This window comes from Castellaniella daejeonensis, from assembly GCF_039523555.1.
Taxonomy (GTDB): Bacteria; Pseudomonadota; Gammaproteobacteria; order Burkholderiales; family Burkholderiaceae_B; genus Castellaniella; species Castellaniella daejeonensis.
Genome location: NZ_BAAAFN010000014.1, coordinates 56,630 through 112,380, shown reverse-complemented (window position 1 = coordinate 112,380; position 55,751 = coordinate 56,630). Strand labels below are relative to the sequence as shown.

At 67.8% G+C, this 55,751-nt stretch carries 54 protein-coding genes, 1 tRNA gene and 1 riboswitch (2 of these 56 running past the window's edge); of the genes, 18 read left to right on the top strand and 37 right to left on the bottom strand.

What is annotated here, in order from left to right:
- The 8 genes from pssA to ABD022_RS09695 all read right to left on the bottom strand — a co-directional run.
- On the bottom strand, window positions 1-399 hold the 5' portion of the coding sequence (pssA, locus tag ABD022_RS09730; RefSeq protein WP_325126536.1) for a CDP-diacylglycerol--serine O-phosphatidyltransferase. It extends 384 nt beyond the left edge of the window; the window shows 399 of its 783 coding nt (coding positions 1-399); its start codon is at window positions 397-399; the stop codon falls past the left edge of the window.
- Window positions 400-403: 4 nt separating this feature from the next.
- On the bottom strand, window positions 404-1,084 hold the full coding sequence (locus ABD022_RS09725; RefSeq protein WP_325126538.1) for a phosphatidylserine decarboxylase: 681 nt from the start codon (window positions 1,082-1,084) through the stop codon (window positions 404-406).
- A gap of 93 nt (window positions 1,085-1,177) precedes the next feature.
- On the bottom strand, window positions 1,178-2,194 hold the full coding sequence (gene ilvC / locus ABD022_RS09720) for a ketol-acid reductoisomerase (protein WP_325126541.1): 1,017 nt from the start codon (window positions 2,192-2,194) through the stop codon (window positions 1,178-1,180).
- Window positions 2,195-2,274: 80 nt separating this feature from the next.
- Window positions 2,275-2,766 carry an acetolactate synthase small subunit gene (gene ilvN, locus ABD022_RS09715; protein WP_043683853.1) on the bottom strand — a complete coding sequence of 164 codons (492 nt, stop codon included), beginning with the start codon at window positions 2,764-2,766 and terminating at the stop codon, window positions 2,275-2,277.
- Window positions 2,767-2,777: 11 nt separating this feature from the next.
- Window positions 2,778-4,505 (bottom strand): acetolactate synthase 3 catalytic subunit, encoded by a 1,728-nt coding sequence (locus ABD022_RS09710; protein ID WP_325126593.1) that lies wholly within the window; start codon window positions 4,503-4,505, stop codon window positions 2,778-2,780.
- A 337-nt stretch (window positions 4,506-4,842) separates the two neighbouring features.
- On the bottom strand, window positions 4,843-5,493 hold the full coding sequence (locus tag ABD022_RS09705) for a response regulator transcription factor (protein ID WP_325126547.1): 651 nt from the start codon (window positions 5,491-5,493) through the stop codon (window positions 4,843-4,845).
- 41 nt (window positions 5,494-5,534) lie between these two features.
- Complete coding sequence (locus ABD022_RS09700) at window positions 5,535-7,373, bottom strand: type IV pili methyl-accepting chemotaxis transducer N-terminal domain-containing protein (RefSeq protein ID WP_343821135.1); 1,839 nt, start codon at window positions 7,371-7,373, stop codon at window positions 5,535-5,537.
- Between the two features lie 4 nt (window positions 7,374-7,377).
- Window positions 7,378-8,655: an MFS transporter gene (locus ABD022_RS09695; RefSeq protein ID WP_325126551.1), complete on the bottom strand. Its 1,278-nt coding sequence runs from the start codon at window positions 8,653-8,655 to the stop codon at window positions 7,378-7,380.
- Window positions 8,656-8,824: 169 nt separating this feature from the next.
- Between ABD022_RS09695 and ABD022_RS09690 the strand changes: the two genes are divergently transcribed.
- A complete protein-coding gene (locus ABD022_RS09690) occupies window positions 8,825-11,041 on the top strand; it encodes an FUSC family protein (protein ID WP_343821133.1) in 2,217 nt (738 codons plus the stop codon).
- A 33-nt stretch (window positions 11,042-11,074) separates the two neighbouring features.
- Here ABD022_RS09690 and ABD022_RS09685 read toward each other — a convergent pair whose 3' ends face one another.
- The 9 genes from ABD022_RS09685 to ABD022_RS09645 all read right to left on the bottom strand — a co-directional run bounded on the left by ABD022_RS09685 (window position 11,075) and on the right by ABD022_RS09645 (window position 20,110).
- A complete protein-coding gene (locus tag ABD022_RS09685) occupies window positions 11,075-12,394 on the bottom strand; it encodes a TRAP transporter large permease (RefSeq protein ID WP_325126555.1) in 1,320 nt (439 codons plus the stop codon).
- Complete coding sequence (locus tag ABD022_RS09680; protein WP_325126558.1) at window positions 12,391-12,879, bottom strand: TRAP transporter small permease subunit; 489 nt, start codon at window positions 12,877-12,879, stop codon at window positions 12,391-12,393. Before ABD022_RS09680 ends, ABD022_RS09685 begins: the two co-directional genes overlap by 4 nt.
- Window positions 12,880-12,985: 106 nt before the next feature.
- A complete protein-coding gene (locus ABD022_RS09675; RefSeq protein WP_325126560.1) occupies window positions 12,986-13,981 on the bottom strand; it encodes a TRAP transporter substrate-binding protein in 996 nt (331 codons plus the stop codon).
- 90 nt (window positions 13,982-14,071) lie between these two features.
- Window positions 14,072-15,718: a malonate--CoA ligase gene (locus ABD022_RS09670; protein ID WP_425545218.1), complete on the bottom strand. Its 1,647-nt coding sequence runs from the start codon at window positions 15,716-15,718 to the stop codon at window positions 14,072-14,074.
- Window positions 15,615-16,418, bottom strand: a complete 804-nt coding sequence (locus ABD022_RS09665; RefSeq protein ID WP_325126564.1) for an enoyl-CoA hydratase-related protein — start codon at window positions 16,416-16,418, stop codon at window positions 15,615-15,617. The genes ABD022_RS09670 and ABD022_RS09665 overlap by 104 nt, the downstream gene beginning before the upstream one ends.
- Window positions 16,409-17,722, bottom strand: coding sequence for a malonyl-CoA decarboxylase domain-containing protein (locus tag ABD022_RS09660; protein ID WP_325126566.1), 1,314 nt, complete (start codon window positions 17,720-17,722; stop codon window positions 16,409-16,411). The genes ABD022_RS09665 and ABD022_RS09660 overlap by 10 nt, the downstream gene beginning before the upstream one ends.
- On the bottom strand, window positions 17,709-18,434 hold the full coding sequence (locus ABD022_RS09655; RefSeq protein WP_325126568.1) for a GntR family transcriptional regulator: 726 nt from the start codon (window positions 18,432-18,434) through the stop codon (window positions 17,709-17,711). The genes ABD022_RS09660 and ABD022_RS09655 overlap by 14 nt, the downstream gene beginning before the upstream one ends.
- A gap of 88 nt (window positions 18,435-18,522) precedes the next feature.
- A complete protein-coding gene (yaaA, locus tag ABD022_RS09650; protein WP_325126570.1) occupies window positions 18,523-19,311 on the bottom strand; it encodes a peroxide stress protein YaaA in 789 nt (262 codons plus the stop codon).
- Window positions 19,312-19,327: 16 nt separating this feature from the next.
- A complete protein-coding gene (locus ABD022_RS09645) occupies window positions 19,328-20,110 on the bottom strand; it encodes a 3-hydroxybutyrate dehydrogenase (protein WP_325126572.1) in 783 nt (260 codons plus the stop codon).
- A 170-nt stretch (window positions 20,111-20,280) separates the two neighbouring features.
- Window positions 20,281-20,378, top strand: a riboswitch (Fluoride riboswitch).
- A gap of 58 nt (window positions 20,379-20,436) precedes the next feature.
- Between ABD022_RS09645 and crcB the strand changes: the two genes are divergently transcribed.
- Window positions 20,437-20,823, top strand: coding sequence for a fluoride efflux transporter CrcB (gene crcB / locus ABD022_RS09640; protein WP_325126574.1), 387 nt, complete (start codon window positions 20,437-20,439; stop codon window positions 20,821-20,823).
- Between the two features lie 78 nt (window positions 20,824-20,901).
- Here crcB and ABD022_RS09635 read toward each other — a convergent pair whose 3' ends face one another.
- Complete coding sequence (locus ABD022_RS09635) at window positions 20,902-21,615, bottom strand: TerC family protein (RefSeq protein ID WP_325126576.1); 714 nt, start codon at window positions 21,613-21,615, stop codon at window positions 20,902-20,904.
- Window positions 21,616-21,976: 361 nt separating this feature from the next.
- Here ABD022_RS09635 and ABD022_RS09630 point away from each other — a divergent pair, with 361 nt between their 5' ends.
- Both ABD022_RS09630 and ABD022_RS09625 read left to right on the top strand, forming a co-directional pair.
- Window positions 21,977-22,813, top strand: a complete 837-nt coding sequence (locus ABD022_RS09630; protein WP_325126578.1) for a universal stress protein — start codon at window positions 21,977-21,979, stop codon at window positions 22,811-22,813.
- Between the two features lie 79 nt (window positions 22,814-22,892).
- Entirely contained in the window at window positions 22,893-24,746 is a 1,854-nt protein-coding gene (locus ABD022_RS09625; RefSeq protein ID WP_343821127.1) for an ABC transporter ATP-binding protein, read from the top strand.
- A 42-nt stretch (window positions 24,747-24,788) separates the two neighbouring features.
- Here ABD022_RS09625 and ABD022_RS09620 read toward each other — a convergent pair whose 3' ends face one another.
- From ABD022_RS09620 to ABD022_RS09605, 4 genes are all read right to left on the bottom strand, one after another.
- The gene (locus tag ABD022_RS09620; protein ID WP_343821126.1) at window positions 24,789-25,538 is read right to left on the bottom strand and encodes a sulfite exporter TauE/SafE family protein; all 750 of its coding nucleotides are present in this window, start codon (window positions 25,536-25,538) and stop codon (window positions 24,789-24,791) included.
- Window positions 25,539-25,702: 164 nt separating this feature from the next.
- On the bottom strand, window positions 25,703-26,842 hold the full coding sequence (locus ABD022_RS09615; protein WP_325126584.1) for a metallophosphoesterase: 1,140 nt from the start codon (window positions 26,840-26,842) through the stop codon (window positions 25,703-25,705).
- A 97-nt stretch (window positions 26,843-26,939) separates the two neighbouring features.
- On the bottom strand, window positions 26,940-27,179 hold the full coding sequence (locus ABD022_RS09610) for a hypothetical protein (RefSeq protein WP_325126587.1): 240 nt from the start codon (window positions 27,177-27,179) through the stop codon (window positions 26,940-26,942).
- A gap of 1 nt (window position 27,180) precedes the next feature.
- Complete coding sequence (locus tag ABD022_RS09605; RefSeq protein ID WP_343821123.1) at window positions 27,181-28,374, bottom strand: S8 family serine peptidase; 1,194 nt, start codon at window positions 28,372-28,374, stop codon at window positions 27,181-27,183.
- A 232-nt stretch (window positions 28,375-28,606) separates the two neighbouring features.
- Here ABD022_RS09605 and ABD022_RS09600 point away from each other — a divergent pair, with 232 nt between their 5' ends.
- From ABD022_RS09600 to ABD022_RS09590, 3 genes are all read left to right on the top strand, one after another.
- Window positions 28,607-29,935 (top strand): ferredoxin reductase family protein, encoded by a 1,329-nt coding sequence (locus ABD022_RS09600; RefSeq protein WP_343821122.1) that lies wholly within the window; start codon window positions 28,607-28,609, stop codon window positions 29,933-29,935.
- Window positions 29,936-29,991: 56 nt separating this feature from the next.
- Window positions 29,992-30,065 (top strand) — tRNA-Cys (locus ABD022_RS09595).
- A 302-nt stretch (window positions 30,066-30,367) separates the two neighbouring features.
- Window positions 30,368-30,880: a ferritin-like domain-containing protein gene (locus tag ABD022_RS09590; RefSeq protein WP_325125866.1), complete on the top strand. Its 513-nt coding sequence runs from the start codon at window positions 30,368-30,370 to the stop codon at window positions 30,878-30,880.
- 87 nt (window positions 30,881-30,967) lie between these two features.
- Here ABD022_RS09590 and ABD022_RS09585 read toward each other — a convergent pair whose 3' ends face one another.
- The 4 genes from ABD022_RS09585 to ABD022_RS09570 all read right to left on the bottom strand — a co-directional run bounded on the left by ABD022_RS09585 (window position 30,968) and on the right by ABD022_RS09570 (window position 34,247).
- Window positions 30,968-31,183 (bottom strand): cold-shock protein, encoded by a 216-nt coding sequence (locus ABD022_RS09585; protein ID WP_325125884.1) that lies wholly within the window; start codon window positions 31,181-31,183, stop codon window positions 30,968-30,970.
- A 73-nt stretch (window positions 31,184-31,256) separates the two neighbouring features.
- Window positions 31,257-31,550 (bottom strand): hypothetical protein, encoded by a 294-nt coding sequence (locus ABD022_RS09580; RefSeq protein ID WP_325125868.1) that lies wholly within the window; start codon window positions 31,548-31,550, stop codon window positions 31,257-31,259.
- A gap of 290 nt (window positions 31,551-31,840) precedes the next feature.
- The gene (locus tag ABD022_RS09575; protein WP_343821120.1) at window positions 31,841-32,770 is read right to left on the bottom strand and encodes a ZIP family metal transporter; all 930 of its coding nucleotides are present in this window, start codon (window positions 32,768-32,770) and stop codon (window positions 31,841-31,843) included.
- A complete protein-coding gene (locus ABD022_RS09570) occupies window positions 32,763-34,247 on the bottom strand; it encodes a M20 family metallopeptidase (RefSeq protein WP_343821117.1) in 1,485 nt (494 codons plus the stop codon). Before ABD022_RS09570 ends, ABD022_RS09575 begins: the two co-directional genes overlap by 8 nt.
- Window positions 34,248-34,390: 143 nt before the next feature.
- Between ABD022_RS09570 and ABD022_RS09565 the strand changes: the two genes are divergently transcribed.
- The 5 genes from ABD022_RS09565 (at window position 34,391) to ABD022_RS09545 (ending at window position 38,434) form a co-directional block, all read left to right on the top strand.
- Entirely contained in the window at window positions 34,391-35,005 is a 615-nt protein-coding gene (locus ABD022_RS09565; protein ID WP_343821116.1) for a DUF2946 family protein, read from the top strand.
- A 66-nt stretch (window positions 35,006-35,071) separates the two neighbouring features.
- Window positions 35,072-35,659 (top strand): NUDIX hydrolase, encoded by a 588-nt coding sequence (locus tag ABD022_RS09560; RefSeq protein WP_325125876.1) that lies wholly within the window; start codon window positions 35,072-35,074, stop codon window positions 35,657-35,659.
- A gap of 19 nt (window positions 35,660-35,678) precedes the next feature.
- Window positions 35,679-36,533, top strand: a complete 855-nt coding sequence (locus ABD022_RS09555) for a leucyl/phenylalanyl-tRNA--protein transferase (RefSeq protein WP_343821114.1) — start codon at window positions 35,679-35,681, stop codon at window positions 36,531-36,533.
- A 72-nt stretch (window positions 36,534-36,605) separates the two neighbouring features.
- Complete coding sequence (locus ABD022_RS09550) at window positions 36,606-37,343, top strand: arginyltransferase (protein WP_325125880.1); 738 nt, start codon at window positions 36,606-36,608, stop codon at window positions 37,341-37,343.
- Window positions 37,344-37,390: 47 nt separating this feature from the next.
- Window positions 37,391-38,434, top strand: a complete 1,044-nt coding sequence (locus ABD022_RS09545) for a quinone-dependent dihydroorotate dehydrogenase (RefSeq protein WP_343821145.1) — start codon at window positions 37,391-37,393, stop codon at window positions 38,432-38,434.
- Window positions 38,435-38,504: 70 nt separating this feature from the next.
- On the opposite strand, the gene ABD022_RS09540 is transcribed toward ABD022_RS09545, so the two are convergent.
- Both ABD022_RS09540 and ABD022_RS09535 read right to left on the bottom strand, forming a co-directional pair.
- Entirely contained in the window at window positions 38,505-39,212 is a 708-nt protein-coding gene (locus tag ABD022_RS09540; RefSeq protein WP_343821112.1) for an LrgB family protein, read from the bottom strand.
- Between the two features lie 4 nt (window positions 39,213-39,216).
- Window positions 39,217-39,651 carry a CidA/LrgA family protein gene (locus ABD022_RS09535; RefSeq protein WP_343821110.1) on the bottom strand — a complete coding sequence of 145 codons (435 nt, stop codon included), beginning with the start codon at window positions 39,649-39,651 and terminating at the stop codon, window positions 39,217-39,219.
- 85 nt (window positions 39,652-39,736) lie between these two features.
- Here ABD022_RS09535 and ABD022_RS09530 point away from each other — a divergent pair, with 85 nt between their 5' ends.
- Window positions 39,737-40,663, top strand: coding sequence for a LysR family transcriptional regulator (locus ABD022_RS09530; RefSeq protein WP_343821108.1), 927 nt, complete (start codon window positions 39,737-39,739; stop codon window positions 40,661-40,663).
- Here ABD022_RS09530 and ABD022_RS09525 read toward each other — a convergent pair.
- From ABD022_RS09525 to ABD022_RS09500, 6 genes are all read right to left on the bottom strand, one after another.
- On the bottom strand, window positions 40,660-43,818 hold the full coding sequence (locus ABD022_RS09525; RefSeq protein WP_343821106.1) for an efflux RND transporter permease subunit: 3,159 nt from the start codon (window positions 43,816-43,818) through the stop codon (window positions 40,660-40,662). The two genes, ABD022_RS09530 and ABD022_RS09525, sit on opposite strands and share 4 nt — an antisense overlap.
- Window positions 43,815-45,017, bottom strand: coding sequence for an efflux RND transporter periplasmic adaptor subunit (locus ABD022_RS09520; RefSeq protein ID WP_343821104.1), 1,203 nt, complete (start codon window positions 45,015-45,017; stop codon window positions 43,815-43,817). The genes ABD022_RS09525 and ABD022_RS09520 overlap by 4 nt, the downstream gene beginning before the upstream one ends.
- Before the next feature lie 290 nt (window positions 45,018-45,307).
- Window positions 45,308-45,880 carry a TIGR01841 family phasin gene (gene phaP / locus ABD022_RS09515; protein ID WP_325124063.1) on the bottom strand — a complete coding sequence of 191 codons (573 nt, stop codon included), beginning with the start codon at window positions 45,878-45,880 and terminating at the stop codon, window positions 45,308-45,310.
- 220 nt (window positions 45,881-46,100) lie between these two features.
- Complete coding sequence (locus ABD022_RS09510) at window positions 46,101-46,931, bottom strand: IclR family transcriptional regulator (protein ID WP_343821102.1); 831 nt, start codon at window positions 46,929-46,931, stop codon at window positions 46,101-46,103.
- Window positions 46,932-47,087: 156 nt separating this feature from the next.
- Complete coding sequence (locus tag ABD022_RS09505; RefSeq protein ID WP_325124065.1) at window positions 47,088-47,957, bottom strand: competence/damage-inducible protein A; 870 nt, start codon at window positions 47,955-47,957, stop codon at window positions 47,088-47,090.
- Window positions 47,958-47,969: 12 nt separating this feature from the next.
- A complete protein-coding gene (locus tag ABD022_RS09500; RefSeq protein WP_325124066.1) occupies window positions 47,970-48,761 on the bottom strand; it encodes an EI24 domain-containing protein in 792 nt (263 codons plus the stop codon).
- 100 nt (window positions 48,762-48,861) lie between these two features.
- On the opposite strand from ABD022_RS09500, the gene ABD022_RS09495 reads away from it, so the two are divergent.
- Window positions 48,862-49,239 carry a thioredoxin family protein gene (locus ABD022_RS09495; protein WP_325124067.1) on the top strand — a complete coding sequence of 126 codons (378 nt, stop codon included), beginning with the start codon at window positions 48,862-48,864 and terminating at the stop codon, window positions 49,237-49,239.
- Between the two features lie 19 nt (window positions 49,240-49,258).
- Here ABD022_RS09495 and ABD022_RS09490 read toward each other — a convergent pair whose 3' ends face one another.
- Entirely contained in the window at window positions 49,259-50,641 is a 1,383-nt protein-coding gene (locus ABD022_RS09490) for a DEAD/DEAH box helicase (RefSeq protein WP_343821100.1), read from the bottom strand.
- 129 nt (window positions 50,642-50,770) lie between these two features.
- On the opposite strand from ABD022_RS09490, the gene ABD022_RS09485 reads away from it, so the two are divergent.
- The 4 genes from ABD022_RS09485 to ABD022_RS09470 all read left to right on the top strand — a co-directional run bounded on the left by ABD022_RS09485 (window position 50,771) and on the right by ABD022_RS09470 (window position 53,552).
- On the top strand, window positions 50,771-51,691 hold the full coding sequence (locus ABD022_RS09485) for a branched-chain amino acid transaminase (RefSeq protein ID WP_325124069.1): 921 nt from the start codon (window positions 50,771-50,773) through the stop codon (window positions 51,689-51,691).
- Between the two features lie 60 nt (window positions 51,692-51,751).
- Window positions 51,752-51,961 carry a zinc-finger domain-containing protein gene (locus ABD022_RS09480; RefSeq protein ID WP_325124070.1) on the top strand — a complete coding sequence of 70 codons (210 nt, stop codon included), beginning with the start codon at window positions 51,752-51,754 and terminating at the stop codon, window positions 51,959-51,961.
- 15 nt (window positions 51,962-51,976) lie between these two features.
- Window positions 51,977-52,399, top strand: coding sequence for a YybH family protein (locus ABD022_RS09475; protein ID WP_325124071.1), 423 nt, complete (start codon window positions 51,977-51,979; stop codon window positions 52,397-52,399).
- 67 nt (window positions 52,400-52,466) lie between these two features.
- Window positions 52,467-53,552 (top strand): YheT family hydrolase, encoded by a 1,086-nt coding sequence (locus ABD022_RS09470; protein ID WP_343821097.1) that lies wholly within the window; start codon window positions 52,467-52,469, stop codon window positions 53,550-53,552.
- 45 nt (window positions 53,553-53,597) lie between these two features.
- Here ABD022_RS09470 and ABD022_RS09465 read toward each other — a convergent pair whose 3' ends face one another.
- The gene (locus ABD022_RS09465) at window positions 53,598-55,082 is read right to left on the bottom strand and encodes a M48 family metalloprotease (RefSeq protein WP_325124073.1); all 1,485 of its coding nucleotides are present in this window, start codon (window positions 55,080-55,082) and stop codon (window positions 53,598-53,600) included.
- Window positions 55,083-55,112: 30 nt separating this feature from the next.
- Window positions 55,113-55,751 carry the 3' portion of a cytochrome c oxidase assembly protein gene (locus ABD022_RS09460; RefSeq protein ID WP_414647396.1) on the bottom strand. Its footprint extends 219 nt past the window's final position, so only the last 639 of its 858 coding nucleotides appear in the window; its start codon lies beyond the right edge, outside the window; the stop codon is at window positions 55,113-55,115.

The following is a 55,751-nucleotide window of genomic DNA, read 5'->3' as shown; positions in this document are numbered from 1 at the left end:
TCCCTGGAAGTACTGCTTGTCGACCTTGCCGATGTTGGCATTGAAGCGCGCCAGGCGCAGGGCGGCCCCCACCACGTAGACGAAGGCGGCCAGCCAGCCCCAGCGGCCCAGGCCCTGCAGCGACCATTCGTACATCACCAGCGCCGGCGCCATGCCGAAGGACATCATGTCGGCCAGGGAGTCGTACTGCTCGCCGAAGGCGGACTGGGTGTTGGTCAGCCGGGCCACGCGCCCATCCATGCTGTCGAACACCATCGCCAGGAACACGGCGATGGCGGCCACCTCGAAATGCTGGTTCATGGCCTGGACGACGGCATAGAAGCCGGCGAACAGATTGGCGGTGGTGAAGGCGTTGGGCAGCAGGTAGATGCTGCGGCGGCGCTGCGGTTCGTCAGGCATGGGTTCAGGCTGCGGAAACGTCATCGCGGGAAGGAGCGGGAAGCTCGGCCAGGGCCGTGCGGGTAGCCTTGACCTTGTCGCCCAGGGCGACCCTGGGACGCGTCCCAGGAGGCAAGTATACGTCCACCCGCGAGCCGAAGCGGATGAAGCCGTAGCGCTGCCCCGCGTACAGCGCCTGCCCTTCCCTGGCATGGCACAGGATGCGCTTGGCCACCAGGCCGGCAACCTGGACGGCAGTGACCGTCTGCCCATCGGCCGTGGTCAGCACCATGGCGTTGCGCTCGTTCTCCAGGGATGCCTTGTCCAGGGACGCATTGAAGAACTTGCCCGGGAAGTACTGGATGGATTGCACCACGCCGTCGACCGGGACGCGGTTCGAGTGGACGTTGAAGACGTTCATGAAGACGCTGATCTTCAGCGCCGGGCGCCCGCCCGCATAGGGATCGGCCGCGTCTTCGACGCTGACCACGCGGCCGTCGGCCGGGCACAGCACCAGCCCCTCGCCTTCAGGCGCCTCGCGCGCGGGGTCGCGAAAGAACTGCAGGGCGAACAGCGTGAACACCCAGAACGGGATGGAGGCCCAGGGCGACCACCAGGTCACCAGCAGGGAGACGACCAGCGCGCCGCCTAGGATCGGCCAGCCCTCTCGGGCGATCGGGGGATGGGGGTATGGGGGGATTTTCATGGTAGGCGCAAGAATAACCCAATTCAGCCCGAGGACAAATGCAATGGCCGGGCGCCCCCGCGGGACGCCCGGCCATTCATCGCATGGAAAAGATCAGTTCTTGGACTGGTCCACCAGCTTGTTGGCAGCGATCCACGGCATCATGGCGCGCAGCTTGGCGCCGACCTGTTCGATCTGCGATTCCGCATTCAGGCGGCGGCGCGAGGTCAGTTCCGGCGCGCCGGCGGCGTTTTCCAGGATGAAGTTCTTGGCATAGACGCCCGACTGGATGTCGGCCAGGCATTGACGCATGGCGGCGCGCGTCTCGTCGGTGACGATGCGCGGGCCGGTGACGTACTCGCCGTATTCCGCGTTGTTGGAGATCGAGTAGTTCATGTTGGCAATGCCGCCTTCGTAGATCAGGTCCACGATCAGCTTCAGCTCGTGCAGGCACTCGAAGTAGGCCATTTCGGGGGCGTAGCCCGCCTCGACCAGCGTCTGGAAGCCGGCCTTGATCAGCTCGACGGTGCCGCCGCACAGCACGGCCTGCTCGCCGAACAGGTCGGTCTCGGTTTCCTCGCGGAAGTTGGTCTCGATGATGCCGGCGCGGCCGCCGCCGTTGGCCATGGCGTAGGACAGGGCCAGGTCGCGTGCCTTGCCCGAGACGTCCTGGTGCACGGCCACCAGGTGCGGCACGCCGCCACCCTGGGTGTAGGTGTTGCGGACGGTGTGGCCCGGCGCCTTGGGGGCGATCATGATGACGTCCACGTCGGCGCGCGGCACGACCTGGCCATAATGCACGTTGAAGCCGTGGGCGAAGGCCAGCGCGGCGCCCGCCTTCAGGTTGGCGGCGACTTCGCTGCGGTAGACCTGGGCGATGTTCTCGTCGGGCAGCAGCATCATGACCAGGTCGGCGCCCTTGACGGCCTCGGCGACTTCCTTGACGGTCAGGCCAGCATTCTCGGCCTTCTTCCAGGACGCACCGCCCTTGCGCAGGCCGACGATGACCTTGACGCCGGAATCATTCAGGTTCTGCGCGTGCGCATGGCCCTGCGAACCATAGCCGATGATGGCGACAGTCTTGCCCTTGATCAGGGACAGGTCGCAGTCTTTGTCGTAGAAAACTTTCATGTTGGATACTCCGATTTTTTAATTCTGAAACGAGAGGTTGGTTGCAGCCGGGCGCCCGTACGGCAGGACGCCCGTGGGGTTCACAATTTCAATACGCGCTCGCCGCGCCCCACGCCGGAGACGCCGGTGCGGACGGTCTCCAGGATGGCGCTGCGGTCCAGCGCGCCGATGAAGGCAGCGATCTTGTCCTGCACCCCGGTCAGCTCGATGGTGTAGGTCTTGTCGGTGACATCGATGATGCGCCCGCGGAAGATTTCCGCCATGCGCTTCATTTCTTCGCGCTCCTTGCCGACCGCACGGACCTTGATCAGCATGAGCTCGCGTTCGACATGGGGGCCTTCGGACAGATCGACGACCTTGACCACGTCCACCAGCCGGTTGAGGTGCTTGGTGATCTGCTCGATGATCTCGTCGGAGCCGACCGTGACGATCGTCATCCGCGACAGGGTGGCGTCCTCGGTGGGCGCGACGGTCAGCGTTTCGATGTTGTAGCCGCGAGCCGAAAACAGCCCCACCACGCGCGACAGGGCGCCAGGTTCGTTTTCCAGCAGGATGGAAATCACGTGTTTCATGTCTTATCCCCTCACAGATCCTCGGAACCCAGCAGCATCTCGGTCAGGCCGCGGCCTGCCTTCACCATGGGCCAGACGTTCTCGGTCTGATCGGTGATGAAATCCATGAAGACCAGGCGGTCCTTGTATTTCGTGAACGCTTCGCGCAGGGCCGGCTCGACGTCGGCCGGCTTGTCGATGCGCATGCCGATGTGGCCGTAGCTCTCGGCCAGCTTGACGAAATCCGGCAAGGCATCGACGTACGATTCCGAATAGCGCGAACCGTATTCGATCTGCTGCCACTGGCGCACCATGCCCAGGTAGCGGTTGTTCAGGCACAGGATCTTGGGCGTCAGGCGGTACTGGCTGCAGGTGGACAATTCCTGGATGTTCATCTGGATCGAGCCCTCGCCGGTGATGACGGCGACGTCCCGGTCCGGATTGGCCATCTGCACCCCCATGGCATAGGGCAGGCCCACGCCCATGGTGCCCAGGCCGCCGGAATTGATCCAGCGGCGCGGTTCCGGGAAGGGATAGTACTGGGCCGCCCACATCTGGTGCTGGCCCACGTCGGACGTGACGAACGCCTGGCCGCGCGTGATCTCCCACAGCTTCTGGATCACGAACTGCGGCTTGATCACCGTGTCGGACTGCTCGTAGTCCAGGCACTTGCGGCCGCGCCACGCGTCGATCTGCTTCCACCAGGCGGCCAGCCGCTGTTCCGCGGCCCCCTGCTCGGCCATCGACTGGGCATACAGCCCGATCAGGTCCTGCAGGACTTCCTTGACGTCGCCCACGATGGGCACGTCCACCCGCACCCGCTTGGAAATCGAGGACGGGTCGATGTCCACGTGCACGATCTTGCGCGGCACCTGGGCGAAATGCTTGGGATTGCCGATCACTCGATCGTCGAAGCGCGCGCCGATGCCGATCAGCACGTCGCAGTTCTGCATCGCCATGTTGGCTTCGTAGGTGCCGTGCATGCCGGGCATGCCGACGAACCGTTCGTCCGTGCCCGGGTAGGAGCCCAGCCCCATCAGCGTCGTGGTGCAGGGGGCGCCGGTCAGGCGGACCAGCTTGCGCAGTTCGTCGGCGGCATCGGCCAGCACGACCCCGCCGCCCGCGTAGATCATCGGGCGTTCGGCGGCCAGCAGCATCTGCACGGCTTTCTTGATCTGGCCCTGGTGCCCCTTGGTGACCGGCGCGTAGGAACGCAGCTGGACCGGATTGCGCGGCGGCGTGTACTTGCACATCGCCACCGAAACGTCCTTGGGGATGTCCACCAGCACCGGGCCGGGACGGCCCGAGCGCGCGATGTAGAAGGCGCGGCGCATCGTGTCCGCCAGGTCCTTGACGTCACGCACCAGGAAGTTGTGCTTGACGCAGGGACGGGTGATGCCGACCGTGTCGCATTCCTGGAAGGCGTCCTGGCCGATGGCATGCGTGGGGACCTGGCCGCTGATGATGACCATGGGGATCGAGTCCATGTAGGCCGTGGCGATGCCGGTGACGGCATTGGTCACGCCCGGCCCGCTGGTCACCAGGCAGACGCCGGTCTTGTCGGAGGATCGGGAGTAGGCATCGGCGGCATGGACGGCCGCCTGTTCGTGCCGCACGAGGACGTGTTGGAATTTGTCCTGCTTGTAGATTGCGTCGTAGATGTAGAGGACCGCGCCGCCGGGGTAGCCAAACACATGGTCTACGCCTTCCTCGATCAGACAACGCACGACGATGTCGGCGCCATTGAGTTCCATGTTGATTCCTTTCTTGACCCGTGTCGGGCACCAAGTGGCCTTTCGGCAGCCTGGGCCAGTACCGGCGATCCGCGACATGATCCGACGCTGGGCGATTCACGGAATCGCTTTGCCCGGACACATTGCGGGACCAGTCTGTACCCCTTGGCACGAGACACACGCGCCCATGGGGCGCAACGTGGTGGAAATGGACGTCCCGGACCGCGCTCGTGACACATCCTGGGACATAAAGACGGAAGACGAAAAAAACCGGGTGTGTGACCCGGGAACGTTCGCCACATCGGCCGACCGCGATGGGGCCGACCGAGCGGCTAATTTACCGCGTTGCAACATGGGGCGCAACTCAGGGCTCGTCGAGCAGGCCATGCTCGACCGCATAGACCGCCACCTGGACCCGGCTGCTCAGGCCGAGCTTTTTCAGGATGTTCTGGACATGGATCTTGACCGTGCTTTCGGACAGCGCCAGGTTGCGGGCGATGAGTTTGTTGCTTTCACCCCGCGCCAGGCACTGGACGATCTCGCGCTCGCGCGGCGTCAGGCGGTCGCGCGGCCCCGCACCCGGCATCGGATCGGAGCGCCGCCGGAACTGCTCGATCAGCTTGCCGGTCATTTCTTCGGCAATCGCGGCTCCGCCCGCCGCGGCCTTGCGGATGGCCGCCACCAGGGCATCGCCATCGATGTTCTTCAGCAGGTAGCCGCTGGCCCCGGCCTGCAGTGCCTGGCCCAGGTCGTCGGCGTCCTCGGACACGGTCAGCACCAGCACGGCGCAGTCGGGCACGTCCTGGACCAGCAACTGCAGGGTTTCCAGCCCGGAAAGACCGGGCATGTTCAGATCCAGCAGGATCACGTCTGGCGCCAGTTCGCGGGCCCGCTTGATGCCTTCGAGGCCGTCGGCGGCTTCGCCGGCGATCTCGAAATCAGGGTAGCGCTGCAGCAGCAGGCGGATGCCGGTGCGAAACAGGCTGTGGTCGTCGACCAGCAGGATTCTGATCATGAGTTCTCGTTTCGAAGCACGCCCGGACCCGCGCGGTGGGCTCAGGCCGGCCTCCGCTGACCGCCGGCCGGCAGTTCCAGCACGATCGAGACCCCCTGCCCGGGCGCGGTCGTGACCGTCAGGGTGGCGCCCATGCGCCGCGCGCGTTCCTGCATAATGCGGCGGCCGAAATGCCCTTCGGGCCGATCGGCGAGGCTTTCCGGATCATAGCCGATCCCGTCGTCGGAGATCTCCATCCGGAAATGGGTGCGGTTGCTCAGGTGGATGTCGACCTTGCCGGCCTCGGCATGCTTGCGCACATTGGACAGCGCCTCCTGCAGGATGAACAGGGCCTCCAGCTGCTGCTCGCGCGTCAGGGGCGCCCCGCCCATGAGACCGTCGGACCGCAGCGAGACCTCGACGCCCGTCTGGCGGCGGAACCGGGCCACGGCCTCTTCCGCCGCATGCAGCAGGCCGCCCTCGCCCAGCTGGGTGCGGAAGTTGTTCAGCAGTTCGCGCACGTCCTGGTAGCTCTCGTCCACCCCGGTCCGCAGCAAAGGCACGATCTCGCGGATCTCGTCCAGGTCGGCGCGGTCGGCCGCGCGATCCAGCAGCTGCAGCTGCAGATTCAGGAAATTCAGGCCCTGGGCAATACTGTCGTGCAGCCCCTGCGCCATGAGATTGCGCTCCTGTTCCATGGCCAGCTGGCGCGCCTGGCCGCTCAGCCGCCGGTTCTCCACGGCCACCCCCAGGTGCAGGCCCAGGGTCTCCAGCAGGTGGTTCTGCTCCGCGCCCAGTGCATGCGGCTCGAGGAAATACAGGGTGAACTCGCCCAGCACGTCTTCCTGGGTATGGATCCGGAAGGCGGCCGATGCGGGATAGCGCGCCGCGTCCCTGCGGCCCGCGGTGATGGAAATCCGTGCCCGGTCGCCCAGGGGGCCGCGCAGGCTGATCGCCGCGCCATCGGCCCCGAAGCGCCGGATCACCCGGTCCAGGAACCCCCGGCAGACCGCTTCGATGTCGTTGGGGCGGTTCAGGAAAGCCGCCATGTCGTAGAGCGCGGACAGGACTTCGTTCTGGCTGGCAAGCTGCGCGGTCTTTTCGGCGACCCTGGCCTCCAGGTCGGTGTAGAGTTCCTGAAGCTCATCGGCCATGCGATTGAAGCCGCGCGCCAGCACGCCGAACTCGTCACGGCGGTCCACCGGCAGGCGCACGCCGAATTCCCGCAGCGCCATGCGTTGCAGGCCGCCCTGCAGGCGGCGCACCGGGTAGATGATCCACAGATACAGCAGATACACCAGGGCGAGCGTCCCGATGCAGGCCATGACGACCAGCATGCCCTGGGAAAACCGCAGGCGGCTGGTCTTGCGGGCGCTGTCGTCCTCGATCATGCGCACCAGGCCATCGGCCTGGGCCACGAACACGGGCAACAGATCCAGGTAGATCCGCACCGGCGCGCCGGCGCTGGCCGCCCGCGCGGCGGGCACCAGCTTTTCGTCCCAGAGCGCCGTGACCCGGTCCATCTGCGCCCGGATCCGGCGGTCGTGCGGCAGCGCCAGGGGCCGGTCCGCATCCCCCTGGCGGATCCGGCCCAGGATCCGTTCCTGGGCCGAAAGCAGGCCGTCCAGATCCAACGCGACGCCCCCGCCCGCACCGCCCTGCGGACCGGCGCCGGGCGCATGGCGCAGCAGGACGATGGCCACCTGATTGGCCCGCATCCGCAGGCTGCCGGTGTCGTTGATTGCCGCGCCGGCGCCTTCGAGCTGCCAGGAAAGCCATAGTGTCCAGCCGATCATGCCCAGCACGAGCGCCAGCACCGCCACCGACGTCGCGATGATGCGGGTCGACAGGCGATAGCGCAGCGCGGGCGAATCCAGGTAGAGGGGGTTCGTGGAATCCATGGAATCAGGCGGCGTCGGCAGCCAGCCGCGCCGACCCGGACGAATCCCGGCGCTGTCCCTCGCCCCTGAAGCTGTAGTGCATCCAGACCAGCGAGACGCAGACCGTGCCGTACATCAGCATGAAGCAACTGGAATTGATGCCCGTGAAATCCAGCAGCGCGCCGAACAGGATCGGCAGGATGAAGCCGCCCAGCCCCCCTGCCAGGCCCACGATTCCCGACACCGCGCCGATGTTGCCGTCGTAGTCGTTGGAGATGAACTTGAACACCGAGGCCTTGCCGATCGCCATCGCGATCCCCACGACGAAGAGCAGGATGGTGAACACCGTCGGGCTGAGCGCCAGGTGGAAGGACAGCGGCCCGGAAGCGGTCTGGATCGTGAAGTCGGTCTTGGGGTAGCTGAGGACGAAGAACGCGACCCAGGCCACCCACATCACCCACCAGGTCGTGCGATAGGCGCCGAAGCGGTCGGAAATCCAGCCGCCCAGGGCGCGCAGCACCCCGCCCGGCAGCGAGAAGCAGGCGGCCAGAAAAGCGGCCGTGCCCATGCTGAAGCCGTATTCGTCGACGTAGTAGTGCACCATCCAGAGCGCCAGGCCGACATAGCCGCCGAACACGACCGAGTAGTACTGGCTGTAGCGCCACACCCGGGGATCGCGCAGCAGCTGCAGCTGGGCCCGGAAACCGGCGCTCGAAGCGGCCTGCAGATGGGCCGGATCCGTGGCGGTGAACACCCAGAACAGGCAGGCCGTGACCAGCAGGCCGACGGCATACACCTGCGGCACGACGGTCCAGGCGCCGCCGGCGGCGGCGATCAGCGCCGGCGCCACGAATTTCGTGACCGCCGCGCCCGAATTGCCGGCACCGAAGACGCCCATGGCAAAGCCCTGGCGGTCGCGCTTGAACCAGCGGGCCACATACGGCGTGCCTACGGAGAACGTGCCGCCCACCAGGCCGACGAACAGGGCCAGGACCAGGAACTGCCAGTACTGGGTGGCATAGGACATGAGCCAGATCGGCACCACGGCCGCCAGCATGGTCGCGAAGAATACGATGCGTCCTCCGTGCCGGTCGGTCCAGATGCCCAGCGGCACCCGCACCAGCGAGCCGGACAGCACCGGCATCGCCGCCAGCAGGCCGAACTCGGTTTCGGACAGGCCGAGCTGGTTCTTGATGGGGATGCCGAGCACGGCGAACATCATCCACACGGCAAAGCAGATCGTGAATGCAAAGGTGCTGGCGACCAGCACGGACAGGGCTTTTCGGGAAGATGGGGTGGTCATGATGACTTGGCCTTCTTGCGCGGGAAATCCGCATGGTGCAAGCATAAGGAATTCGCAGCTTTCCGGATATCGGCCTCATGACCAACTCCCGCCCGCCGGAGTAACTAGATACTCCGGCCAGGTGTTCTCTATACTTTCGCTCACCACCTCGCCATCAAACGCAGGCCGCATGACCTTGTCCACCTCGCAGCTGCAGCGCTTTTTCTACAGCCATTACTTCTTCGGCGGGATGCGCCAGGCCGCTGGCGTGCTGCTGCCGGCCCTGGTGCTGTCCGGGGTCTTCGGCTGGCACACCAGCAGCTTCGTGGCGGCGGTCGGCGCCGCCTGCGTGGCCATCCTGGACCAGCCCGGCGGCCCGCGGCGCTACGGCATCAACGGCATGTTCGCCGCCCTGTGCCTGGGCTCGCTCACCACCTTCCTGACCGGCCTGGCCTCCAGCCACGTCCTGGCCATCTGGCTGACCGTGCCCGCCCTGTGCTTCTGCTTCTCGATGCTGACCGTCTACGGCAAGCACGGCGGCCTGCTCGGCTTCGCCTGCCTGCTGATCATGACACTGACGCTGCGCACGCCGCTGACTCCGGCCGACGTGCTGGAGCACACGCTGACGTCGTTCCTGGGCGGCGCCTTCTACCTGCTCTACAGCGCGGCCGTGCACCGGCTGATGTGGCACCGCGAGGAACAGCAGGCCCTGTCCGTGGCGCTGTTCGCCACGGCCGACTACATCGCCGCGCGGGCCCGCTTCTACGACATCCGCCAGGACCTGGACGACAGCTACCGCAACCTGATCCGCCGCCAGGCGCTCATGACCGAGGCCCACCAGGCCGCGCGCGACATGGTGCTGCGCGAGCAGCCGCGCGGCACCGCAACCCATGCCGACCGGCTGCGCCAGGGGCTGCTGAACCTGTTCGTCGACATGATCAGCCTGCTCGACAGCATGGTGGCCACCCACACCGACTACGCCACTTTGCGCCGTGCGCTGCCCGACAGCGACATCCTGCTGTTCGTGCGCGATGCCATGATGAAGCTTTCCGCCAACGTGGCCGACCTGGCCCTGAACGTGGCGCGCAATCGCCGCTATCGGGTGCGCAACAGCGTCAAGGCCGAACTGCGTGCCCTGGAATTCGAACTGCAGCAACTGCGCGAGGGCGGCATGCCGCAGTCCGATCCGGAACTCTACGCCCTGCTGGTCCAGGTGCTGCGCCGGCTGCGCAACATGACCCGCCAGGTCGACCGCATGGCGGACCATTCCGTGAACCCCGTCCCGCCGGAAACCGACCCGGTCCGCGCGCGCAAGACCCTGGACCGTTTCCTGACGCGGCAGAAATGGCGGGCGGACATGCTGACGCGCAACCTGAACTTCAGGTCCGCGCATTGCCGCTACGCCTTGCGGGTGGCGGTCGCGTCGCTGCTGGCCATGGTGGTGGGCGCCCTGCTGGCCCGCGCCCCGCTGGTGAATACGCTGGATCCGGGCATGGCCGGCCATGGCTACTGGATCGTCCTGACAGTGCTGATCATCATGAAGCCCGGCTTCGCGCTGACACGCCAGCGCAACGGCTGGCGCCTGACAGGCACGCTGATCGGCTGCGGCCTGTCGCTGCTGCTGTTCAGCCTGGTGGACAACTCCCACGCACTCCTGCTCATCCTGGTGGCCAGCAGCGTTCTGGGCTACAGCCTGGTGCAGGTCAACTACGCCCTGTCGGCAATGTTCAACACCCTGTTCGTGCTGCTGGTGTTCCATTTCCTCGCCCCGGGATCCAACGCGGTCGTGGGCGAGCGCCTGGTGGATACCGTGATCGGCTGCATCCTGGCGCTGACCTGCAGCTACATCCTGCCGTCCTGGGAACGCAACACCCTGGGCAAGCTGGCCCGGGCGCTGCGCGCCGCCAACCTGGCCTTCCTGCAGGCCGGACTGGATCACGTCGATGCCTGCCGCGCGGCACGCGCAGGACGCACCCCCGAATCCGGCGAGACCGACGTGCGCTGGCGGCTGGCCCGCAAGAACGTGCACATCGCCTTCGGCAACTTCACCTCGGCCTTCTATCGCATGATGGACGAACCCGTCAGCCACCAGCGTCATGTGCCGGAACTGAACCGCCTGCTGATCCAGAACCACACCCTGGCCTCGCAGATCGCCGCGGTGATTCCGCACCTGGCGCTGATCGACGACGAGCCCGAAGGCATCCGGCAGGCACTGGCAGCCACCCGGGACGCACTGGAAGGCAGGCGGGCCGCGGCGCCCAATGTCATCGAGACCGAGGGCGACTACGCGACCATCGCCTATCCCCTGCGCCAGATGATCAAGGCCGCGCAGCGCATCGATGAAGAAATGCGGGCGCTGGAAGCGCCCCCGCAGCCGGCAGCCGTGCGGGCGCAGCCGGCCGGCTGATTCCCGCCGGCAACGGCCACACCGGAACCGCCGTCAGCTGACCGCCGCGCCCATGACCAGTTCGGGCAGCCAGGTGACGATGCCGGGGAACATGCACAGCAGCACGATGGCCGCCATCATGACCAGCACGTAGGGCAGCGCTCCCCTCAGGATATCCTGGGTGGGCACGTCGGGCGCGATCGCGTTGAGCACGAACAGATTCAGTCCGACGGGCGGAGTGATCAGGCCGATCTCCATGTTGATCGTCAGCACCACGGCGAACCAGTACGGATCGAAGCCGGCCTGGGTGATGATGGGCAGCAGCAGCGGCGCCGCCATGACGATGATGGCCACCGGCGGCAGGAACATCCCGGCCACCAGCAGGAAGACGTTGATCAGCCCCATCAGCAGCCATCGGTTGATCTCCAGCGCCGCGATGGCCGAGGCCAGCGTCTGGGTGATGAACAGGGACGACAGGGCAAAGGCGAACAATTCCGCCGAGGCCATGATCATCATGATCATGACGCTTTCGCGCATCGCCGAGCCGAACACGTCGACGTAAGTCTTCATGCGGAACAGGCGGTAGACCAGGACGACCACCACCAGCGTCAGCAACGCGCCGGCACCGGCGGCTTCGGACGGAGTGGCCACGCCGCCGTACAGCACGAAGAGCATGCCCAGGATGATGAGCAGCAGGGGCAGCACCCTGGGCAGGGTGGCCAGCTTGTCGCGCCAGGAATAGCGCAGGGAACCGGTGTTGAAGCGAAAGCCCTTGCGCCGGGCATCGTACAGCGCCCAGGCCATGAACATGCAGGTCAGCAGAATCCCCGGCAGTACGCCGGCCAGGAACAGCCGGCCGATCGAGGTCTGTGTGGCAATGCCGTAGACGATCATGGTGACCGAGGGCGGGATCAGTATGCCCAGCGTGCCGCCGGCGGCGATCGAACCGGTGGCCACCGAAGACGGATAGCCGCGGCCGAGCATTTCCGGGATACCCATCTTGCCGATGGCTGCGCAGGTGGCCGGACTGGATCCGGTCATGCCGGAAAAGATCGCGCAGGCGCCGATGTTCGACAGCACCAGGCCGCCAGGCACCTTGTGCAGCCAGCGATCCAGGGTCTTGTACAGGTCGCCGCCCGCCGGCGTGCCGGCCACGATGGCGCCCATCAGCACGAACATGGGGATGGCGACGTAGCCCAGGTTGGCGATCCCGGCGAACATGGTCTCGGCAAGCACATAGATCACGCCCGGCCCCATGTCCAGGAACAATCCGACCACGGCGGCCAGGCCCAGGGCGAAGGCGATGGGCATGCCGGTCGCCAGCATCAGGCACAGGCCCAGGATGATGCAGATCCCGGCGAGGGTGGGCGTCATGACGGATCTCCCGACAGTTTCATGATTTCGACGACATACTGCAGGCTCAGCAGGGCGAAGCCGAACACCACGGGCGTCAGCGGCATCCACAGCGGCACGGCGGCCACGCTGGAGGTCGTCCACCCGCCTTCCAGCGCCTCGAACAGATGCAGCCCGGTGGCCGCGGTCATCAGGATGCAGAATCCCAGGCCCAGCCAGGCCCCGATGCGGTCCAGCCAGAGGCGGGTCCGGTCGCCCACCAGCATCTGGATGAAATCGACGCCGACGTGCCCCTTGGTCATCAGCACATAGGGCGCACCCAGGAAGATCGCCGCCGTGGCGCCGAACACCACGGCCTCGGTCTGCCAGATGGTGGGGGCGCGAAACACGTAGCGCATCAGGATCATCTGGCAGACCACCAGCATCGCGAACACCAGCAGCAGTGCCGACAGCACGCCGCAGACCCGCGTCAGACTTTCCACCCAGCGCGTAAAGATTCGATTCATGCGACCTCCATGTGCGTCGCTCAAGGCGGGAAGGACCGGCTGCGTCCTCCCCGGACGGGCGGCGGGCGCACGCCGCCCATGGCAGGGCGGCGTGCGCATCCGGCCGCTACTGGACGGCCAGCGCCTTCCTCAGCAGCTCATCGCCGCCCGGCACCTTTTCCGAGAACATGCGGTAGGAGGAGTGCTTGGCCACCGCCATCCAGGCCTTGTAGTCCTCGGGCGTCATGGTCACGACTTCCACCCCGGCCTTGGTGTAGATGTCGCGCATCTTCTGCTCGCCCTTGCGCGCTTCGACGGTGAAGTAGTCCTCGGCCTTCTTCGCGGCCGCCAGGATGGCCTCGCGCTGCTTGGGCTCCAGGTTGTCGAAGACCTTCTTGGACATCAGCACCGGCTCGTACATGAACCACAGCGCATTGTCGCCCGGCGCCGTCAGGCACTTGGCCTGCTCGTACAGCCGATAGGAAACGAAGCTGTCGTTGGACGTGTTGGCCGCGTCCAGGACGCCCGTCTGCATGGCCGAATAGACCTCGGACGACGGCATGGACGAGATCGACGCGCCCGCCGCCGCCAGCATCTGCTCGAAGGCCGGGCCGGCCGCCCGGATGACCTGCCCCTTGATGGTGTCGGGCCCGGTGATGCAGTTCTTCTTCGAGGCGAAACCGCCCGCCAGCCAGGCGTCGGCGATGACCACCGCGCCCTGCTTCTCGATCAGCGCCTTGATGTCCTTCATGAAGTTGGACTGGTTCAGGCGCTGGGCATGGTCGTAGTTGCGCACCAGGCCCGGCATCAGGGTGGCGGAAAACTGCGGCACGCGGCCCGAGGCGTAGTCCAGGGGGAATGCCGTCATGTCCAGCTGGCCGCGCGTGAGCGCCCCCCACTGCTCGGTGGCCTTGTACAGCGAAGATCCGGGGAACACCTGGATCTTCAATCCGACATTGGCCGCCTCGACCTCGCGGGCGATGATCTGCACCATTTCGTCGCGCGGGTCGCCCTGCCCGCCCGGGAACTGGTGCGAAGCCCGCAACGTGGTCTCAGCCAGGGAAGTGCCCGACCCGGCCGCCAGGGCCAGGCCCAGCGCGGCGCAAAGGATGTGTCGCTTCATGGTTGTCTCCTGATGATTTTTATGGAGGAAATTGCCGCCCCGGGTCCGGGTACGGCCGTGGCCCCGCCGGGGCCTATCGAACGCCCCTTCTCATTCCAGGTCCGCGTACTGCTGCCGCAGCACGTTTTTCTGGACCTTGCCCATGGCATTGCGCGGCAGCGCATCGATCACATGTATTTTTTTCGGCACCTTGAAGTTGGCCAGGCCGGATTTCAGGCCCGCCTGGATGGCGACCGGATCCACGGATGCCCCGGCGCGCGGCACCACCACGGCCACCACCGCCTCGCCGAAATCGGCATGCGGCACGCCGATCACGGCCGACTCCTGGACCCCCGGCATGGCGTCGATGACCATCTCGATTTCCTTGGGATAGACGTTGTAGCCTCCCGAGATGATCAGATCCTTGCTGCGGCCCACGATGCTCAGGTAATCGTCGGGGATGCCCGGCCCGCCGAGCACGCCGATGTCGCCGGTACGGAACCAGCCATCGGCGGTGAATTCCTCGCGGGTTTTCTCCGGCATGCGCCAGTAGCCGGCGAACACGTTCGGCCCGCGCACCTGGACATGGCCCGGCTCGCCGATCGCGACCGGCTGGCCGGCGTCGTCCATCACCCGCACGAACTGGCCGGGCAGCGCGGGGCCCACCGTGCCGGGAATGCGCTCGCCACGCGCCGGATCCCAGGGATTGGAGGTGATCATGCCGGTCTCGCTCATGCCGTAGCGTTCCAGGATCGTCATGCCGGAACGCGCCTGGAATTCGCGGAACGTGTCCACCAGCAGCGGGGCCGAGCCGGAGATGAAGAGCCGCATGTTGCTGCAGGTCTCGCGGCCGAAGCGCGGATCGGCCAGCAGCCGGACGTAATACGTGGGCACCCCCATCATCAGGGTGCAGCGCGGCAGGTAGTGCAGGGCCTGTTCCACGTCCAGCTTCGGCAGCCAGATCATCCGCGCGCCCGCCAGCAGCGCCCCATGGGACGCCACGAACAGGCCATGGACATGGAAGATCGGCAGCATGTGCAGCAGCACGTCATCGGCGCGCCACCCCCAGAAATCCCGCAGGGTGAGCGCATTGGAGGCCAGGTTGGCATGCGTCAGCATGGCACCCTTGCTGCGCCCCGTGGTGCCGGAGGTATACAGAATGGCAGCCAGATCCCCCGGAGCGCTGTGCGCAGTCTCGAACGCCAGCTCCATTGCTGCCGCTGCATCGGCCAGGGAGCCGCTGCCATCGGCATTCAGAGTCAGCACCTGGGCAGCCCCCTTGCCGCGCGCCAGGGGTTCGCACCAGCTTTTCGCGCTGTCCGCGCACACCACCACGGAGGGCTCGGCATCGCCCAGGAAATAGGCCACCTCGGCCTCGCGATAGGCAGTGTTCAGCGGCAGATAGACCAGGCCGGCGCGCAGGGTCGCCAGGTACAGCATCAGGGCTTCGGGTGACTTCTCGACCTGGACGGCGACGCGCGACCCCGCCGGCGCGCCAAATGAGCGCAGCAGCGCGGCCATGCGTCCGCTGATGGCGTCGATATCCGCCCAGCTGTAGGTGCGCCCCGGGGTTTCGATCGCCACGGCGCCCAGGTCGGACGGAAAGCCGCTCCGCAGCACGGTATAGAGATTCGCATTCGCCTCGCGTTCCAAGTCATTCTCCAGTGAAAACAGGGTCGGTGCCCTGCAGAAAGGCCTGCACGCCCCGCCGGTGATCGGCCCCGTCGGCATAGGCGAAGCAGGCGCGCCATTCATCATCGCCAAGCGGCGACGGATCGCACGCCAGGCGGGCGGCGGTCCATTTGTTCAGGCGCGCGGCCAACGGGGCGCCGGCACACAGACGCGCCGTCGTGGCCGCCAGCTCGGTTTCCAGGGCATCCGCATCGACGACCCGCGTCAGCAGCCCTTTCACCTGCGCCTCGTCGGCGCCGAACACCCTGCCCTCCAGCAGGATCTCCAGTGTCGCGGCGCGGCCCGCCAGATCCAGCAACCCGCGCATTTCGTCGGGCGCCATGGGAAAGCCCAGGCGGTTGATGGGCGCCCCGAACCGCGCACCCCGGGCCGCCAGGCGCAGGTCGCAGCGACTGGCGATCTCCAGCCCGCCGCCCACGCAGACGCCTTCAATGGCGGCAACGACGGGGTGGATGCAATCCGACACGGCCCGCAGGGCCGGTGCGATGGTGCGCCGGTGATAGGCCATGACGCTGTCCAGGTCTGCACGCACCCGCGGGAACTCGCGGATGTCGGCACCGGCGGCGAAGTTCCCGCCCGCGCCGCGCACGACCACGCATCGCAGGGCCCGGTCGGCCGACAGGCGCCCGAAGGTTTCCGCCAGCGCGTGCCACATGGCGACCGTGATGGCATTCAGGCGCCCGGGATGGTCCAGCGTGACGGTCGCCACCACGCCTTCGACGCGCACATGCACGCACCCGGCGCCCGGTTCCGGTTTCACAGCCATTGCACTCCCCGCGATACGCGCGGCTTGCCGGCGGACAGGCGGGCCCGGTTCTCGTCGAGCTGCTCGGGTTCGTACAGGTAGTTCACCATCATGCAGCAGGACTGCTCCAGTCCGCGCGCCGAGGCATCGGCCGCCCAGTTCAGGCGCTCGATACGGGCGCCGTTGCCCAGGTGAAAACGAGCCACCGGGTCGAGCGGTTCGCCGTCCCGCAATTGCGTCAGATAATGCGCCGCCAGTCTCAGCCCGCTGCGGCGCACGCTTTCCGGCGCCTCGCCCTGTGCGGCGGCGCGCAGGCGTTCCAGCCAGCGGGCGCCCGCATCCGGATCCCCGGCCGCCGCCTGGCGTTCGGCCTTGTCGGCCAGCAGCGCCTGGATCTCCTCGCCCGACCGGCGTCCCAGCCAGTCGGCAAAGCCGGGAATCGGCGACAGGGTGGCAAAGGACTTGAGCTGCGGCAGTTCGTCCAGCAGTTCCTCGATCACCCGCTTGAGGAGGAAATTCCCGAAACTGATGCCGCGCAGCCCGCGCTGGGTGTTGGAGATCGAATAGAAGATGGCCCAGCGCGCCTTGTCCAGACCGTCCACCGGACGCGACGGATCGAGCAGGTCCTGCACGTTCGAGGCCATCTGCCCGTCGAAAGCGACTTCCACGAAGATCAGCGGCACATCGCTCATGCGGGGATGGAAGAAGGCATAGCACCGCCGGTCGGCAGCCACCCTGCGGCGCATGTCGTCCCACGAGCGGATCTCGTGCACGGCCTCGTAACGGATCAGCTTTTCCAGCAGCGAGGCAGGCGAATCCCAGTTGATGTGGCGCAGTTCCAGCATGCCCACGTCGAACCAGTTCGACAGCAGGGCCGCCAGCTCCTGCTCCAGAACCGACAACCCCGCGACCTGGTTGCGCCAGCGCAGCATATCGGCGCGCAACTCCACCATCAGTTCCAGCCTGTCGCTTTGCGCGTACAGGCGCCGGAACAGCCGCGCGCCCCGGTCGCCGCGCGGCTCGATGTCCACGCCGGCACGCACCAGGCATGCCAGCAGGGAACGGCGCTCGTCGGCGTCGGCGGCCCGGTAGCGTTCCGCCCACTGGCGGGCCAGGTGATTCGCGCCACCATCGGTCAGGGATGCTTCGTAGAGCGCCCGCAACGCTTCCGGATCGGGCAGGTGGTCGCGGTCCAGCCAGCGGCCCAGGCGTGCCAGCAGGCCGCCTGTTCGGGCTGGCGCCGACGCGGCGGAGACGTCAGCGCTTCCGGCCGCAGCGGCGGATTCGGTTGCGCGGGCGGCCTGCTTCGGATCAGCTGTGGGCATGGCGTTTCTCCGGCATTTCGTCCGCATGGGACGCCGGGGGGTGTCCGGCGGCGGATTCGTCCCTGTGCGCCAGGGCGCGCAAGGCCTCGAGCTGGCGCATCAGGTGCTTGCGGGTCACAGCCTCGGCGCCTTCGGGATCGCGTGCCTTCAGGGCGGCGAAGATCGCCAGGTGCTCGGCGCAGGATTCATCGATCCGGCCCGGATAGCTGAGGCTGCGATGGCGCGACAGGCTGAGCACCTGGCGCAGGTTGTCGATCAGGCCGGACAGCCAGCGATTGTCGGCCAGGTCCTGGATGGCGACGTGGATCTTTGCGTTGGCGGCGTAGTAGTCGTCGATCGATCCCTTTTCCGCATAGCGGCGCAGGTCGTTGTGCAGTGGTTCGAGCCGCCGCAGGTCGGCGTCCGTGACCTTCAGGGCCGCCTCGAAGGCGCACCGGCCTTCGAGCATCGCCATCAGGGGAAAGATGTTCTCCAGGTCGCGGCCCGACAGCTCATTGACGAAACAGCCCCGCCGCGGTTCGATGCGCAGCAGGCCCTCGGCCACCAGGACCTTGAGCGCCTCGCGCAGCGGCGTGCGGGAAATGCCCATCGATGCGGTCAGGCTGACCTCGTCGACCCATTCCCCCGCCTTCAGCTCCCCCGCCCGGATCATGCCGCGCAGATGATCGGCGACTTCCTGGTAGAGGATTTTCTGGACAATCCTGGCCGCCATCGGGGCCTCCTGTGCAGAACTCTGAAATTAATAATTCATAATTACAGACACAGCGTGCCATGGCTCCGGAAAGCCCTGCAACCCCAGGTTATCCCTGATCCGGCCGGGCGGAACGCCGGAAAACCAGCCGGTCGCCCGAGGATTCGCGCGGTGCGTAGGCATAGCCTTCGGTTGCGAAATCCCGCAGATCCCGGACATCGTCGATGCCATGATCGACGATGTAGCGCGCCATCAGGCCGCGTGCCCGCTTGGCGTAGAAGCTGATGATCTTCCAGGTGCCATTCTTTTCGTCCTGGAAGACGCATTCGACCACGCGCGCATCCAGCGCCTTGCGGTCCACCGACTTGAAATACTCGCCCGAAGCCAGGTTCAGCAGGATGCGCTGGCCGGACAACGCATCCAGGCGCCGGTTCAGTTCGCCAGCGATCAGATCGCCCCACCATGCATACAGGGTGGAGCCACGAGCCGTGCGCAGCCGCGTGCCCATCTCCAGCCGGTGAGGCTGGATCAGGTCCAGCGGCCGCAGCACTCCGTACAGCCCGCTGAGGATGGCCAGGTGCTCCTGCGCCCAGTTCAGCCTGTCGTCGGACAATTCCGGCGCCCGCAGACCCTCGTAGACGTCGCCGTCGAATGCCAGGACTGCCTGGCGCGCATGCCGCGCGTCGGGCGCATCCACCCAGGCTGCGTAGCGGTCGGCATTCAGGCGTGCCAGGGCATCCGACAGGCCCATCAGGCCAGCCAGGTCGCTGGCGGACAGCAGGCGCAGGATCCCGATCAGCTCGCGCGTCTGTTCGGGGAACACCGGCTGCGACTGCAGGGCCGTGCGCACCGGGGAGTCGTAATCCAGTTTCTTGGCGGGGGACAGCACCGTCAGCATGTGGCGGTCTCCGGATTCAACGGGCGGTCCAGCCGCCGTCGATGGACAGCGTGGTGCCGGTCATCTGCGATGCCGCATCCGAGGCGATGAACACGGCGGCCTGGCCCAGCTGCTCGGGCGTGACGAATTCCAGGGACGGCTGCTTTTCGGTCAGCAGGTCCCTGGCGGCATCCTCGATGCCGATGCCCTTTTGCTGCGCCAGCGCCTGGATCTGCTTTTCCACCAGGGGGGTGCGCACCCAGCCCGGGCAGATGGCGTTGCAGGTGACGCCGGTCCCCGCGTTTTCCAATGCGGTGACCTTGGTCAGGCCGACCACGCCGTGCTTGGCGGCGACATAGGCCGATTTGTTGACCGAAGCCACCAGGCCGTGGGCCGAGGCGATGTTGATGATGCGGCCGGATTTCCGCTGCTTCATCGCCGGCAGCGCGGCGGCGGTGCAATGGAACACGGCCGAGAGATTCAGGGCGATGATGGCGTCCCACCTGTCGGCCGGGAAATCCTCGATCAGGGCGGTGTGCTGGATGCCGGCGTTGTTGACCAGAATGTCGATGCCGCCCAGCGCCTGGATCGACTGGGCGATGAAATCGCGCGCGGCCCGCCCGTCCATCAGATCGGCGTTCAGGTACACGGCCTTGACGCCGAAGTCCTTTTCGAGACCGGCGCGCTCGCGCTCGATGGCGTCGGCATCGCCGAAGCCGTTGATGACCACGTCGGCGCCCTGTCGGGCCAGTTCACGGGCGATGGCCAGGCCAATGCCGCTGGTGGAACCGGTGACGACCGCTTTTTTACCTTTGAGCATGGATGCACTCCTTCCGCAGGGTTCGGAAAAAACGACCGGCCCAGTGTAACGCGGAGATGCACCCTGACACGGGCCAGCCCCGTGAACCGGCCCGCGGACCGGAGCGGCCCACAGACCGTAGCGCGGGAAGACACCGCCTTGCGCGGCCTCGCAAGGCGCTGCTAATATCGGCCCCACCTGGAGATGGCATGCCTCCAGGGATTCCCCAGGCCGGGCCGGGGAATCCTCGCAACCGCCGCGCATCGCGGCTGATGATGCCTACGGCCCCCGGCACACCATCCGCCGGGCCGTAGGCATTTTTCATTTCCCGCTCACCGGAGGTCGCCGTGCCCAGTACCCTCGTTGCCATTTCCCTGGGCGCCTCGCTCGGCGCCATCCTGCGCTGGGTGCTCGGGCACGCACTGAACGACGTCTTCCCCAACCTGACCCTGGGCACGCTGGCGGCCAACCTGCTGGGCGGCTACATCATCGGCATGGCCATCGCCTGGTTCGGCGGGCATACGGGCCTGTCGCCGCAGATGCGGCTGTTCGTCATCACGGGATTCTGCGGCGGGCTGACGACGTTCTCGACCTTTTCCGCCGAGCTTGCCGTGATGCTGGAACAGGGCCGGCTGGGGTGGATGGCCGTCGCGGTGCTCGTGCACGTTGCCGGTTCGCTGGCCATGACGCTGCTGGGCATGGCGACGGTGGCCTGGCTGCGGGCCCTGTCCTGAAACCCCGCCCGGCGACTCGGGACGCCCCGCGGACGGCTTCCGGGGCGCCACCCGCGGGACCGGATCCGCCTGGAGGGATCAGCCGGCGGTCCGCCCTGCGCCGGCCGTCCTGCGGCCGGCCAGCCAGCGGCCCACCACGACGACCAGCAGCGCACCGGCGATTTCCACGGCCAGTTTCACGGCCGTGGACGGCGTGCCCAGGTGTTCCGCGACGATGACGTCGGACACGAGCATGCCGCCCGCGATCCAGCCCAGCAGCCCCGCGCCGAAGGTAACCACCAGCGGATAGCGGTCGATGAGCTTCAGAACCAGCGTGCTGCCCCAGACGATGATGGGCACGCTGACCAGCAGGCCGAAGATCACCAGGCCGATCTGATGGTCGGGATGAGCCCCCTGCGCCGCCCCGGCGATGGCGATGACGTTGTCCAGGCTCATGACGAAGTCCGCGATGATGATCGTCTTGACAGCCGCCAGGACCGAGACGTTGCCGGCAACCTTGTCATGCCCGCCTTCTTCGGGCAGCAGCAGCTTGACGCCGATCCACAGCAGCAGCAGCGCGCCGACGACCTTCAGGAAGGGAATGCTGAGCAGCGTCAGGGCGAAGGCGATCAGCGCCACCCGCAATACGATGGCCCCGGCCGTCCCCCACAGGATGCCCTGCATGCGCTGGGCGCGCGGCAGGTTGCGGCAGGCCAGGGCGATGACGACGGCGTTGTCTCCGCCCAGCAGGATGTCGATCAGGATGATCTGGAAAACGCCTGCCCAATGCAGCGTTTCGATGAATTCGATCATGCGGTTCCTCCGGTGATGAAAGGTCGGTTTTCGGTACGGACCGCCGGGAGGATCAGGCCATTTGCATGGCGGGAAGACGAACCTTGCCCTGGGCGGCAAGGTCTTGCTCGCAACCGGGGCCTGTCCGAAGGTCATGCGGGTTGCCCGGGCACCGGGCGCCGCGTGCAAGCACGCAATGCCGTCATGACGATGCCGCGGAAAGTGAGCTACTCCCCTTGAGGGGCGAATTATAGACGAATTCCCCGCACGGGCCGGTTTGCGCCGCGTCAGAAAGGGCTCCTGCCGTACCGCACAGGAGGCCGGGCCTGGGATAAGATGGCAGGAACGCAGTACAGATTCCACCACACCACGGGAGTTTCGTATGCCGGGCCGCATTGCAATCCACCTGAACGACGATACCGTCTGCGAACGCCGCATGGACATCGGCCTGCGGTTGGCCAAGGAACGCGGGGCGGAAGCCGTCGGCATCTATCCTTCCGCCAGCGTCGCGGGCCTCCAGCAAGACGAAAACATCCTGCCCCAGGACGTCCGCTCGGCCCTGCGCAAGCGCCGCGACGAACACCGCGAGGCCACCCAGGCGCTGTTCCTCCAGAAGGCCCGTGAACGGGGCGTCCAGGCCCACTGGCGCACCCCGCATGGCGACGCCGAAGAAGGCCTGACGCTGCATGCCCGCTACTGCGACCTGCTCATCATGAGCAAGGCGGACCAGGGCGACAGTCTGTCGGCGCTGCGGCCCAATCTGCCGGCGGCCGTGGTCATGGCGTCGGGCCGGCCGGTGCTGCTCATCCCCAACCACGGCCCCATCGACACCATCGGCCGGCGCATTTTGTTCTGCTGGGACCAGCGCCGCGAAGCCGCACGCGCGTTTTCCGACGCAGCGCCGCTCCTGCTGAACTGCCAGGCGCTCACCGTCCTGGAAATCGACCGCGACGAAAAGCTGATGCGCGACCGCGACATCCACGAAGACGATTTCTCCGACTACTGCACCAGCCTGGGCTACCCCAAGCCCAGGCACCTGCTTAAGGACAGCACCGGCTACGGTGTCGGCAACGTCATCCTGAACACAGCCACCGACACCGACGCCGACCTGATCGTGATGGGCGCCTACGGCCACAGCCGCATGCGCCAATGGATCATGGGAGGCGCCACCAGCACCCTGATGTCCACCATGACGGTGCCGGTGCTGCTGGCAAACTGACGGCCTGGCGGCCGCCAGCCCGCGCTGCGGGCGAACCACGGGGGGCCCATGACGGGCCCCCGCTTTTCCGGAGCCTCACTTGCTGCACAGGTTCGAAAGCCTGCTCGATCCGTTCCCTCCCGAAGACGCGCCGCTGCCGCCCAAGGGCCTGTTCCCCTTTCTCTGGGCCTGCACGCGCGGCTCGCGGCGCTACATCGCCGTGCTGGCGGCCCTGAGTGCAAGCGTCTCCATCTACGAGGCCTGGCTGTTCGCCTTCCTGGGCCAGGTGGTGGATCTCCTGGCGGCCTGGCAGGCGGGGACCGAAGCCACCGCGCACGCCCACCGCGTGCTGTGGGGGATCGGCATCGTGCTCGTCGCCAGCATCGGGCTGGTGACGCTGAGCACCGCGATGCAGCACCAGGTGCTGGCGATCAACCTGCCCCTCAGGCTGCGCTGGGATTTCCACCGGCTGATGTTGCGCCAGAGCCTGTCGTTCTTCACCAACGAATTCGCAGGCCGCGTCACCACCAAGGTCATGCAGACGGCCCTGGCGGTGCGCGACGTGCTGCTCACCTTCAGCGAGATCGTGCTCGGCATCGGCGTGTATTTCTTCACGCTCATCGCGGTCGCGGGCGGCTTCGACGGGCGGCTGATGCTGCCTTTCATCGGCTGGCTCGTGCTGTATGGCCTGGCCATGGCGTATTTCGTGCCGCGCCTGGGCAAGGTCGGGCAGGAACAGGCCCACGCCCGCTCCTCGATGACCGGGCGCGTGACCGATGCCTATGCCAATATCGCCACCGTCAAGCTGTTCTCGCACACCCGGCGCGAAGCCCACTTCGCCCGCGCCGCGATGGTGGATTTCCAGGACACGGGCTACCGCCAGATGCGCCTGGTCAGCCGGTTCGAAATCGTCAACCAGGCACTGGTATCGGGCCTGATCCTGTCGGCGGGCGGCTACGCACTGTGGCTCTGGCAGGATGGGCACGTCGGCACCGGCGCAGTCGCCGCGGTCACGGCCATGGCCCTGCGGGTGAACGGCATGTCGCACTGGATCATGTGGCAGATGGCCTCGCTCTTCGAGAACATCGGCACCGTACAGGACGGCATCGCCACCCTGACCCACCCGCCGAAGGTGCTGGATGCGCCGGATGCCCGACCCCTGGAAGTCAGCCGCGGCGAGGTGGTCTTCGAGCGGATATCCTTCAACTACAACGGCGAACGGCAGGTCTTCGACGGGCTCGACCTGACCGTGCGCCCCGGCGAAAGGATCGGCCTGGTCGGACGCTCCGGCGCCGGAAAATCCACCCTGATCAACCTGCTGCTGCGCTTCTACGACCTGGACGGCGGCCGCATCCTGATCGACGGCCAGGACATCGCCCACGTGACGCAGGACAGCCTGCGTGCCGCGATCGGCATGGTGACGCAGGACACATCGCTGCTGCATCGCTCGATCCGCGACAACATCGCCTACGGCCGGCCCGACGCCGGCGACGAAGACATCCGCGCGGCGGCTGCCCGCGCGCAGGCCGACGAGTTCATCCGGCAACTGGGCGACCCCGGGGGCCGCACGGGCTACGACACCCTGGTGGGCGAACGCGGCGTGAAACTGTCGGGCGGGCAGCGCCAGCGCATCGCCATCGCCCGCGTCATGCTCAAGAACGCGCCGATCCTGCTGCTCGACGAAGCCACCAGCGCCCTGGATTCCGAGGTCGAGGCGGCCATCCAGGAAAGCCTGGACGGGATCATGCGAGGCAAGACCGTGATCGCGATCGCCCATCGCCTGTCCACCATCGCCGCCATGGATCGGCTCATCGTCCTGGACGAAGGCCGCATCATCGAACAGGGCAGCCACGCGGAACTGCTGGCCAGAGGCGGCACGTATGCACGCCTGTGGCGCCACCAGAGCGGGGGCTTCCTGGCGCAGGAAACCGGCGAGGCCCTGGAGACGTCCTGACGTTTCGCGGTCCGGCGCACCCGTCCGGCCCGTGGGCCGCCATCAGCCATACGCCCGCACGAAGAACGCCACGGTGATGCACGCGGTCAGCAACAGCGTGCCGGCCCGGACGAGCGGGGCCGGGATGCGCTTGCCGAGCAGCGCGCCGCCGTAGCCGCCCAGAGAGGCCGCGATCAGCATGACCAGGGTCTCGCGCCACTGCACGGCGCCCGCCGCAATGAAGATCAGGACCGCCATGGTGTTGGCCGCGGTCACCATCAAGGTGCGCGGCGGATGCATGCTCTTGATGTCGTGAGAACCCAGCAGGCCCCACACCGCCATCATCATGATGCCGACCGCGCCGCCGAAATAGCCGCCGTAGATGCCCAGCCCGAACTGCAGGCCCAGAACCACGGCCGGGCGCACGCGCCAGCGCGCGCGCATCCATTCCCCGATGCGGCGCCCGAACCCCAGGGCGCAGGCGGCGACCAGCAGCAGCCACGGCAACACGGCATCGAAAGCCCGCGTCGAAGTATGCAGCAGCAGGAAAGCCCCCGCGACGCCGCCCAGCAGCGTCACCGCCAGCAGTGGCCGCAGATCGACGTCGGCCACCCCCGCCAGGCCATCGCGGTAGGCCCAGGCACTGGCCATGCCGCCGGGATACAGCGCGACGGTGCTGGACGTATTGGCCAGCACGGGAGGGACGCCGGCAGCGATCAGGGCGGGCAGGCTGATGAAAGAGCCGCCGCCGGCCAGGGCGTTCATGGCGCCCGCCGCCACGCCCGCGCCCGCAACCAGGATCAGGGGATCCATCGGGCAGACGAGCAATGATCGAGGACGGCGGCAAAGCGCATGAGCAGGTCTCCGGGAAGGAAGCACCGCCGCATCCGGCCCGATCTGGCATGCCCACGCAGGCCGTCGCGACGCCAGCCTGCAAGGTTACTGCCGGCCCATGCCGCCCGGCAAGCAGGCCACCGCTACGGTTTTTCGGCGCGCAGCACGATCCGGGTGATTTCCGACGGCCGTCCCAGGCGGATCGCCAGGCCGTTCCACAAGCCCGTGCCGTTGCTGACATACAGCAGCATGGAGCCGACCCGGTACAGGCCCGAGACGAAGCCCTCGTTGGCCCACTGCGTCAGCAGGTGCGGCCCCAGGATCTGCCCGCCATGCGTGTGGCCCGAAAGCTGCAGCGCCACCCCGGCCCGCGCATGCTGCGCCGCGCCTTCCGGGCGGTGGGCCAGCAGGATCACCGGCACCCCCGGCGGCACGTCTTTCAGCGCAGCGGCCAGATCGGGGCGCGGCTGGCCGAACGATGCGGCCTGGCGGTCGGTGATCCCCGCCACGGCCAGTGCGGCACCGCCGCGCCGGATGACGACATGGCCGTTTTCCAGCATGTCCAGGCCCAGCGCCCGATACGCCGCCATCCAGCCCCGGTAGTCGGCGTAGTATTCGTGGTTCCCGGGAATCGCCAGCACGCCGTCGCGCGCATGCAGGTCGTGCAGCGGGCTCACGTCGTCCGCCCTGGCGCGAGGCGAGCCGTCGGCCAGGTCGCCCGTGATCACGACCAGATCGGCATCCAGCGCATTGGTCCTTGCCACCACGGCGGCTATCCAGGACCTGGGCAGCAGGCGGCTCACGTGCAGATCGGTCAGTTGCACGACGCGGTAGCCGTCGAAGGCGGGCGGCAGGCCGGGCAAGGCCAGTTCCATGGTCTTGACGTCCGGCACCCGGACAGCCTGCCAGGTGCCGATGGCCGACAGGACCAGGGCCAGCGCACCCAGGGACAGGTGCAGCACCCGGCCGCCCAGGATGGCCCGCCCTGCAGCGCGCGAAAACAGGAATGCCAGCCCGCCCGCCACATCACGCAGCAGCAGGAGCATCGCCAGCAGCAGGACCGACCCGAAAGCCCAGCCCAGGCCCACGAGGACTTCCTGGGGCAGCTCCGGCGAGGCCAGCGAACCGAAAAAGCGGCGGAGGAACCAGTGATATTGCGCCACCAGGCACAGGACGAGCGCCAGAGCGGCCCGCGCACCGATGCCCCAGGGCAGCGGCCAGATGAAGCGCACCAGCACATACAGCCAGATGGTGCCTGTGATGAACGGCAGCAGGGTGCCCATGGGTCGGAATGATCTGCGGAGAAAGACGCCATCTTAACAACAACGCCTGGCCGGCCGATCCCGCACGGCCCCGTCCGGGGGGCCCGGGAAGCGCCGATCAGGCCGGGCGGTCCGGGCTTTCCAGGGCCCGGTTGGCGCGCTCGGGCTCCACGGCCGACACACCTTCGACCCTGGACACGGCCACCAGCAGCTCTTCCTCGATGCTGCCGACGATCACGCCCACCGCGACGAGTTCCCGTTCCACCGCCAGCCCGGCCTGACGGCAATGCTCCACGACCTGGGGATAGCGGTCGCGCCAGGTGTCGCGTACCAGGACGGTCAGGCGGATCCGGGCCATGTCATGCCCCCGATGGGGCCCGCACCAGGCCGGCGCCCACGTCGCGCACGGGATCCTGCAGCGCCTGGCAGGACTGCACCAGCCGCTCGCCCAGAAGCGCCGCACGGGCCGAAGCATCGGCCTGCGCATGCAAAGCGGCCACGCCCGCCACGAACGGCGTGGCCATGCTGGTGCCGCTGATGCTGCGGTGCAGTGCCGGCGCCGGCCAGGCCGACAGGATGTCGACGCCGGGTCCCGCGACATTCACTTCGCCGCCCTCGCCTTCCAGGCCTGCACAGGAAAACGGCGCCACTCGCAGCGCCGAATCCACGGCGGCCACGGCCAGGATCGAAGGACAGTTGGCCGGATGGCCGACCGGCGCGACGGCATCCGGGCGGCGGCTTTCGTTGCCCGCGGCAGCCACGATCAGGGTGCCGGCCGCCAGGGCGCGCCGCGCGACTTCCTCGAACACGGTCGAATAGCCCTGCCCCGGTTCCACGGGACTGCCCAGCGACATGGAGACAATGTGGCAGCCATGCTCGACGGCCCAATCGATGCCTTCCAGGATATCGCCGTCGCCGCCCCGGCCCTCGTCGCCCAGGACCTTGCCCACGAACAGCATGGCCTCGCCCGCCACGCCGTAGCGGGGCTGCGAGGCAGGCGAAGCCGGACCCGCCGCGATCCCCGCGCAATGCGTGCCGTGGCCGTTGCCATCCTGCACGAACTCGCCCTCCACGAAGGAACGCGACACGACGGGGCGGCCCGCAAAATCCGGGTGGGACAGGTCCAGGCCGGTATCCAGCACCGCAATGCGGATGCCCTTGCCTGTATAGGGAGAAGCATCCGCGCCGACCGCATGCACGCCCCAGGATGCGCCGGAAACGACCGGCTCCGGGCCGGTGGCGGGGCCGCCGGCTTCGGCGATGGCATAGACGGTGCGTTCGGGTTCGATGGCCAGGATGGCGCTGTTTCCACTGGCCGCGGCATCGGCCAGCCGCTGCCGCGTCTGCGCGGTGCAATGCACGCGTGCCGCGCCGATATGATCGAAGACCAGGACGCAGGGAGGCTGGCGCGGGGTTCCGGTATCGCGCGAACGGATGACCACGGTTGCCTGGGCCAGCTCGGCGAGCACGCGGACGCCCCTGTCGGGGTCTTCCGGACGCAACAGGACGAGGTAGCGTTGCATCGTCTGGTCCGTGGACTGTGTGCTGGGCATGGCATCCTCGCTGTCCGCTGAGGGGATGCCCCACCTTAGCACGCTGCGCACCGCCGCGCCCGGCGCCGGAAACGTGCTTTTTCAATATGAAAGATCCAGCCACGGCCGGGCGCCGCGCCACCCCATTGCATGAACGCGGGATGAACGCCGGCTTCACGGAAGATTCAGGCACCCGATCCCATACTGGCTCCATCGCCGATCCGCATCGGCCATGCGAATGATGGAAACCCTCATGAAAATCCGGCACGTTCTGCTCGCATTCCTGGCTGTCCTGACCCTGGCGTGGTCCCGGGACGCCTTCTTCCTGAACCCCATCGCCGGCGACGCCCCCTGGGTCGTCCGCACTCAGGCGATCTACCTGACGGGCGTCTTGTCCATGGGCCTGATGTCGCTGGTCATGATCCTGGCCACACGGCCCGCCTGGCTCGAACCGGTCCTGGGCGGCATGGACCGCATCTACCGCCTGCACAAATGGGCCGGCATCCTGGCCATCAGCCTGGGGGTGGCGCACTGGCTGGCCAAGCTGAGCAAGGGCCCGCTGAAGGACCTGATCGGCGCGGCGATCCACAAGCCGGCCAAGTTTCCCGCACTGGATTTCCTGCGGCCCGTCCACGGCCTGGCCGAAGACGTCGGCGAATGGGTGATCTACGCCCTCATCGCATCGCTGGTCATCACCCTGTGGAAAGCCTTTCCCTACAAGCCCTGGCGTCTCCTGCACCGCGCGATGCCCGCCCTGTATCTCGCCCTGGTGTTCCACACCGCGGCCCTGACCCCGGCCAACTGGTGGCTGCAACCCCTGGGGCTGATCATGGGCGTGCTGATGCTGGGCGGCAGCGCGGCGGCGGTCATGGCCCTGCGCCAGCGCATCGGCATCCGCCGCCGCCATGCCGGCCGGATCGAATCCGTGCGCGCACTGCCTTCGGGCATCACCGAGGTCGAATGCGCGATGGATGCCGGCTGGCCCGGCCACCGCGCGGGCCAGTTCGCCTTCGTGACCTTCGATGCCGGCGAAGGCGCCCACCCCTTCACCATCGCCAGTGCCGATCAGCCCCAGGCGCGGCGCCTGCGCTTCCAGATCAAGGCCCTGGGCGACTACACCAGCGGACTGGCTCAACGCTTGCGCGCGGGCCAGCCCGTACAGGTCGAAGGCCCCTACGGCCGCTTCGACCACCGGCGCGGCGCGCCCCGCCAGGCCTGGGTCGCGGGCGGCATCGGAATCACGCCGTTCCTGGCCTGGCTCGAATCGCTGCAGGACCACCCGGAACGGGCGCCGCGCACCGACCTGCACTACTGCATCCGGGATGCCGCACGCGACCCCTTCGTCGAGCGCCTGCAGGTCCTGTGCGCCGCGCTGCCGCGGATCACTCTGCATATCCACGACGCCAGTGCCGGCCAGCACCTGGACGCCGAAACCCTGAGGCGCCAGTACGCCCAGGCCGACGGCGCGATGGACATCTGGTTCTGCGGGCCGGCAGGGCTTGCCCGCCACCTGGAATCCGGCCTGCGGTCCCTCGGCATCGAAGACATGCCGGTGCGCCGCGAGGCGTTCGAGATGCGATGAAAAATATCGTATAATGCCGGACTTGGCCCGGATCAGTCCGGGCATCGGACATCACCGGCGCAATGGCAGAGTGGTGATGCAGCGGATTGCAAATCCGTGTACGTCGGTTCGATTCCGGCTTGCGCCTCCAAATGAAATCAAGGACTTGCGTGTTGAACGCAGGTCCTTTTTTCATTCCAGCCCCATCCCCGCATCAGTGGCCACAGGAAACTCGCGGTTTCCCGCCTCCAGCCCCCATCCAGCACGATTCGCCCCGCATCCCTCGCCCACCACGCCAGGGACGGCTCCAGTCATTCCCGCAAGCATCATCCCGGAATGATCCGGGCATGTGCCTTGCTGCGGCTCGCAGGCCGGCCGTGGGAGCCGGCCGCTCCTTGGCGGCGCTGCACGATGATCAGCACGCCCAACACCGCTCACACCACGAGGAAAACCATGACGACCAGAATGCAAGACAACCTGCTGGACTGGCTGCGCGACGCCCATGCGATGGAAGAACAGGCCGAAAAGATGCTGACAGCCACTGCGGAACGGCTCCAGAACTACCCCGCGCTGCGGGCCCGGATCGAACAGCACATCGAAGAGACCCGGCAACAGGCGGTCCGCATCCGCGGATGCATCGATCGCCTTGGCGGCGATACATCCGCGGTCAAGGACATGACGGCGAAAATGATGGCCATGGCCCAGGGGCTGAGCGGCATGTTCGTTTCCGACGAGGTGGTCAAGGCGAGCCTGGCCAGCTATGCCTTCGAGCACATGGAGATCGCCAGCTACAAGGCGCTCATCGCAGCCGCAGAGACATGCGGGGACATGGAGACCAGGCAGATGTGCGAGCAAAGCCTGGCCGAGGAAGAAGCCATGGCGGACTGGCTGGCCTCGCGCCTGCCCGCCACGGTGCGGGAATTTCTCCAGCGCGACGAAACACCGGACATGACGGCGAAGCACTGAAAAAAAGCCGGGCTTCCTGTTTCAGGAAGCCCGGCCGCACTGTGATTTCCCGCGCATCGCCGCCCGAAAGCGGCAATCCGCCGGATATCAGAGAATCTGGATCTTGGTGGCCTGCGGGCCCTTCAGTCCGGCTGCGGACACGTAGGAGACACGCTGGTTTTCTTCAAGGGATTTGTGACCGGAGCCCTGGATCTCCGAGTAGTGCGCAAAGAGGTCCTTGCCGCCGGATTCGGGCATGATGAAGCCGAATCCTTTTTCGCTGTTGAACCATTTCACGATGCCGATTTCTGTAGTCAAAGTCATTCCTAAAGGATAAAAGGGGGAACTTTCCCCACCCCCACTATGGGGGCTTGCTGCATGCGACACAATCGCAATTTCAATTTGTCGCAAACGCGGAACCGGGCGGAAGCGATGCGCCCGCCGCCTGCAGGCGCAACCGCGCCGGCATGACGGGCAGCGCGCACGCCCGGATATAGCTGAATGCCTCGGCCTTGGCGAATTCGACCGCGGCGTGGGCAGATTCGAAGAGCGGCGTGAACCGCATGAGGCGGTCCTGGGTCATGCTGGCATGGCCGCTGCGAATCGAGACGGAGGCGACATAACGGCCGCCCTGATCGCGGCGGACCAGAGGAGAGACCAGGTACTTGCCGACCTGTATGGATGGATACATGTGAACCTTTCGATGCCGGCAAGACGCCGGAATCCGATGAAACAATGAGGGCGCAAAGCGCGTGGGGCTGGACTCTGCCCGCGGCTGGCCTGCAGGGGTATTCGCTGCGGGCGAGAGGCTGCCGGAAATGAAACCCGGATCGGGTACGGCCGACTAAGGAAGAAGCACAGGATCAGTTGCCGCGCGTTTTTCATGGAATCATTCTGCACGTCGCGGCGGCTGACTCGTCAGTGTACCACGTCCCGCGCGCATCCAGGCAATTCACTTGCAAAAGGAAGCCGGCGGCGCGCTCATCCCAGCGCCGTATCCAGGAACATCATGACGGCGAAGCCGGCCATCAGGCCGACGGTGGCCGCCGTCTGATGGCCGTTGCGGTGCGTCTCGGGTATGACTTCGTGCGACACCACGAAGATCATGGCGCCGGCGGCCAGGCCCAGGCTGACCGGATAGGCGATGGGCAGGCCGCTGGCAATGCCCACGCCGACCAGGGCGCCCAGGGGTTCCATCAGGCCGGAGGCCACGGCGACGAAGATCGCCCGCGACAGTGGCAGGCCGATGGCACGCAGCGCCAGTGCCACCGCCAGCCCCTCGGGAACGTCCTGGATGGCGATGGCCGTGGTCAGCGGCAGCCCGACCGTCAGGTCGCCATGGGCGAAACCCACTCCGATCGCCATGCCTTCGGGCAGGTTGTGCAGCACGATGGCCAGCACGAACAGCCAGACGCCGCCGATGCGCGCGGCGGCCGGGCCATGCACGCCGGAACTTTCGTGCTGGTGCGGCGTGAAATAATCCAGCCCCAGCATCAGGAGCACCCCCAGGCCCAGGCCGATCGTGACCGTCAGGGCCGCGCCCGTGCCGCTGCCCAGCAAGCCACGGGCGGCGTCCAGGCCCGGCAGGATCAGTGAGAACGAACTGGCCGCCAGCATCATGCCGGCAGCAAAACCCAGCATGCAATCCTGGGCGCCCGTCTCGACGGAACGCAGGCCCAGGGCCAGCAGCGCACCCAGTGCCGTGGCGCCGAAACCCGCCGCACCGCCCAGGGCCGCATATCCCAGGAACCCCCGGTTTTCATCGGAAAACGATTCCGCGCCGCCGCCCAGCAGCAGCCAGGACACGGCCAGCAGCGCCACTGCCAGGCCGAACGCCACCGCCCGGTGCTCGCGCAGCTGACGTCGCCAGGACTGGGTGAACGGCGCCTGGACTGCCCGTGCGTCACTCATCGCTTTGCGTGCCCGCAGGCAGGGCCGCCATGGCCTGGGCCACCGCCGCCGTCAGGCGCCTGGCATACGGCACGTGCAGGAACTCATTGGGCCCATGAGCGTTGGATTTCGGCCCCAGGACGCCGCACACCATGAACTGCGCGGCAGGAAAACCCTGGCGCAGCAGGTTCATCAGCGGGATCGTGCCGCCCTGGCCGATATAGCCGCAGGGCGCATCGAAATACTGACGCGACGCTGCATCCAGCGCGTCGATCAACCAGGGCGCGGACTCGGGGGCGTTCCAGCCGCCGGCCACGCCGGGGTCGGGCTGGAACAGGACGCGGGCCCGGTAGGGGGCATCCTGCTCCAGCAGCCGCTTCAGCTCGTCCGCGGCCGCGCCGGCATCGACCAGCGGCGGCAGGCGCAAGGACAGCTTGAAGGCAGTGCGGGGGCGCAGCACGTTGCCGGCACTGGCCAAAGGCGGCAGGCCATCCGCCCCGGTGACGGACAGGGCAGGCCGCCAGGTGCGGTTCAGCAGCGCCTCGCACGGATCGGTCGCCATGGGCAGCACGACGCCGCCTTCGGCGCCGCAACTCCAGGGAAAGCGCTTCCAGACTTCGTCGCCCAGGATCCGGGCAGCCGCGCGAGCCTGCCCGGCGCGCTCGGCCGGAATGTCGCAATGGAAGCTGGACGGCAGCACGCGACCCGTGCCGCTGTCTTCCAGACGGTCCAGCAGATGGCGCAGGATACGGAAGCTGGACGGCACCACGCCGCTGGAATCGCCCGAATGCACGCCCTCGTCCAGCACCTGGACTTCCAGCGTGCCGGTCACCAGACCGCGCAGCGAGGTCGTCATCCAGAGCTGCTCGTAGTTGCCGGCGCCCGAATCCAGGCAGACCACCAGGGCGACGCGGTCCAGCCGGTCGCGCAGTGCATCGACGTAGGGCAGCAGGTCGTAGCTGCCGGATTCCTCGCAGGTTTCGATCAGGCCGACGCAACGTGGCCGGGGAACGCCCTGGCGATCCAGCGCTTCGATGGCAGTGAGCGAGGCGTAGACGGCATAGCCGTCGTCGGCACCGCCCCTGCCGTAGAGCTTGCCATCGCGCAGCACCGGCGTCCACGGCCCCAGGCCGGCACGCCAGCCGGAGAACTCGGGCTGCTTGTCCAGGTGACCGTACATGAGCACCGTGCCGCCATCGTCCCGCCGCGTCGCGGGCGCGTCGAACCACAGCACCGGCGTACGGCCCGGCAGGCGGATCACTTCGACCGACAGCCCCCGGATCGGCCGCTTCCGGGCCCAGCGGACGGCGTCTTTCACCACGCGGTCGATATGGCCGTGCGCGGCCCAGTCCGCATCGAAGGCCGGGCTCTTGGCCGGCACGGCGATGTAGTCGCACAGGGCCGGCACGATCTCGCGGTCCCAGGTGTCGTCGATGAAGGCCCGGAGGGCGGCGGGATCCAGCCCGGCTGGAGCGGCGGGGGCCTGCGGCGTATCCATGGCGTATCCTTTCTTCAATTCTTTCCCGGGAATCATTCTACGCTCCGGATCGGGCCTGGTCCGGCTCGGATACACTGCCTGGAAAGGGCGGGCACGGCCCCGATCGCCGGGCGACGCACCGGCCCCGAAAACGGAAACCCGAAATGGACGATCAAGTACTCGCGGCCATGGCCCGCTGGCCCAACGTGCCGGCCGTGCGCGGCTGGCTGTCGCTGTCGGCGCGCGGCCAGTGGCGCCTGCATCCCCACGGCCGCGGCTGGGACACGCCGGACGAGGAACCGGGCGAAACCATCTCCAGCCCGCAGATCATCGGTTTCATCGGCCGCAATTACCTCGCCGACGATGCAGGCCGCTGGTTCTTCCAGAACGGCCCCCAGCGCGTGTACGTGCGGCTGGACGGCGCTCCCTGGATCCTCGGCATGGACGCCGACGCGCAGGGCCGCTCGCGCTTGCGGACCCATACGGGCCAGGACTACGGCCCGGTCGACCACTGGTGGCTGGATCCCGGCGGCCGGCTGTATGCCCGGTCGGCAGCGGGCGCGGGACTGGTGAACGACCGCGACCTGGGCCGTGTGGTCGATGCCCTGCGCACGGCCGATGGACAGCCGCTGGACGACTGGTTCGAGCGGCCCGATCCCGCCGGCATCTCCGTACGCCTGGACAGCGGCGATCCGGGCTGCTCCGCGGCCAGGACGCCGATGGGCCTGCTGGCCGCCGACGCCGTCGAAGCCACCCTGGGCTTCGTGCGCCTGCCGTAGCCCCGCCCGCATGGACACCCGCGCCGAATACCCCGAATGCCCGCACCCGCAAGCTAAAATCCCCGCATGACTTCGCCCGATCCCGCCTTCTACCATCCCGCCCCCCGCTCCCAGCAGTTCTGCTCGCAGTGCGGTCATGCGCTCAGCCGGGAAATCCCGCCGGACGACAACCGCATCCGCGACCTGTGCACCCACTGCGGCGCGGTCCACTACCAGAATCCGCGCAATGTGGTCGGCGTGGTGCCCATCCTGGGCGACCGTGTGCTGCTGTGCCGCCGCGCCATCGAGCCGCGCCACGGCAAATGGACGCTGCCGGCCGGCTTCATGGAACTGGGCGAAACCACCGAGCAGGGCGCGGCGCGCGAAAACCAGGAGGAATCGGGCGCGCGCATCCGCATTCGTTCCCTGTTCACGGTCATCGACGTGCCCTCGGTCAACCAGGTGCACCTGTACTACCTGGCCGACGTCCTGGGTCCGCACCTGGCGCCGGGCCCGGAAACCCTGGAAGCCGCTTTCTTCGGCCTGGACGAAATCCCCTGGCGCGACCTGGCCTTCCGCACCGTCAGCACAACGCTGGAGCACTACCTGCGCGACCGCGGCCAGGGGGCATTCCCGACCCATCACTACGCCATCGACCTGCGGTTTCCCGACTGAACGGAACCGCGGCGCCACCATGACGATCGCCTGGATCGAAGACCGCGATCCCCTGCCCGACCCGGCGCGCGTGCCGATTCCTGCCAGCGGCCTGGCGGCGGCGGGCCTGGACCTGTCCCCCGCCCGGTTGCACGAGGCATACCGCAAGGGGCTGTTTCCCTGGTATTCCCCCGGCGAACCGGTGCTGTGGTGGAGCCCCGATCCGCGCATGGTGCTGCGCTGCGAAGACTTCCACACCAGCCGCTCGCTGGCCAAGCGCGTGCGGCAATTCGATCGGGACGACGGACCGGAAACCGCTGCATCGCCGGCCGACGGAAACGCGCCGCCCGCCCTGCGCATCACCCTGAACCAGGCGTTTCCCGCCGTGATCGCCCACTGCGCGCAACGCGGCGCACCGCGCATCGGCCTGGGCGCCGCCCGCGCCGGCCGGGACTGGACCCAGGCCTGCGCGGCGCAAGGACGGGACGGCACCTGGATCACGCCGGACATCATGGCGGTCTACACCGCCTGGCACCGCATGGGTTGCGCCCACAGCGTCGAGGCCTGGATCGGCGGCCGGCTCGCGGGCGGCCTGTACGGCGTCGGCCTGGGGCAGTGCTTCTTCGGGGAATCGATGTTCAGCCTGGCCGCCGACGCGAGCAAGGTCGCCCTGGCCTACCTGGTGCGCCACCTGCAGGCCCGGGGGGTGCCCTGGATCGACTGCCAGCAGGAAACCCCCCATCTGGCCAGCCTGGGCGCCCGGCCCGTGCCCCGTGCGCGGTTCCTGGACATGCTGGCAGCTGGCCGCGATGCCCCGGCGCCTGCGTGGGGAAGCGGGCGCCTGCGGGCCGATGGCCGCCTGGAACCACGGTCCGGCGGCCGGCCGGTGCGCTGATCATGGCGGCCGGCACTGGCCTTCCCACGCCGCCGGTGCCACAATGAATCGGTCGCAACCCCGGCCCGATTCATGAGCAATCCCAGCGAATCCGTCTTCCGCCGCCTGCAGTTCTACACCACCGCCACCTATCCGTGCAGCTACCTGCCCGGCCGCATGGCGCGCTCCGAGGTCGCCGCCCCCACCCATCTGGTGGACGAATCCGCCTATGCGCGCCTGATCGAGCAGGGATTCCGCCGCAGCGGCCTGTTCACCTACCGGCCGGCCTGCGAACAATGCCAGGCCTGCATCCCCATCCGGGTCGACGTCCGGCGCTTCCGGCGCGACCGCACCCAGGGCAAGCTCTGGCGCCGCATGCAGCCCACGCTCTCGGTCCGCCTGGCGCCGCTGCACTGGGACGCACGGCATTTCGACCTGTACCTGCGCTACCAGCAGCAGCGCCACCCCGGCGCCGGCATGGACCAGGACGACCAGGCCCAGTACACCCAGTTCCTGCTGACCAGCCGGGTCCATTCCGAAATGGCCGAATTCCGCGACACAGATGGCGCACTGCGCATGGTGGCCATCATGGACCGCATCGACCACGGGCTGTCGGCGGTCTATACCTTCTACGACCCCGACTGGCACGGCAGCCTGGGCACCTACGGCATCCTCTGGCAGCTGGACTACGCCGACCGCCTGGGCCTGCCCTGGCTGTACCTGGGCTACTGGATCGACGAAAGCCGTAAAATGGCCTACAAATCGCGCTTCCGGCCGCACCAGATCCTGCGCGGCGGCGTCTGGGCCGAACCGCCCCCCGCCGGCGGCTGAACCCGGGCCGGCGCGCCGCCCTCGTCCAACCGACCCCATCCATGCCCATGTCCCTGCTGTTCCAAGCCTATCCGCTGGCGCGCACCGCCCTGTTCTCCATGGACCCCGAACAGGCCCACGAATGGACCTTGCGCGCGCTGCAGCGCAGCCAGGGCTGCGCCGCGACGCGGCTGCTGGCCGCCCGGCAGCCGATCCTGCCGCGCACCGTCATGGGTCTGCCGCTGCGCAATCCCGTCGGCCTGGCGGCGGGCCTGGACAAGAACGGCGCCTGCATCGACGGCCTGGCCGCCCTGGGTTTCGGTTTCATCGAAGTCGGCACCGTCACCCCGCGCGCCCAGCCCGGCAACCCCAGGCCGCGCATGTTCCGCCTGCCGCGCGCGCGCTGCCTGATCAACCGCATGGGATTCAACAACGACGGCCTGGACACATTCGTCGCCAACGTCCAGCGCAGCCAATGGCGCCGGCACGGCGGCATCCTGGGGCTGAACATCGGCAAGAACGCCGACACGCCGATCGAGCGCGCCGTGGACGACTACCTGCTGTGCCTGGACGGGGTGTATCCCCATGCGGACTACATCACGGTGAACATCTCTTCGCCCAATACGCGCAACCTGCGCAGCCTGCAAAGCCACGATGCGCTCGACGCGCTGCTGGGCGCGCTGCGGGAACGCCGCGAAGCCCTGGCCGACCGCCACGGCCGGCGCACGCCGCTGGTGGTCAAGATCGCGCCCGACCTGGACACCGAAGAAATCGACGCCGTCGCGGAACTGGTCCCGCGCCACGGCATCGATGGCATCATCGCCACCAACACCACCCTGTCGCGCGATGCCGTGCGCGGCCTGCCCCACGAAGACGAGGCGGGTGGGCTCTCCGGCCCGCCCGTGCACGAAATGTCGCTGGCCGTGATCCGCCGCCTGCGCGAGCACCTGGGCCGGGACACGGCGATCATCGGCGTGGGCGGCATCGAATCCGGCCGCCAGGCCGTGGAAAAGGTCCAGGCCGGGGCCGACGCGGTGCAGGTCTACACCGGGCTGATCTACCGGGGGCCGGCGCTGATCGCCGAATGCGTGCGGGCGCTGGAAACGGCCTGAAGCCCGCGCCCGTGTCCGCATCCGGGCGCGGCGTCGCCGCGCACCGGCGAAAGGCAGCGCGAAGACCGGGTCACAGCGCCGTCAGGATCGCGGCGCCCAGCACGTTCGCCAGGCCGATCAGCACCATCACCAGGCCCGCGATGGAACCTTCCTCACGCCCCAGCTCATAGGCCTTGGCCGTGCCGGCCCCGTGCGCGCCCACGCCCAACAGCGCGCCGCGCGCCAGCGAGGAACGGACCGGCAGCCAGGCCAGCAGGCATTGCCCGACGATCGCGCCCAGCACCCCCGTCAGCACGACGAACACCGCCGTCAGGTCCGGGATGCCGCCGATGTCGCCGGAGACCTCCATGGCGAACGGCGTGCTGATCGAACGCGGCAGCAGGCTCAGCCGCAGGGCGCCGTCCAGGCCCAGCCACGTCGCCAGCCCCCAGCCCGTGACCAGGGCCGTGGCGCTGCCGACCAGCACGCCCGCCGCCAGCACGGGCCAATAGCGGCGCACGAGCGCGCGCTGTTCGTAGATCGGCACGGCGAACGCCACCGTGGCCGGCCCCAGCAGGGCCACCAGCCAGCCGGCCCCCTGGAAATACTGCCGGTAGCTGACGTGCGCCACCAGCACCAGGACGACCAGCAGCGCCGGCGCCAGGGCCAGCGGCATCAGCCACCATCTGGCGTAGCGGGCATAGAGCCGCTTGGCCAGCAGATAGAAGCCGACCGTCGGCACGGACCAGAGCAGCACGTCGGCGCACAGGGCCGCCGCGCCCGTCATCGAAACCGGCATGGCGTCAGCACCCCTCCGCCGCAGACGGTTCCCCCGCCCGGGCGCGGCGCAGCATCCAGGCATGGCAGACGTCCACCGTCAGGGCGGTCGCGGCCATCACAGCCACCGTGCCGACCAGGATCACGGCCAGGATCTTGAGCCCCAGGATGCCGACGAATTCGCCGTGTTCGACCACCGCAGGCACCGCCGGCACGAAGAACAGCAGCATGTCCGCCAGCAGACACTGCGCGCCGCGCCGCGCGCTGAAGGGGCTGATCCACCCGGCCGCCATCGACGCCAGCAGCAGCGCCAGCCCGACGATGCCGCCGGGCAGGGGCAGATGGGCCAGCCTGACCAGCGCCTCGCCGGCCAGCCAGAAGCCCACGATCAGGCCGACCTGGGCGGCCCGCATCCGGTGCAGGCCGCGCCGGGACAGGACGGGAATCGCACGCATCTTCATGATTGAATCTCCATGAAGGCAGTGTAGAATCGCCCTTGTTTATTCTACAAATGAATTATTTGAATTTTTTCTATTCCATATAAGAATGGATCTGCGTACTCTCAGAGCCTTCGTCGAAGTCGTGCGGCAAGGCGGCTTCTCGCAGGCCGCCAAGACGATCTTCGTCACCCAGCCCACGGTCAGCAAGGCCGTCCGTCAGCTCGAGGACGAGCTCGGCTTCCCGTTGCTGGACCGCAACGGACACCGCAGCGCGCCGAGCCCGGCCGGCGACGTGGTCTATCGGCATGCCACCCGGATGCTGGCCCTGCGCGAGGAACTCCTGGCCGAACTGCAGGATCTCGCGGACCTGCGACGCGGCACGCTCAGGATCGGCCTGCCGCTGATCGGTTCCAGCATGCTGTTCGCCCCCCTGTTCGCGACCTACCGGCACCGCTACCCCGGCATCGACATCCGCCTGACCGAGCACGGCAGCCTGCAGCTGGAAGACATCCTGCGGGCGGGCGACATCGAACTGGGCGCCTCGCTATTGCCCGTGTCGGACGAATTCGAATGGCAACCCGTGCGCAGCGAACCGCTGGTCGTGCTGATGCCGGCCAACCATGCGCTCGCCCGCCGCGCGGCCGTCCGGCTCGACGACCTGCGCGCCGAACCCCTGGTGCTGCTGGAAAGCGGCTTCGCCCTGAACCGCATCATCCAGCAGGCCTGCGCCCGGCGCGGCTTCGAGCCGAAAGTCGCGGCGCGCAGCGGCCAGATGGACTTCATGATCGCCCTGGTCGCCGCCGGCCTGGGACTCGCCTTCCTGCCGCGCATGATCCTGGAGGAACGGCCGCAGGCCGGCCTGACGCACGTCCTGCTGGACGAACCGGACATCCGCTGGGACCTAGCGACGGTCTGGCGGCGGGACGCCTATCTGTCCCTGGCGGCGCGCGCCTGGCTGGATCTCGTGCGCGAGACGCACGCGGGCCGCGCGCAGCCAGGCCCGCGAAACCCCGGACGGACAGGCGCGTCCTAGACCACCCGCCCGCTCCGCGCCCGCCGCAGCCTTTGCGCCTGCTTCAGCGCCCGGCCGCGCACATAACGATGATGCAGGCGATCCAGGTACAGATACACCACCGGCGTCGTGAACAGGGTCAGCGCCTGCGACAGGAGCAGGCCGCCCACCATCGTATAGCCCAGCGGCTGGCGCAGCTCGGACCCGGCACCGGTACCCAGCATCAGCGGCAGCCCCGCCAGCAGGGCGCACATCGTGGTCATCATGATGGGCCGGAAGCGCAGCAGGCAGGCCTGGTAGATGGCCTCGCGCGGGGATAGCCCCTGCTGGCGCTCGGCCACCAGGGCGAAGTCGATCAGCATGATGCCGTTCTTCTTGACGATGCCGATCAGCAGCAGGATGCCGATGATCGCGATCACGCTCAGGTCGAAGCCGCTGCCCATCAGGATAAGCAGCGCCCCCACGCCCGCCGAGGGCAGTGTGGACAGGATGGTCAGTGGATGGATGTAGCTCTCGTACAGCAGGCCGAGCACGATGTACACGGCCACCAGGGCGGCGGCGATCAGGTAGGGCTGGCTCGCCAGGGATTCCTGGAAGACCTGGGCCGTGCCCTGGAAGGCGCCCTGGATCGACAGCGGCATGTTCATGGCGGCCTGGGCCGCATGGATGGCATCCACCGCCTGGCCAAGCGAGTGGCCGGCCGCCAGATTGAAGGAGATCGTCACCGCCGGGAACTGGCCCTGATGGTTGATCGACAGGAAGCCCGGCCTGGAGGTATCCAGCTTCGTCAGGCTCGACAGCGGCACCTGCTCGCCAGTCAGTGGCGACCTGACGTACAGACGCGAGAACACGGCCGGGTCCGACTGCAGTTCAGGGGTGATCTCCAGGACGACCTGGTAGCTGTTGATCTGGGTGGAATACTGCGCCACCTGGCGCTGGCCCAGGGCGTTGTAGATCGTGCTGTCGATCATGGCCGGCGTGATCCCGAACATGGCTGCCCGGGTGCGGTCGATCGTGATCACTGCCGTGTTGGCGCTGTTCTGCTGGTCGGAAGCCAGGTCGGCCAATTGCGGCAGGCCGCGCAGGCGTTCCAGCAGGCGCGGCGCCCAGGTGTTGAGCTCGTCCAGGTTGGCGCTGGTCAGGGTGTACTGGTACTGCGTGCGCGACAGGCGCCCGCCAACGTTGATGTCCTGCCCCGCCTGCATGAACAGGCGCACGCCGGGCACGTGTTCCAGCTGCGGGCGCAGGCGGCGGATGATGTCGTCGGCACTGGCGCGCCGCCCCGCATCGCGCGGCTTCAGGCTGATGAAGAAGCGCCCGGTGTTGAATGTCGGCGCATTGCTGCTCATGCCGAAGGCGGCCACGTCCGGATCCTGGCGCAGAATCTCGGCCAGGGCCATCATGCGCTGGTTCATGGCATCGAACGAGCTGTCCTGAGATGACTCGGCCAGGCCGAAGATCGCGCCGGTGTCCTGCTGCGGGAAGAAGCCCTTCGGGATCACGATGAACAACGCGGCCGACGCCGCCACGGTTGCCAGAAAGACGCACAGCGTGGCGAACTGATGATCCAGCGCATGGTCCAGGCCCCGGCGGTAGACCGCCAGCATGCGGTCGAAACCGCGCTCGAAGGCCTGGTAGATCCGACCGTGCGAGGCCTGCTGGGGATTGCGCAGGTAGCGCGAGCACAGCATGGGAATCAGGCTGAGCGTGACCAGCACCGAGATCACCACGGTCATGACGACGGTCACGGCGAATTCGCGGAACAGCCGCCCCACCATGCCGCCCATCAGCAGCAGCGGAATGAACACGGCCATCAGCGACACCGAGATCGACACGATGGTGAAGCCGATCTCGCGCGCGCCCTTCAGGGCAGCCTCCATGGGTCGCATGCCCTCTTCCACGTGGCGCCAGATGTTCTCCAGCATGACCACGGCGTCGTCGATCACGAAGCCCACGGAAATCGTCAGCGCCATCAGCGAGAGATTGTCCAGGCTGTAGCCGGCCAGGTACATCAGGGCAAAGGTGCCCATCAGCGCCAGCGGGACCGTGGCGCTGGCGATCAGCGTGCCCGCCACGTTGCGCAGGAACATGAAGATCACCATCACCACCAGCGCGATGGACAGCAGCAGGGTGAACTCGACCTCGTGGACCGAAGCGCGGATGTTCTGGGTGCGATCGATCAACGTGCTGACATGGATGCTGGCCGGCATGGACGCCATCAGGCGCGGCAATTCGGCGCGAATGCGCTCGACCGTTTCGATGACGTTGGCCCCGGGCTGCTTGGTGATCCCCACCACCAGGGAACGCCCGTTGCGGGCCACATCGTCCGGCCCGGCCCCCTTGCCGGCAAAGGCCCAGGCGGCCTGCTTCGTGTCCTCCGGTCCGGGCACGGCCCTGCCGATGTCGCGCACGCGCACCGGCGCGCCGTTGCGCCAGGCGACGATCACGTCGTTCCAGGGCGCCGCATCGAGGATCTGGTCGTTGGTGTAGATGGTGTAGCTCTGCCGGCTGCCGTCGATCGTGCCCTTGGGCTGGTTCACCGTGGTGGTGGCGATCACCCCCCGGATCGATTCCAGGTCCAGCCCCAGCGCGGCGATCTTCTGCGGATCGACCTGGATGCGGATGGCCGGCTTCTGCTGGCCGAAGATGTTCACCTGGCCGACGCCCTCGACCCGCGACAGCTGCTGGGCCAGGATATTGTCGGCGAAGTCGTTGACTTCGGTGATGGGCAGCACGTCGGACTGCACCGACAGGATCAGGATGGAGAAATCCGCCGGATTGACCTTGCGGAAGGTCGGCGGGCTGGACAGGTTCGAGGGCAGCTGGCGCGAAGCCGAATTGATGGCGCTCTGCACGTCCAGGGCCGCACCGTCGATATTGCGGTCCAGCGCGAATTGCAGCGTGATACGCGACACCCCCAGCGCATTCTCGGAGCTCATCTGCACCAGGCCCGGGATCGTGGAGAATTCCCGTTCCAGCGGCTGGGCCACGCTGGTGGCCATGGTTTCCGGATTGCCGCCGGGCAGCCTGGCCGTGACCTGGATGGTGGGAAAATCGACCTGGGGCAACGGCGCCACAGGCAGCAGCGGAAACACCGCCAGGCCCAGCAGGAACAGGGCCATCGCCAGCAGCGAGGTGCCGATGGGACGCCGGATGAACGGCTCGGAGATGTTCACGATGCGTCTCCGGGCTTGCCGGAAACGGCCTGCCCGCCGGCAGCCGGCGCATCGGCCGCATTCGCCGCGACCTCGGCGATCTTCAGGCCGGGCCGCAGCTTGTACTGTCCATCGACCACGACGCGCTGGCCCGCCGACAGTCCCTCGGTCACCACGGCCAGGCCGTCCTGCGCCACGGCCACCTGCACCGTCTGGGCGCTCACCCGGTCATCGGACCCGACCAGGTAGACATACAGCCCCTGGGCGCCGCGCTGCACGGCGGATTCCGGCACGACCAGGGCGCCGGCCCGGTCGCCCAGGATCAGCCGCACGTCCACCGTCCGCCCCGGCCACAGAGTGTGATCGGGATTGTCCAGCCGCGCCTTCAGGCGCAGCGTGCCGCTGGCGGCGTCGATCTGGTTGTCCACCAGGACCAGCACGCCGCGGCCAAGCAGTTCAGGCTGGTCCCTTCCATAGACTTCAACCGCCAGCCCGCCCGCGCCGCCTGCTGCCCGGACGGCTGCCTGGACCTCGGCAAAGGCTGTGTCCGGCACGGTGAAACTGACGGCGATGGGATCGATCTGGTTGATCAGCACCAGGCCGTCGGCATCCGCCGCACGCACCAGATTGCCCGGATCCACCTTCAGGGGCCCCGTGCGCCCGGTCAGCGGCGCCGTGATGCGGGTGTAGTCCAGCTGGACGCGGGCCGCCTGGATCTGGGCCTCGTCGGCCTGGATCGCCGCCTGCAGGATCGCAACCTGGGCGCGCTGGGTGTCCAGGGTCTTGCGGTCGATGGCGCCATGGCGGGCCAGTTCGACATAGCGCGCCAGATCTTCGCGCGCGTTGTCCAGCTGCGCCTGGTCGCGTGCACGCTGGGCGACGGCCTGGGCCAGCTGGGCTTTCTGCGTCCGGTCGTCGAGCCTGGCGATGAGCTGCCCCTGGCGCACGATCTCGCCTTCGCGAAAGCCCACCGATTCGAGCTGGCCGTCGATGCGCGCGCGCACCATCACGCTGGCCCAGGCCTGGGCCGCGCCCAGGCCCTGGACGCGGATGGGCATGTCGCGGGCGGCCACCATCGCCGTGCGCACCTGGACCGGAGCGGCTGCAGCCGGGGCGGCTGCGGGTGCCGGGCGCCCCGACCACCAGATCCACAGCACCACGATCGGCAGCGCCGCCAGGGCCCACCACAGAAAGGAACGGCGCACGGAAGAAATCGCCATGAGTTCTCGAAACGGGATGTTGTTCGACGGAAGAAACCCTGCCGCGCCGCGGTGCGTGCGAATGGGCGGGCGGCCGGACGGCCGCCTGTGGGCGAGTATACGAGGAAGCGCCGAGCTGCGCTGGACCGGATGCCGGTCGGCTGAACGCCCGGGCACGGCAGCCGTGTCCCGCGGCGGAAAAAACGAAACCCCGGGACTGGCGTCCCGAGGTCCTGCCCCGTCCGGGCCTGAGCCCGGACCGGATCGTGCCTGGGCCGGCCGGCGGAACCCGCCGGCGCGGCCGGTACGGATCAGTTCGCGGCGCGGCGCGAGCGCGAGCCGGTCTTGGCGGCCTTGCCGACATCCGCGGCGGCCTTCAGGGTGGCGTTGGTCGCGGCGGCGAAGTTCGACTCGGCGGCGCTGGCGGCCTGGCGGGCAGCCTTGGAAGCGGATTCGTAGGCGTTGGTCGCGGTGGCCAGCGAGGACTTCAGCAGCGCCACGGCGCCTTCGGAACCCGTGGGGGCATTGCGGGCGAACTGCTCGACCGCTTCGGACACCTGCTTCTGGCCCTGGGCCAGCTGGGCTTCGGCCAGCTTGCTCAGGTCGCCCTGGATGTCGGCCAGGATTTCGTAGACGTCCTTGCCATAGGCCACGGCCTGCTCCGGACGGACCAGGGCGGACGTGAAGGCCAGCAGTTCCTGGGCGTCCTTCAGCTCGGCGGCCTCATGGGACTTCTGGGCGACGTCTTCCAGGGCGGACTTGGCGGCCTTCAGGTTCAGGTCGACCAGCTTTTCGAAACCATTGAAGAACGTGCCCTGGACAGCCAGCAGGTTGTCGATGACGGCCTTCTGGGAGGCCAGCAGGGATTGTTGATTTGCGCTCATGATGACTCCTTGTCGATAGTAGAAGGTTTCCTCAGAGGCACAATGCCCGGCACCTTCCCGTTCGCAGCGTTTTGCTGCAACGCACAAATCAAATTTTATAGGAATGGCAAGCGATGTCAACTTATTTTGTTGCGCCGCAACAAAATAAGTCGGGGAGGAGAAATTAGGTCGGGGACGATCCGGGCGGCGGGATGACCGCCCGGCTGCGCAGGGCCCATGTTCAGTGCTGGGCCTCGTAGCCCAGGGCCTCGGAAATACGGGCACTGGTGCTCATCAGCAGCGGGATCCAGTCATCGCGCATGCGCTCGGCCGGAGCCGACAGGGACAGCCCGGCCAGCAACGCCCCGGTGTCGTCATAGATGCCGGCCGCAATGCAGCGCACCCCGAGCTCGAGTTCCTCGTTGTCGCGCGAATAGCCGTGCCGGCGCACCAGCGCGAGTTCTCGTTCGAGCTGGTCGATTTGGGTGATGCTGTTGCGCGTGGTGCCCGCCAGCCCCGTGCGCATGGCGTAGCTGCGCACGCTGCGGGCATCCCACATGGACAGGAACAGCTTGCCGGTCGAGGTCAGGTGCAGGGGGGCCCTGCCGCCGATGGCGCGCACCACCTGCATGCCGGACCGTTCGCTCCAGGCCCGCTCGATGTAGACGATTTCGTCGCCCTGGACGAGCGACAGGTTGACCGTCTGGCCCGTCTGGCGATGCAGTTCGTGCATCGGGCCTATGGCGGCCTCGCGCACGTCCAGCCGCCCCTTGACCAGCGAACCGAGTTCCAGGAGCCGCATGCCCAGGCGGTACAGGCCACTGTCGACGCGCTCGACATACCGGCCCACGGCCAGATCGGCCAGGATGCGGTGTGCCGTGGAAGCATGCAGCCCCGTGGCCGCCGACAGTTCCTTCAGCGTGACCGGATCACGTTGCCCGGCCAGGACATCGAGGATGCGCATGGCGCGGTCCAGCACCTGGATCGTCACCGAGCCATGATCGCCGGCCGCGGAAGCGAGGGCCGGACTGCCTTGTGAGGACGAAGCGGAAGAATGGGAAAGTCGTGCCATGGATTCGCTTTGTTGCATTGCGCCATTTTTCCATACTATGAAAAAATGCTTCGCATGGCAAGCACTTTCTGGGGGCCATGGCCCAGTCGCCCGGCAGCGCCGGTGAGCTTTGACCAATAGACCGCGCCCGCGGCGCGCCTGCCGTCCGGCGCGGCATCAGGCCGGTGGATCGAGCCTGCCGCCCAGCGACAGGACTTCGCTCCGCAGCCAGACCAGGGCCTCGGCCGCGGCATCCGGGGCACCCTTGACCCCCAGCTCGATGTGCGGCGGGCCGCCCGCGTCGCCCACGTTGGGCAGGCTGAAGGCGCGGATCCCCGCCCAGCGGCGTTCCAGCGATTCGAGCGCCGGGGTGATGCGCGATTCCGGCAGGCCGAACACCAGGAAGGAATGCTCGACCCGCGACTCGCAATGGTGCCACCGGGCATAGCGCGTATCCAGCGTCCAGGCCATCATGGCGTGCGCCATGACCGGAAAGCCTGGCATGAAGCTGTGGTCATGGATGAAGAAGCCGGGAATCTTGTTGTAGCTGTTCGGGATGATCTCCGAGCCCACGGGGAACACACCCATCTGCAGCCGCTGCTGGTTTTCGGGGGTGGACATGTCGGCACTGCCCTGGCCCTTGGCGGCCATCTCGGCGCAACGTTCGCCGATCAGGCGGGCAGCCTCGGGATGCAGCGCCAGCGGCACGCCCAGGGCACGCGCGGCGGCCTGGCGGGTGCGGTCATCCGGAGTGGCCCCGATGCCGCCGCAACAGAACACGATGTCGGACGTGGCAAAGCTGCGGCCCAGGCATTCGACGATATCGTCCTCGTCGTCGGAAATGAACTCGGCGGCGTGCAGCCGCAGCCCGCGCTCCTGCAGCAGTTCGATCAGCCGGGAAAAATGCTTGTCCTGGCGGCGCCCGGACAGGATTTCATCGCCGATGGCGATCAGGCGGACGCGCGGCGGCGTCTGCGGAATCGGGCAGGCATCGGGCCCGCAAGCGGATTGAACCGGTGAAACGGCAGCATGGTCGACGGATGGCATCGGGTTTCCAGATCAGAGTTCGATGACGGTTTCGGCCCGCAGGCGGCGGATGGCCTCCAGGCAGAAATGAGCGTACACCAACGCCGAGAAGACCGGCATCACCAGCCAGAACAACGGGATCAGGTTGACGACGGCAAGGCAGGCCGCGATCAGCCACAGCTGGCGATTGTGGCGCCGCCACAGCAACCGGCGCTCGGACTGGCTGGCATGCTCGATCATGGCGTCCACGCGCAGCATGCGGTTCAGCGCGAAGGCCCACCAGAACACCGGCAGCACCAGGGCCATGGGCGGGATCAGCCACAGGGGCATGGTGAACAGCCAGCCCAGACAGAACAGGATCCCGACCCAGGTCGCATTCCAGATGCCCAGCGCCGCGGTGTTGCGGCCCTGACGGCTCAGCCCCTGGTAGTCGCGGCGTTCCAGGTGATGCAGCACGATGGGCATCACGAACACGGCGGCGATCACCAGGCCCAGGATTCCCGCCATGGGCAGGAGCAGTCCCGCCGCCAGCAGCGGCACCAGCCACAGCTTCAGCGAAAACAGGCCCACGGCGACGAGCCAGCCGTCGATGGTGTTGAACAGGCCCCAGGACGAGGCTTCCTGGTCGAGCCAACCGGTCAGCGGCTGCCAGAAGAACCACAGCAGCAGGACCGCGCCCAGGAAGGCAATCACGAACGGCAGGAACAGGGCCGCAATCATGCGCGGGTGCAGTTGGCTGGCCGCGGCGCGGCGGAAGGCCTGGCCGACCAGCGCCAGGCCTTGGGAAGCACGGGGATTGCGCAGGGCGAGGTCTTGGTGCGTCATACGGCGGAATGATCCTTGGAGTGATCCGGTCGGGCTGCGCGGGACAGTCCGCGCAGAACCCATACAATCATCTTATTCAAAGAACAGGATGCCTGTCTGCATGAAATTGTTTGATCCGCACGCCGATCTTCAGGCCCTGCGCGACCGGCTGGCCGCCGATGCCGGCCGCCGCGTGGCCTGCTACTGCGCCGCCTGGTGCCGCACCTGCGATGCCTGGCGCCCCCTGCTCGAGACCCTGGCCGACGAATACCCCGGCTGGACCTTCCTGTGGGTGGACGTCGAGGACAGCCCGGAATGGCTGGGCGACGAAGACATCGAGAACTTTCCCACGATCCTGGTGCAGGATCGGGCCGGCACGCGCTACTGGGGGGCGGTGCAGCCGCGCGCCGAGCATCTGCGGCGGCTGATCGACGGCGCCCAGGAACTGCCCGTGCTGGCAGGCGGCCCCGGCAGCCTGGACACGCTGGCCGGGGGCTAGACGGGCTGATTTGCCGGGCTTACTTGCCGCCGCCCAGCAGGACGCCCACGGACCGGCGGGACGGCACCACGGCCGGACGCGACTGCGCTTCGGGGTTCGGTTCGGGCGCCGGTGCGGCGGGCTCGTAGGGCCGGGAGAAGAAATCGTCCTGCGGCGCCTGGGGCGCGCCGCGCCAGCCTGCCGGACCGGCATGGCCCCCCGCCGGACGGCGGCGGGCGACCACGCGCGGCAGTTCGAGTTCGCCGCGCGGAATCTTGACCTTGATGAGCTTCTCGATTTCCTGCAGGTAGCGCTCTTCTTCGGGGGCGAACAGCGCGATGGCTTCGCCCGATGCGCCCGCCCGGCCGGTGCGGCCGATGCGGTGGACGTAGTCTTCCGCATTGCGCGGCAGGTCGTAGTTGATCACGCAGGGCACGCCGGCCACATCCAGGCCGCGCGCCGCCACGTCGGTGGCAACCAGCACTTCCAGCGCGCCGGCCTTGAATGCGTCCAGCGCCTTCATGCGCTCGATCTGGGTCTTGTTGCCGTGGATCGATTCGGCGCGCACGCCGTCCTGCTCGAGCTGGCGAGCCAGGCGGCTGCAACCGATCTTGGTGTTGGAAAAGACGATCACCTGGCTGAGCTGGCGGGATTTCACCAGATGCACCACGGCCCGGCGCTTGGCCTCGCCTTCGAGGGGATAGGCGATCTGGGTGACGGTGTCGGCCGTGGCGTTGGGGCGAGCGACCTCGACTTCGACCGGAGTACGCAGGAAGGTGCGGCCGAGCTTGCGGATTTCCGGGCTGAAGGTTGCCGAGAACAGCAGGCCCTGGCGGCCCGGCGGCAGCAGCCGCATGATGCGGTCCAGGTCGGGCAGGAAGCCCATGTCCAGCATGCGGTCGGCCTCGTCCAGCACCAGGATGCCGACCTGGCCCAGATTGACGTTGCGCTGCTCGACATGGTCGAGCAGGCGGCCCGGCGTGGCGATCAGGATTTCGCAGCCCTGGCGCAGCAGGTCGCGCTGCGGCCGGATGTCAACCCCGCCGAACACCACCGCCGTGCGCAGGGGCACGAACTTGCTGTACTGGGCGACGTTGGCATGCACCTGGTCGGCCAGTTCGCGCGTGGGCGTCAGGACCAGGGCGCGCACCGGATGGCGCGCGGGCGAGGCGCTGCTGTTGGCGAAGGGCATCAGCCGATGCAGGATCGGCAGGGAAAAGGCGGCGGTCTTGCCGGTGCCCGTCTGGGCGGCACCCATGACGTCGCGGCCGGACATGGCGATGGGGATGGCCTTGGCCTGGATCGGCGTGGCGGACACGTAGCCGGTGGCCTCGATGGCCTGCATGATGCCGGGGTGCAGGCCGAACTGGGCGAACGGAACGGGCGCCTCGGGGGCGGAGTCTTGGGAAGTGGAGTCGGTCATTCGTAGGATTGGGTGCGCAGGCACCCGGAAATCCGGCCCCACGCGTTCATGAACTCCTCATTTTAGCGTGCATCGCCGAGTGCCGGGCAATTGGTACAATGTATCCCTGACAAATTCCGGGAGACGGCGATGTCCATGGCTGATCGAGATGGGGTGATCTGGTACGACGGCAAACTGGTGCCCTGGCGCGATGCGACCACGCACGTGCTGACGCACTCGCTGCATTACGGGCTGGCCGTCTTCGAAGGGGTGCGCGCCTACCGCACCGACCACGGCACCGCGATCTTCCGCCTGGAAGACCACACCAAGCGCCTGTTCAACTCCGCGCACATCTACCAGATGAAGATTCCCTTCTCGCGCGAGGCGATCTCCGAAGCCCAGATCGAGGTCGTGCGCCGCAACGAACTCGAATCCTGCTACATCCGGCCCCTGGTGTTCTACGGCTCCGAAAAGATGGGCGTCTCGCCCCGTGGCGCCTCGGTCCACGTTGCGATCGCCGCCTGGCCCTGGGGCGCCTACCTGGGCGAAGAAGCCCTGAAACAAGGCATCCGCGTCAAGATCTCGTCCTACGCCCGGCAGCATGTCAACGTCACCATGCCGCGCGCGAAGATCGCCAGCACCTACGCCAATTCCATCCTCGCCAACGCCGAGGCGCTGGACCACGGCTACGACGAAGCCATCCTGCTGGACACCCAGGGCTTCGTGGCCGAAGGCTCCGGCGAGAACCTGTTCATCGTGCGCGACGGCGTCGTCTACGAACCCGACATCGCCTGCGCCCTGACCGGGATCACGCGGGCGTCCATCCACCAGATCGCCGCCGACCTGGGCCTGCGGGTGGAATCGCGCCGGCTGACCCGCGACGACCTGTACATCGCCGACGAAGCCTTCTTCACGGGCACGGCGGCCGAAGTCACCCCGATCCGCGAAATCGACGGCCGCCAGATCGGCGCCGGGGAACGCGGGCCGATCACCACCCAGCTCCAGAAGGCCTTCTTCGATGCGGTATCCGGCAAGACGCCGAAATACCACCATTGGCTCTCCAAGGTCTGATCCTTCAACCCGAACCCCAACCCGGACGCCCCGCCGATCCGGCCCCTATCAGGAAACACCATGAGCAGCGTGCCCGAAACCGCCAGCAACCAGGACATCGTCGAAGTCGGCGCCGAAGACCTGCCGGTCTATTGCCCCGGCCCCAAGGCACCCCTCTGGAGCCAGCACCCGCGCATCTACATCGAGGTCGTCAAGAACAAGGTGGCGCGCTGCCAGTACTGCGGCACCCGCTACGCCCTGCGCGAAGGCGAAAAGGTGCACGGCCACTGATCCCGATCCGACCCCATGTTCCCGACGCCCGAAGAAGCGGAATACGCCTTCTACGAAGCCATGCGCCAGGGCGACATCGCCCTGATGATGCGCGTATGGAGCGATGACGAAGACGTGGCCTGCATCCACCCGGGCGGCCTGCGCACCCTCGGCCCCCGGGCCGTCCGGGAAGGCTGGGAGCACATCTTCGCCAACGGCCAGGTCGCCGCGTTCCCGGCCCAGGTCAAGGCCATGACGGGGGTGATGAGTGCCATCCATGTGCTGATCGAACAGATCACGGTCGATACCCCGCGCGGCAAGGACACGCTGAATTTCTACACCACCAACATCTACCAGAAAGGCCCCGAGGGCTGGCGGATGATCGTGCACCATGCTTCGGCGGCGCCCCGCGAGGCCGAACTGTTCGACCGGCCCGATCCCGCCCGCACTCTCCACTGACCGCCATGAGCGTGCAGGGCTTTTCAGAACGCGGATACCCGGGTGCGCGGCGCGGAGGCGAAACCTCATGACCGCACGCATCGACACCAGCCCCTGTCCCGTGCCGGCCTGGCTGCCGGGCGGCCATGCGCAGACACTGTACGGGGCATTCTGCGCCCAGCATTCCGCCCTGCATTTCGTGCGCGAACGGGTCGACACGCCCGATGGCGACTTCATCGACCTGGACTGGTGCGGCCCCGGCCTGAATCCCAATCTGCGGCCCGACGGCCAGGCATCGCCACACGAGTCCGGCCTGGTGGGCACGGCAGCGCGGCGCTGGCTCGAAGCGGCCGACTGGTCCGCGCTGGCGGGCGACGCCCCCGCCCTGATCCTGTTCCACGGCCTCGAGGGCAGCAGCCTGAGCCCCTACATGCAGGCGATCGCCCATGATTTCCGCGCCGCCGGCTGGATCGTGGCCGCGGCGCATTTCCGCGGTTGTTCGGGCGTGCCCAACCGCATGGCGCGTGCATACTACAGCGGCGATTCGGCCGAGATCGACTTCATGCTCGGCCATGTCCGCGCCCGCCTGCCCGACGCTCGATGGCATGCCGCCGGAATCTCGCTGGGCGGCAACGCCCTGCTGAAGCTGCTCGGCGAATCGAACTGCACGCCCCACGGGCTGCACGCCGCGGCCGCGGTATCCGTCCCGATGGACCTGGCCGCATGCGGCCGCCACCTGTCGGATACGTTCTGGGGCCGGCAGCTGTATTCCCGCCACTTCCTGCGCAGCATCCGCCGCAAGATCTTCGATAAGGCCCGTGAATTTCCCGGCTCGGTGGACGTATCGCGCACCCAGAGCATGCGCAGTCTGCGCGAATTCGACGACCTGTACACCGCGCCCATGCACGGCTACCTGAATGCGCTGGATTACTGGACCCGGGCGGCCAGCCTGCCGCTGCTGCCGTCGATCCGCACGCCCACGCTGGTGCTCAATGCCCGCAACGATCCCTTCGTGCCCGAAGCCTCGCTGCCGGGGTCCAGGGACGCATCCGGCGACGTGCTGCTGCACCAGCCGGCCCTGGGCGGCCATGCGGGCTTCGTCACCGGCATGTTCCCGGGCCACCTGCGCTGGCTGCCGGCGCGGCTGCTGCGGTTCTTCAACACCGGCGCCTGAATCCGGGCCGCCCCACGGCCGCCGTCGCAAGGCCCGTTGCCGAGCCTATTTCTTGAATGGTTCCAGCAGCGCGCGCTGATTGTCCAGCCGTTCGCGCAGGGCGCGGATGCGCGTGTCGAGCCGCGACTGGGCGTAGAAATCCTTCGACAGCGTCCGCGCCTGCTGCAGGTGCTCGACCGCGGTGGGTAGCGCGCCGGTCTGCTCGAAATAACTTGCCATGGCTTCATGCGCCTCGACTTCGCGGCCCAGGCGCTCCAGGCTGGTCGCCAGCAGTTTTTGGAATTCCGGCGTCTCGGGCCACTGCCGGGTGGCAGCCTGCAGGAAATCCGCGGCAGCCGCATCCTGGCCTGCCTTCTGCAAGGCGCGGGCGCGCTCGTCGGCCACCCCCTGGCTGTCGGGCCAGCGCTTCCAGGCGGCAGCGGAGACGTCCACGGCGGCGGCCGCACCCTGTGCGCCGGCCAGCTGGATCGCCAGCATGTCCAGCTGCGGCGCCGCTGCCTGCACGGATTGCGCCTGGGCCAACTGCGCCCGGGCGCTGGCCAGGTCGCCCTCGGCCTTGCCCAGCGAGGCCAGGCCGTAGTAGGCGGCGGCCTGGCGCACGCCCGAGAGGTCGCGCGCCTCGCTGCGCAAGGTCTGCTTCAGGCGCTGGCGGTCCGCGTGGCTGCGTGCCTGGATCAGGGCGAGACGGGCACGCACGAACCAGAACTCGGGGTCGGGCGTGACCGCGGCGGCGGGCTGGCCTTCGATGCGGTTCTCGATGTCCGACAGGCGCTGGATGGACAGCGGGTGGGTCGAGGCATAGCCCCCGCCAGTCCCCTCGTTCAGGCGCGAGGCGTTCATCAGGCGGCGGAACATGGCCAGCATGCCCTGCGGATCGAAGCCGGCCTGGCGCATCATCTGCAGCCCCGCCCGGTCTGCCTCTTGCTCGGCACCCCGCGAAAAGCCGAGCTGCCGGTCGATGGCGGCGGCCTGGCCGAAGGTGGCGACCCCCATGGCGAGATCGCCCTGGCCGGCCAGGGCCGCCAGCAGGGCGCCGACCAGGCTGGCCACCATGATGCCTGTGCCCTGGGATTGCTGCGCAATGCCCCGGGCGATGTGGCGCTGCATGACGTGGCCGATTTCGTGCGCAAGCACGCCCGCCAGTTCGGATTCGCTTTGCGCCCCGACCACCAGCCCGCTGTGCACGCCGATGTAGCCCCCCGGCAGGGCAAAGGCGTTGATCGAGGGATCGCGCACGGCGAACACGGTGATGTCCTGGGCCAGCGCCTGGGGTGCGTGGGCAGCCAGCTTGCGGCCGAGTGCGGTCAGGTACTGATTGATGTCCAGGTCGCCGATATAGGTGGGATCCTGGCGGCCCTGCTCCATGATGGCCTGGCCCAGGGTGCGCTCGACCGCAGGAGACAGTTCCGATGAGGAAACCGCGCCCATCGAGGGCAGTCCCATGGGCTGGGCCCAGGCGTGCGGCATGCCCGCCGCCAGGATGCCGGCCAGGCCCAGGCCCACGCCCGTGCGCCGCATCCAGGTCTTCATGGGGTTCCTCCGCCCGCGGTCATGGCCCGATCAGGCTGCGTTCGCCGGCCGGGCGGCCGCACGCCGCCGGGGCTGCGGCAGGCGGTTGCGGGCCGACAGCCGCATCAGGGTACCCAGGGCCACCAGCAGCCCGAACGTCTCGATCAGGCCCGCCGGCACCCACATGATCAGCCCGCCGATCACCTGGTCGTCCAGCGCGCTGAAACCGGGCAGCGCACGGCCGCACAGATCGAATACCGGATAGATGTCGTGTTCGGAAAAGACGATCACAGCGCCGGCGACCATCTGCGGCGCCATGGTGAAGACGGGCGAGAAGATCCGTCCCCCGGGAGACATCGCCGCCGGCGGATGGGGCCGCCGGTCCAGGATCAGGTTCCAGTACATGACCCCGGTGATCACCACCGCCCAGTTCATGAGCCGGTAGAGCCGCCAATCGAGCATGGAATAGAACTGCACGGTGGGCTCCAGCCAGACCAGCACCATCAGCAGGAACAGCAGGGGCACCAGGAAACGGTGCGTGGCCAGGGCTTCCAGGAGGCGGACCGGCCCGGGGCGGCGGCGGGCGGCCGCCAGCCGGGTGCGCCAGGCCAGGGGCAGCCCGGCGCGCATCACCTGGCCCGGATAGGCGCTCATGACCAGCAGCGGCCCCAGGTGGTGAAGGACGAGGTG

Excerpts from the sequence above, each read along its gene's own strand:
- ABD022_RS09695 (WP_325126551.1), bottom strand. The coding sequence starts at position 8,655 with ATGACCACCCCATCTTCCCGAAAAGCCCTGTCCGTGCTGGTCGCCAGC.
- ABD022_RS09585 (WP_325125884.1), bottom strand. The coding sequence starts at position 31,183 with ATGACTTTGACTACAGAAATCGGCATCGTGAAATGGTTCAACAGCGAA.
- ABD022_RS09605 (WP_343821123.1), bottom strand. The coding sequence starts at position 28,374 with ATGCCCAGCACACAGTCCACGGACCAGACGATGCAACGCTACCTCGTC.
- ABD022_RS09600 (WP_343821122.1), top strand. The coding sequence starts at position 28,607 with ATGAAAATCCGGCACGTTCTGCTCGCATTCCTGGCTGTCCTGACCCTG.
- ABD022_RS09520 (WP_343821104.1), bottom strand. The coding sequence starts at position 45,017 with ATGGCGATTTCTTCCGTGCGCCGTTCCTTTCTGTGGTGGGCCCTGGCG.
- ABD022_RS09590 (WP_325125866.1), top strand. The coding sequence starts at position 30,368 with ATGACGACCAGAATGCAAGACAACCTGCTGGACTGGCTGCGCGACGCC.
- ABD022_RS09510 (WP_343821102.1), bottom strand. The coding sequence starts at position 46,931 with ATGGCACGACTTTCCCATTCTTCCGCTTCGTCCTCACAAGGCAGTCCG.
- ABD022_RS09665 (WP_325126564.1), bottom strand. The coding sequence starts at position 16,418 with ATGGCTGTGAAACCGGAACCGGGCGCCGGGTGCGTGCATGTGCGCGTC.
- ABD022_RS09540 (WP_343821112.1), bottom strand. The coding sequence starts at position 39,212 with ATGCCGGTTTCGATGACGGGCGCGGCGGCCCTGTGCGCCGACGTGCTG.
- ABD022_RS09560 (WP_325125876.1), top strand. The coding sequence starts at position 35,072 with ATGACTTCGCCCGATCCCGCCTTCTACCATCCCGCCCCCCGCTCCCAG.
- ABD022_RS09645 (WP_325126572.1), bottom strand. The coding sequence starts at position 20,110 with ATGCTCAAAGGTAAAAAAGCGGTCGTCACCGGTTCCACCAGCGGCATT.
- ABD022_RS09615 (WP_325126584.1), bottom strand. The coding sequence starts at position 26,842 with ATGGGCACCCTGCTGCCGTTCATCACAGGCACCATCTGGCTGTATGTG.
- ABD022_RS09675 (WP_325126560.1), bottom strand. The coding sequence starts at position 13,981 with ATGAAGCGACACATCCTTTGCGCCGCGCTGGGCCTGGCCCTGGCGGCC.
- ABD022_RS09500 (WP_325124066.1), bottom strand. The coding sequence starts at position 48,761 with ATGACGCACCAAGACCTCGCCCTGCGCAATCCCCGTGCTTCCCAAGGC.
- ABD022_RS09680 (WP_325126558.1), bottom strand. The coding sequence starts at position 12,879 with ATGAATCGAATCTTTACGCGCTGGGTGGAAAGTCTGACGCGGGTCTGC.
- ABD022_RS09485 (WP_325124069.1), top strand. The coding sequence starts at position 50,771 with ATGTCCATGGCTGATCGAGATGGGGTGATCTGGTACGACGGCAAACTG.
- ABD022_RS09635 (WP_325126576.1), bottom strand. The coding sequence starts at position 21,615 with ATGATCGAATTCATCGAAACGCTGCATTGGGCAGGCGTTTTCCAGATC.
- ABD022_RS09660 (WP_325126566.1), bottom strand. The coding sequence starts at position 17,722 with ATGCCCACAGCTGATCCGAAGCAGGCCGCCCGCGCAACCGAATCCGCC.
- ABD022_RS09505 (WP_325124065.1), bottom strand. The coding sequence starts at position 47,957 with ATGCCATCCGTCGACCATGCTGCCGTTTCACCGGTTCAATCCGCTTGC.
- ABD022_RS09580 (WP_325125868.1), bottom strand. The coding sequence starts at position 31,550 with ATGTATCCATCCATACAGGTCGGCAAGTACCTGGTCTCTCCTCTGGTC.
- ABD022_RS09570 (WP_343821117.1), bottom strand. The coding sequence starts at position 34,247 with ATGGATACGCCGCAGGCCCCCGCCGCTCCAGCCGGGCTGGATCCCGCC.
- ABD022_RS09610 (WP_325126587.1), bottom strand. The coding sequence starts at position 27,179 with ATGGCCCGGATCCGCCTGACCGTCCTGGTACGCGACACCTGGCGCGAC.
- ABD022_RS09465 (WP_325124073.1), bottom strand. The coding sequence starts at position 55,082 with ATGAAGACCTGGATGCGGCGCACGGGCGTGGGCCTGGGCCTGGCCGGC.
- ABD022_RS09475 (WP_325124071.1), top strand. The coding sequence starts at position 51,977 with ATGTTCCCGACGCCCGAAGAAGCGGAATACGCCTTCTACGAAGCCATG.
- ABD022_RS09700 (WP_343821135.1), bottom strand. The coding sequence starts at position 7,373 with ATGGATTCCACGAACCCCCTCTACCTGGATTCGCCCGCGCTGCGCTAT.
- ABD022_RS09535 (WP_343821110.1), bottom strand. The coding sequence starts at position 39,651 with ATGAAGATGCGTGCGATTCCCGTCCTGTCCCGGCGCGGCCTGCACCGG.
- ABD022_RS09575 (WP_343821120.1), bottom strand. The coding sequence starts at position 32,770 with ATGAGTGACGCACGGGCAGTCCAGGCGCCGTTCACCCAGTCCTGGCGA.
- ABD022_RS09545 (WP_343821145.1), top strand. The coding sequence starts at position 37,391 with ATGTCCCTGCTGTTCCAAGCCTATCCGCTGGCGCGCACCGCCCTGTTC.
- ABD022_RS09495 (WP_325124067.1), top strand. The coding sequence starts at position 48,862 with ATGAAATTGTTTGATCCGCACGCCGATCTTCAGGCCCTGCGCGACCGG.
- ABD022_RS09725 (WP_325126538.1), bottom strand. The coding sequence starts at position 1,084 with ATGAAAATCCCCCCATACCCCCATCCCCCGATCGCCCGAGAGGGCTGG.
- ABD022_RS09565 (WP_343821116.1), top strand. The coding sequence starts at position 34,391 with ATGGACGATCAAGTACTCGCGGCCATGGCCCGCTGGCCCAACGTGCCG.
- ABD022_RS09530 (WP_343821108.1), top strand. The coding sequence starts at position 39,737 with ATGGATCTGCGTACTCTCAGAGCCTTCGTCGAAGTCGTGCGGCAAGGC.
- ABD022_RS09550 (WP_325125880.1), top strand. The coding sequence starts at position 36,606 with ATGAGCAATCCCAGCGAATCCGTCTTCCGCCGCCTGCAGTTCTACACC.
- ABD022_RS09685 (WP_325126555.1), bottom strand. The coding sequence starts at position 12,394 with ATGACGCCCACCCTCGCCGGGATCTGCATCATCCTGGGCCTGTGCCTG.
- ABD022_RS09655 (WP_325126568.1), bottom strand. The coding sequence starts at position 18,434 with ATGGCGGCCAGGATTGTCCAGAAAATCCTCTACCAGGAAGTCGCCGAT.
- ABD022_RS09630 (WP_325126578.1), top strand. The coding sequence starts at position 21,977 with ATGCCGGGCCGCATTGCAATCCACCTGAACGACGATACCGTCTGCGAA.
- ABD022_RS09670 (WP_425545218.1), bottom strand. The coding sequence starts at position 15,718 with ATGATGAATGGCGCGCCTGCTTCGCCTATGCCGACGGGGCCGATCACC.
- ABD022_RS09620 (WP_343821126.1), bottom strand. The coding sequence starts at position 25,538 with ATGGATCCCCTGATCCTGGTTGCGGGCGCGGGCGTGGCGGCGGGCGCC.
- ABD022_RS09690 (WP_343821133.1), top strand. The coding sequence starts at position 8,825 with ATGACCTTGTCCACCTCGCAGCTGCAGCGCTTTTTCTACAGCCATTAC.
- ABD022_RS09705 (WP_325126547.1), bottom strand. The coding sequence starts at position 5,493 with ATGATCAGAATCCTGCTGGTCGACGACCACAGCCTGTTTCGCACCGGC.
- ABD022_RS09555 (WP_343821114.1), top strand. The coding sequence starts at position 35,679 with ATGACGATCGCCTGGATCGAAGACCGCGATCCCCTGCCCGACCCGGCG.
- phaP (WP_325124063.1), bottom strand. The coding sequence starts at position 45,880 with ATGAGCGCAAATCAACAATCCCTGCTGGCCTCCCAGAAGGCCGTCATC.
- ABD022_RS09480 (WP_325124070.1), top strand. The coding sequence starts at position 51,752 with ATGAGCAGCGTGCCCGAAACCGCCAGCAACCAGGACATCGTCGAAGTC.
- ilvN (WP_043683853.1), bottom strand. The coding sequence starts at position 2,766 with ATGAAACACGTGATTTCCATCCTGCTGGAAAACGAACCTGGCGCCCTG.
- ABD022_RS09470 (WP_343821097.1), top strand. The coding sequence starts at position 52,467 with ATGACCGCACGCATCGACACCAGCCCCTGTCCCGTGCCGGCCTGGCTG.
- yaaA (WP_325126570.1), bottom strand. The coding sequence starts at position 19,311 with ATGCTGACGGTGCTGTCCCCCGCCAAGAAACTGGATTACGACTCCCCG.
- ABD022_RS09490 (WP_343821100.1), bottom strand. The coding sequence starts at position 50,641 with ATGACCGACTCCACTTCCCAAGACTCCGCCCCCGAGGCGCCCGTTCCG.
- ilvC (WP_325126541.1), bottom strand. The coding sequence starts at position 2,194 with ATGAAAGTTTTCTACGACAAAGACTGCGACCTGTCCCTGATCAAGGGC.